Source organism: Rossellomorea oryzaecorticis (assembly GCF_038405515.1).
Classification (GTDB): Bacteria; Bacillota; Bacilli; order Bacillales; family Bacillaceae_B; genus Rossellomorea; species Rossellomorea oryzaecorticis_A.
Genome location: NZ_JBBYAF010000010.1, coordinates 1 through 57,671 on the forward strand (window position 1 = coordinate 1; position 57,671 = coordinate 57,671).

At 43.9% G+C, this 57,671-nt stretch carries 53 protein-coding genes and 2 other annotated features (1 of these 55 running past the window's edge); of the genes, 29 read left to right on the forward strand and 24 right to left on the reverse strand.

Annotated features, from left to right (window positions below; translation table 11 throughout):
• Nucleotides 1-212 precede the first annotated feature (212 nt).
• From AAEO50_RS06855 to AAEO50_RS06890, 8 genes are all read left to right on the forward strand, one after another.
• Entirely contained in the window at nt 213-386 is a 174-nt protein-coding gene (locus tag AAEO50_RS06855) for a hypothetical protein (protein WP_341981844.1), read from the forward strand.
• A 428-nt stretch (nt 387-814) separates the two neighbouring features.
• The gene (locus tag AAEO50_RS06860; protein ID WP_341981846.1) at nt 815-1,360 is read left to right on the forward strand and encodes a sigma-70 family RNA polymerase sigma factor; all 546 of its coding nucleotides are present in this window, start codon (nt 815-817) and stop codon (nt 1,358-1,360) included.
• Complete coding sequence (locus tag AAEO50_RS06865; protein WP_341981847.1) at nt 1,353-1,979, forward strand: hypothetical protein; 627 nt, start codon at nt 1,353-1,355, stop codon at nt 1,977-1,979. The genes AAEO50_RS06860 and AAEO50_RS06865 overlap by 8 nt, the downstream gene beginning before the upstream one ends.
• Nucleotides 1,980-2,027: 48 nt before the next feature.
• Nucleotides 2,028-2,276, forward strand: a binding site (T-box leader).
• Nucleotides 2,277-2,393: 117 nt separating this feature from the next.
• Complete coding sequence (locus tag AAEO50_RS06870; protein ID WP_341981849.1) at nt 2,394-3,611, forward strand: MFS transporter; 1,218 nt, start codon at nt 2,394-2,396, stop codon at nt 3,609-3,611.
• 50 nt (nt 3,612-3,661) lie between these two features.
• Nucleotides 3,662-3,855 (forward strand) — a binding site (T-box leader).
• A 47-nt stretch (nt 3,856-3,902) separates the two neighbouring features.
• Nucleotides 3,903-5,333, forward strand: a complete 1,431-nt coding sequence (proS, locus tag AAEO50_RS06875; protein WP_341981851.1) for a proline--tRNA ligase — start codon at nt 3,903-3,905, stop codon at nt 5,331-5,333.
• Between the two features lie 362 nt (nt 5,334-5,695).
• The gene (locus AAEO50_RS06880) at nt 5,696-5,875 is read left to right on the forward strand and encodes a hypothetical protein (protein ID WP_341981853.1); all 180 of its coding nucleotides are present in this window, start codon (nt 5,696-5,698) and stop codon (nt 5,873-5,875) included.
• A gap of 135 nt (nt 5,876-6,010) precedes the next feature.
• Nucleotides 6,011-6,502 carry a hypothetical protein gene (locus tag AAEO50_RS06885; protein WP_341981855.1) on the forward strand — a complete coding sequence of 164 codons (492 nt, stop codon included), beginning with the start codon at nt 6,011-6,013 and terminating at the stop codon, nt 6,500-6,502.
• An 80-nt stretch (nt 6,503-6,582) separates the two neighbouring features.
• Complete coding sequence (locus AAEO50_RS06890; protein WP_341981857.1) at nt 6,583-7,146, forward strand: GNAT family protein; 564 nt, start codon at nt 6,583-6,585, stop codon at nt 7,144-7,146.
• A gap of 11 nt (nt 7,147-7,157) precedes the next feature.
• Here AAEO50_RS06890 and AAEO50_RS06895 read toward each other — a convergent pair whose 3' ends face one another.
• From AAEO50_RS06895 to AAEO50_RS06950, 12 genes are all read right to left on the reverse strand, one after another.
• Nucleotides 7,158-7,637, reverse strand: coding sequence for a DinB family protein (locus tag AAEO50_RS06895; RefSeq protein ID WP_341981859.1), 480 nt, complete (start codon nt 7,635-7,637; stop codon nt 7,158-7,160).
• A 137-nt stretch (nt 7,638-7,774) separates the two neighbouring features.
• Nucleotides 7,775-9,454, reverse strand: a complete 1,680-nt coding sequence (locus AAEO50_RS06900; RefSeq protein ID WP_341981861.1) for a hypothetical protein — start codon at nt 9,452-9,454, stop codon at nt 7,775-7,777.
• Nucleotides 9,455-9,871: 417 nt separating this feature from the next.
• Nucleotides 9,872-10,672: an endonuclease/exonuclease/phosphatase family protein gene (locus tag AAEO50_RS06905; RefSeq protein WP_341981862.1), complete on the reverse strand. Its 801-nt coding sequence runs from the start codon at nt 10,670-10,672 to the stop codon at nt 9,872-9,874.
• A gap of 3 nt (nt 10,673-10,675) precedes the next feature.
• Nucleotides 10,676-12,313, reverse strand: a complete 1,638-nt coding sequence (locus tag AAEO50_RS06910; RefSeq protein WP_341981865.1) for a PTS transporter subunit IIBC — start codon at nt 12,311-12,313, stop codon at nt 10,676-10,678.
• Nucleotides 12,314-13,193: 880 nt separating this feature from the next.
• Entirely contained in the window at nt 13,194-13,535 is a 342-nt protein-coding gene (locus tag AAEO50_RS06915) for a general stress protein (RefSeq protein ID WP_341981867.1), read from the reverse strand.
• Between the two features lie 163 nt (nt 13,536-13,698).
• A complete protein-coding gene (locus AAEO50_RS06920) occupies nt 13,699-14,619 on the reverse strand; it encodes an NAD-dependent epimerase/dehydratase family protein (RefSeq protein ID WP_341981869.1) in 921 nt (306 codons plus the stop codon).
• Between the two features lie 45 nt (nt 14,620-14,664).
• A complete protein-coding gene (locus AAEO50_RS06925) occupies nt 14,665-15,936 on the reverse strand; it encodes a glycosyltransferase family 4 protein (protein WP_341982003.1) in 1,272 nt (423 codons plus the stop codon).
• 31 nt (nt 15,937-15,967) lie between these two features.
• On the reverse strand, nt 15,968-17,029 hold the full coding sequence (locus AAEO50_RS06930; protein ID WP_341981871.1) for a phosphotransferase: 1,062 nt from the start codon (nt 17,027-17,029) through the stop codon (nt 15,968-15,970).
• A gap of 6 nt (nt 17,030-17,035) precedes the next feature.
• Nucleotides 17,036-18,208 carry a carbamoyl-phosphate synthase gene (locus tag AAEO50_RS06935; protein WP_341981873.1) on the reverse strand — a complete coding sequence of 391 codons (1,173 nt, stop codon included), beginning with the start codon at nt 18,206-18,208 and terminating at the stop codon, nt 17,036-17,038.
• 1 nt (nt 18,209) lies between these two features.
• A complete protein-coding gene (locus AAEO50_RS06940; RefSeq protein WP_341981874.1) occupies nt 18,210-19,562 on the reverse strand; it encodes a glycosyltransferase family 4 protein in 1,353 nt (450 codons plus the stop codon).
• Nucleotides 19,559-20,215 carry a PIG-L deacetylase family protein gene (locus AAEO50_RS06945; RefSeq protein ID WP_341981876.1) on the reverse strand — a complete coding sequence of 219 codons (657 nt, stop codon included), beginning with the start codon at nt 20,213-20,215 and terminating at the stop codon, nt 19,559-19,561. The genes AAEO50_RS06940 and AAEO50_RS06945 overlap by 4 nt, the downstream gene beginning before the upstream one ends.
• Before the next feature lie 99 nt (nt 20,216-20,314).
• Nucleotides 20,315-23,089: a hypothetical protein gene (locus tag AAEO50_RS06950; protein ID WP_341981879.1), complete on the reverse strand. Its 2,775-nt coding sequence runs from the start codon at nt 23,087-23,089 to the stop codon at nt 20,315-20,317.
• A gap of 219 nt (nt 23,090-23,308) precedes the next feature.
• On the opposite strand from AAEO50_RS06950, the gene AAEO50_RS06955 reads away from it, so the two are divergent.
• The 3 genes from AAEO50_RS06955 (at nt 23,309) to AAEO50_RS06965 (ending at nt 25,057) form a co-directional block, all read left to right on the forward strand.
• Nucleotides 23,309-24,397, forward strand: a complete 1,089-nt coding sequence (locus tag AAEO50_RS06955) for a hypothetical protein (RefSeq protein ID WP_341981883.1) — start codon at nt 23,309-23,311, stop codon at nt 24,395-24,397.
• Between the two features lie 112 nt (nt 24,398-24,509).
• Entirely contained in the window at nt 24,510-24,719 is a 210-nt protein-coding gene (locus AAEO50_RS06960; protein ID WP_175987005.1) for a hypothetical protein, read from the forward strand.
• A gap of 149 nt (nt 24,720-24,868) precedes the next feature.
• Nucleotides 24,869-25,057, forward strand: a complete 189-nt coding sequence (locus tag AAEO50_RS06965) for a hypothetical protein (RefSeq protein WP_341981886.1) — start codon at nt 24,869-24,871, stop codon at nt 25,055-25,057.
• Nucleotides 25,058-25,285: 228 nt separating this feature from the next.
• Here the strand turns inward: AAEO50_RS06965 and AAEO50_RS06970 are convergent, their stop codons facing one another.
• The 5 genes from AAEO50_RS06970 to AAEO50_RS06990 form a co-directional block, all read right to left on the reverse strand.
• A complete protein-coding gene (locus AAEO50_RS06970; protein WP_341981889.1) occupies nt 25,286-25,840 on the reverse strand; it encodes a kinase in 555 nt (184 codons plus the stop codon).
• Nucleotides 25,841-26,393: 553 nt separating this feature from the next.
• Nucleotides 26,394-26,690, reverse strand: coding sequence for a putative quinol monooxygenase (locus AAEO50_RS06975; protein ID WP_341981891.1), 297 nt, complete (start codon nt 26,688-26,690; stop codon nt 26,394-26,396).
• A 115-nt stretch (nt 26,691-26,805) separates the two neighbouring features.
• On the reverse strand, nt 26,806-27,441 hold the full coding sequence (locus AAEO50_RS06980; RefSeq protein ID WP_341981893.1) for a nitroreductase family protein: 636 nt from the start codon (nt 27,439-27,441) through the stop codon (nt 26,806-26,808).
• Between the two features lie 20 nt (nt 27,442-27,461).
• Entirely contained in the window at nt 27,462-27,833 is a 372-nt protein-coding gene (locus AAEO50_RS06985) for a MarR family transcriptional regulator (RefSeq protein ID WP_341982005.1), read from the reverse strand.
• Nucleotides 27,834-28,054: 221 nt separating this feature from the next.
• Nucleotides 28,055-28,414: a winged helix-turn-helix transcriptional regulator gene (locus AAEO50_RS06990; RefSeq protein WP_341981895.1), complete on the reverse strand. Its 360-nt coding sequence runs from the start codon at nt 28,412-28,414 to the stop codon at nt 28,055-28,057.
• A gap of 710 nt (nt 28,415-29,124) precedes the next feature.
• Between AAEO50_RS06990 and AAEO50_RS06995 the strand changes: the two genes are divergently transcribed.
• Nucleotides 29,125-30,330 carry an MFS transporter gene (locus AAEO50_RS06995; RefSeq protein WP_341981897.1) on the forward strand — a complete coding sequence of 402 codons (1,206 nt, stop codon included), beginning with the start codon at nt 29,125-29,127 and terminating at the stop codon, nt 30,328-30,330.
• A gap of 260 nt (nt 30,331-30,590) precedes the next feature.
• On the forward strand, nt 30,591-31,166 hold the full coding sequence (locus tag AAEO50_RS07000; RefSeq protein ID WP_341981899.1) for an ATP-binding protein: 576 nt from the start codon (nt 30,591-30,593) through the stop codon (nt 31,164-31,166).
• 106 nt (nt 31,167-31,272) lie between these two features.
• Here AAEO50_RS07000 and AAEO50_RS07005 read toward each other — a convergent pair whose 3' ends face one another.
• Together AAEO50_RS07005 and AAEO50_RS07010 are read right to left on the reverse strand one after the other, a co-directional pair.
• Nucleotides 31,273-33,195, reverse strand: coding sequence for a heavy metal translocating P-type ATPase (locus AAEO50_RS07005; protein ID WP_341981901.1), 1,923 nt, complete (start codon nt 33,193-33,195; stop codon nt 31,273-31,275).
• Nucleotides 33,196-33,412: 217 nt separating this feature from the next.
• Entirely contained in the window at nt 33,413-34,594 is a 1,182-nt protein-coding gene (locus AAEO50_RS07010; RefSeq protein ID WP_341981903.1) for an MFS transporter, read from the reverse strand.
• A gap of 127 nt (nt 34,595-34,721) precedes the next feature.
• Here AAEO50_RS07010 and AAEO50_RS07015 point away from each other — a divergent pair, with 127 nt between their 5' ends.
• Nucleotides 34,722-35,108, forward strand: a complete 387-nt coding sequence (locus AAEO50_RS07015; RefSeq protein WP_341981905.1) for an OsmC family protein — start codon at nt 34,722-34,724, stop codon at nt 35,106-35,108.
• Nucleotides 35,109-35,307: 199 nt separating this feature from the next.
• On the opposite strand, the gene AAEO50_RS07020 is transcribed toward AAEO50_RS07015, so the two are convergent.
• Nucleotides 35,308-35,727, reverse strand: coding sequence for a pyridoxamine 5'-phosphate oxidase family protein (locus tag AAEO50_RS07020; protein WP_341981907.1), 420 nt, complete (start codon nt 35,725-35,727; stop codon nt 35,308-35,310).
• Nucleotides 35,728-35,868: 141 nt separating this feature from the next.
• On the opposite strand from AAEO50_RS07020, the gene cax reads away from it, so the two are divergent.
• From cax to AAEO50_RS07035, 3 genes are all read left to right on the forward strand, one after another.
• Nucleotides 35,869-36,927: a calcium/proton exchanger gene (gene cax, locus AAEO50_RS07025; RefSeq protein ID WP_341981909.1), complete on the forward strand. Its 1,059-nt coding sequence runs from the start codon at nt 35,869-35,871 to the stop codon at nt 36,925-36,927.
• 318 nt (nt 36,928-37,245) lie between these two features.
• Nucleotides 37,246-38,061 (forward strand): YfkD family protein, encoded by an 816-nt coding sequence (locus AAEO50_RS07030; RefSeq protein ID WP_341981911.1) that lies wholly within the window; start codon nt 37,246-37,248, stop codon nt 38,059-38,061.
• A gap of 180 nt (nt 38,062-38,241) precedes the next feature.
• Nucleotides 38,242-38,421, forward strand: coding sequence for a hypothetical protein (locus tag AAEO50_RS07035; RefSeq protein WP_341981913.1), 180 nt, complete (start codon nt 38,242-38,244; stop codon nt 38,419-38,421).
• Between the two features lie 110 nt (nt 38,422-38,531).
• Here AAEO50_RS07035 and yfkAB read toward each other — a convergent pair whose 3' ends face one another.
• Complete coding sequence (yfkAB, locus tag AAEO50_RS07040) at nt 38,532-39,659, reverse strand: radical SAM/CxCxxxxC motif protein YfkAB (RefSeq protein ID WP_341981915.1); 1,128 nt, start codon at nt 39,657-39,659, stop codon at nt 38,532-38,534.
• Between the two features lie 116 nt (nt 39,660-39,775).
• On the opposite strand from yfkAB, the gene AAEO50_RS07045 reads away from it, so the two are divergent.
• The 7 genes from AAEO50_RS07045 to pdaA all read left to right on the forward strand — a co-directional run bounded on the left by AAEO50_RS07045 (nt 39,776) and on the right by pdaA (nt 47,618).
• On the forward strand, nt 39,776-39,961 hold the full coding sequence (locus tag AAEO50_RS07045) for an SE1561 family protein (protein ID WP_341981917.1): 186 nt from the start codon (nt 39,776-39,778) through the stop codon (nt 39,959-39,961).
• A 563-nt stretch (nt 39,962-40,524) separates the two neighbouring features.
• Nucleotides 40,525-42,933: a YheC/YheD family protein gene (locus AAEO50_RS07050; RefSeq protein ID WP_341981919.1), complete on the forward strand. Its 2,409-nt coding sequence runs from the start codon at nt 40,525-40,527 to the stop codon at nt 42,931-42,933.
• A 620-nt stretch (nt 42,934-43,553) separates the two neighbouring features.
• Nucleotides 43,554-45,107 (forward strand): fumarate hydratase, encoded by a 1,554-nt coding sequence (locus AAEO50_RS07055; protein WP_341982007.1) that lies wholly within the window; start codon nt 43,554-43,556, stop codon nt 45,105-45,107.
• Nucleotides 45,108-45,265: 158 nt separating this feature from the next.
• Nucleotides 45,266-45,700, forward strand: a complete 435-nt coding sequence (locus AAEO50_RS07060) for an NUDIX hydrolase (RefSeq protein ID WP_341981921.1) — start codon at nt 45,266-45,268, stop codon at nt 45,698-45,700.
• Nucleotides 45,701-45,740: 40 nt separating this feature from the next.
• Nucleotides 45,741-45,923, forward strand: coding sequence for a hypothetical protein (locus AAEO50_RS07065; protein ID WP_341981923.1), 183 nt, complete (start codon nt 45,741-45,743; stop codon nt 45,921-45,923).
• A gap of 154 nt (nt 45,924-46,077) precedes the next feature.
• Complete coding sequence (locus tag AAEO50_RS07070) at nt 46,078-46,638, forward strand: DUF4825 domain-containing protein (RefSeq protein ID WP_341981925.1); 561 nt, start codon at nt 46,078-46,080, stop codon at nt 46,636-46,638.
• 206 nt (nt 46,639-46,844) lie between these two features.
• Nucleotides 46,845-47,618, forward strand: a complete 774-nt coding sequence (gene pdaA / locus AAEO50_RS07075; RefSeq protein ID WP_341981927.1) for a delta-lactam-biosynthetic de-N-acetylase — start codon at nt 46,845-46,847, stop codon at nt 47,616-47,618.
• Between the two features lie 52 nt (nt 47,619-47,670).
• On the opposite strand, the gene AAEO50_RS07080 is transcribed toward pdaA, so the two are convergent.
• A complete protein-coding gene (locus tag AAEO50_RS07080) occupies nt 47,671-48,111 on the reverse strand; it encodes a DUF4362 domain-containing protein (RefSeq protein ID WP_341981929.1) in 441 nt (146 codons plus the stop codon).
• Nucleotides 48,112-48,227: 116 nt separating this feature from the next.
• Here AAEO50_RS07080 and AAEO50_RS07085 point away from each other — a divergent pair, with 116 nt between their 5' ends.
• Together AAEO50_RS07085 and rlmD are read left to right on the forward strand one after the other, a co-directional pair.
• The gene (locus tag AAEO50_RS07085; protein ID WP_341981931.1) at nt 48,228-49,097 is read left to right on the forward strand and encodes a DNA-3-methyladenine glycosylase; all 870 of its coding nucleotides are present in this window, start codon (nt 48,228-48,230) and stop codon (nt 49,095-49,097) included.
• 15 nt (nt 49,098-49,112) lie between these two features.
• Entirely contained in the window at nt 49,113-50,525 is a 1,413-nt protein-coding gene (gene rlmD / locus AAEO50_RS07090) for a 23S rRNA (uracil(1939)-C(5))-methyltransferase RlmD (RefSeq protein ID WP_341981933.1), read from the forward strand.
• Here the strand turns inward: rlmD and AAEO50_RS07095 are convergent.
• Nucleotides 50,522-52,000, reverse strand: coding sequence for a recombinase family protein (locus AAEO50_RS07095; RefSeq protein ID WP_341982009.1), 1,479 nt, complete (start codon nt 51,998-52,000; stop codon nt 50,522-50,524). The two genes, rlmD and AAEO50_RS07095, sit on opposite strands and share 4 nt — an antisense overlap.
• Nucleotides 52,001-52,415: 415 nt before the next feature.
• On the opposite strand from AAEO50_RS07095, the gene AAEO50_RS07100 reads away from it, so the two are divergent.
• Nucleotides 52,416-55,055, forward strand: a complete 2,640-nt coding sequence (locus AAEO50_RS07100) for a TrlF family AAA-like ATPase (protein ID WP_341981935.1) — start codon at nt 52,416-52,418, stop codon at nt 55,053-55,055.
• Nucleotides 55,056-55,109: 54 nt separating this feature from the next.
• On the opposite strand, the gene AAEO50_RS07105 is transcribed toward AAEO50_RS07100, so the two are convergent.
• The gene (locus AAEO50_RS07105; RefSeq protein ID WP_341981937.1) at nt 55,110-56,387 is read right to left on the reverse strand and encodes a competence protein CoiA family protein; all 1,278 of its coding nucleotides are present in this window, start codon (nt 56,385-56,387) and stop codon (nt 55,110-55,112) included.
• 846 nt (nt 56,388-57,233) lie between these two features.
• Between AAEO50_RS07105 and AAEO50_RS07110 the strand changes: the two genes are divergently transcribed.
• Together AAEO50_RS07110 and AAEO50_RS07115 are read left to right on the forward strand one after the other, a co-directional pair.
• Complete coding sequence (locus AAEO50_RS07110; protein WP_341981939.1) at nt 57,234-57,392, forward strand: hypothetical protein; 159 nt, start codon at nt 57,234-57,236, stop codon at nt 57,390-57,392.
• Nucleotides 57,393-57,397: 5 nt separating this feature from the next.
• On the forward strand, nt 57,398-57,671 hold the beginning of the coding sequence (locus AAEO50_RS07115) for a recombinase family protein (RefSeq protein WP_341982011.1). It continues 1,157 nt past the right edge of the window; the window shows 274 of its 1,431 coding nt (coding positions 1-274); it begins with the start codon at nt 57,398-57,400; the stop codon falls past the right edge of the window.

Below are 57,671 nucleotides of genomic sequence, written 5' to 3' on the forward strand. Positions count from 1 at the left end.
TCCATTTCGTTTACTCATTTTGGCTCCTCCTTTGATACTTCTATCTTAATATCTTTAGAAGTAGGTGTCCAAAAGAGTAAAGGGGCTAAATAGATGAGATGCAAAATGAGCTATTTTTTTCTAATGCTGCATCCAAAAACAAGCTGTTTTCTCCTAAATGATGTATTATAATGAATAAATAACAAAGTTTTGCCTCAAAAGGAGGTTTTGTCATGACGGAAAAGAAGAAAATCAGCCTGCAGGAAGCGATGAAGCAGCAGCTGGCAAAGAAAAAAGAAGCACAGGCAGGCGGCAAGCAAGCGACTAACGGCTTAGCGTCAAATCAGCGCATGCAGAGTCAGCAAACCAAGAAGCCGAGTAATACTCGCCGTAAAATGGGAAGCTAATAGGATGGAGAAGAGCACTTAGATTTTGTAAGAGCTCTTTTTTTGTTGGCTTTTTGCAGAATGATCGCCCGCATAGGGTGAAAACTCGGCGGAAATCTATGGTTATGAGGGCAGATGGTGTTTTATTTCATTGGAATGGGATCGAGTTTAGCCATCGCAATGGATTTATGCTGACTTATTTCGTTTTATGAGCAAATATATTAGTGTATGCTGACAAATTTAAATTTATGCTGACTTTTTTCATTTTATGCTGAAAAATTTTGATATATGCTGACTTTAACAAAAAAATGGAATGATTCCTTTCAAAACCCTTTTAGAAACACCCCCCATTTTAACGAAATTCCAGTACAATTATATAAATATAAAATTTACCAAACCATCTTACAAATTGTGTCGTCAAAGGTGTAGAGAGCTGAGGTGGGAACGTTTTGAGTGCGGAACGGCTGCAGGATAATGAATTAGATAAGGATGAACTGCTTGAAAGAGCCATGGATGAGTATGGGCAGGCGGTTTTGTATATGGCATATTCGTATGTGAAGGATCATGGATTGGCGGAGGATATTGCGCAGGAAGTGTTTGTGAAGTTTTACGGGAAGATGGATTCGTTCAGGGGCGAGTCGAGTCTGAAGACGTGGCTTATGCGGATCACGATCAACCAGTGCAAGGATTATTTGAAGCGCTGGGATACGCGGAAGATTCTTTTTACGAATAAGGTGAGTGAGATCCTTCATGAGCGTGGAAATCCGGAATCGAAGGCGATTGATGGAGAGAAGCGGAGTGAGCTGCATTCGAAACTGCTCAAGCTGCCGGTTAAGTATCGCGAGGTCTTATTTTTACATTATTACCAGGAGTTAAAGGTGAATGAGATGGCGGAGGTACTGAAGCTGAATCCAAGTACGATCAAGACGAGGTTGAAGACAGGAAGAGAGAGGCTGTACCGGATGTACGGGGAAGGGAGGGGTTACGATGGATAGGGAGCTGGAGCGGAAGATTAAGAGGATGACGGATGAGGGACTGGAAGGTCTTGATTTCAATGCTGAGTTAAAGGGAAAGGTTCGCGAAAAAGTGAAGCGGAATAAACCTTACCGAAGACGCTGGTATGCTCCGGTGATCAGTTTTCTGCTTGTGCTGCTGTTTGTGTTTATTTACGCGGTGGTGAATGGGGAGAAGCTTGGGTTCATCGGGAGTGAGTGGATGAGTGGTTTTTTTGCTAACAGTTCGAATTTTGATATTGAAATCAGCACTACTCATGGGCCTTCGCTCAGTACGTTTGATGGGGCCATCAGTCGGGGGGATAAAGTAATGCCAATCTCCTTTTCAAAAGAAGAACGGGATGAGATTTATGCGAAGATTGAAGAGATTAATTTTAAGGAAGAGAAGAACCTTAATTCTGGAGAAAATTGTAGCAATTCCACTGCTAGAATACATATGATAAAGGTTAGGCTGAACAAGGAGTACTATCAGTATCAATATTCGGATTGTCCAACGACTAAGGACAGCAGGGAGCTGGATAGTCTTAGGGAAATGATATTAAAGATGATTAAGGAAAAACCGGGGTATGAAGAAATAGTTAAGCCTTATGTAATCATTTGAAAATTGGGTTTACTTCCCGTCAGTCAGATGATAATATAGTAAAAATTAACAAATGCAATGACGAGAAGAGTAGCCGGCAGAATCCTTCGAAAGAGAGCCCCGGGAGCTGAAAAGGGGAAGGGAGGCTGCCGGTGAACCAAGACTCTGAGCTGCACACCGGAACTTACCATGAGGGATGGTGTGACAGGAGCTCCTGTTATAGAGCTAGGGTATACGCAAAAAACCGTACCCGAAAAGGTTGATATGGCGACATATTGGCGAACTGGGGTGGCACCGCGATCGAATCTCGCCCCCAAGACTGGGACGTCTTGGGGGTGGGATTTTTTTATTGGTTAAAATTGAAGGCCCGTCCCGCGTTGCTTTAACGCGACGGGGGACGGGTGTTGGATAAGATTGCGGGGAGGAATGTTGACGATGAGATGGAAGGATCCATTTTTACTTTTGATGGGGATTGGGTTGTCAAATGTCGGGGCATGGATTTTCTTGATTGCGCTTAATTTGATTGTGCTGGATGAGGCGGGTTCGGCGCTGGCGGTGGGGATTCTTTATGTTCTGAAGCCGCTGGCTGTACTGTTTACGAATGCATGGGCCGGGAGTTTGATCGACCGGTTGAATAAGCGGAGGTTGATGGTGTTTCTGGATGTATTCCGGGCTATCTTGGTCGCTGTGCTGCCGTTCATTTCATCACTCCCGCTGATGTATGCTGTTGTCTTTGTCATCAATATGGGGAGTGCGGTTTTTTATCCGGCGTCGATGACATATATGACGAAATTGATTCCAAGGGAGAAAAGGCAGCGGTTCAATGCGCTTCGGAGCTTGGTTGGCTCTGGTGCTTTCATCGTGGGACCTGCCATTGCCGGGCTGCTTTTCATCATGGGCACACCGGCAACGGCCATATACTTGAACGGGGCTGCATTGTTTCTGTCGGGTTTAGTGACGCTATTGCTGCCGGATGTTGAGGGTGATACATTAGCTGGGACAAGGAAGTTCGATATAGGAATAATCAAAGCAGATTGGAAGGTAGTCAGAAGTTTCAGCCGTCACTACACTTATGTGATGGTGATTTACCTGTTGTTCAGTTCCATAATCGTGATGACGGCTGCCGTCGATTCAGTTGAGGCTGCTTTTTCAAAAGAGGTGCTTGGGTTGTCGAACAGCACGTATGGATATTTGGTGAGCATTGCGGGGGCAGGGTACCTTCTCGGGGCTCTCGTGAATACAGTGATCGCAGATAAAGCGCGTGATGTGCATCTGATTGCATTCGGATCAGTGATGGTTTCGGCAGGGTACATCGTTTATTCGGTATCAGGGGGATTCCTGGCTTCTGCCATTGGATTTTCTTTGCTGTCCTTTTCGCTGGCTTTTGCTCAAACTGGATTTGAAACATTCATTCAGAAGAGTATACCGGTCGAAGTGATGGGGCGTGTGAGCAGTGTGTACGGATGGTTGGAAGGAGTCCTAGTCATTGCTGCCACTATATTGATTGGTGCGGGGGCTCAGCTGGTATCCATCCGGGGAGTTGTGATCGTGGGCTCCATTGTCATGATGTCGGTCACAGTTTTACTATTCGTCTACTCCATCGGCAGGACAGAGGTCAAGACGGTTGAAAAGAATCCGATCGAAATCCGGTGAAAATTAAATTGACACTACATGGAAATCTCTATATAATCATTTCAAATATATGAAAAACATTGATGAGGATCAGTAAAGTGAACCTGTCTTTTCAGAGAGGGGGCCAGAGTGGTGTGAGGCTCCTATTGACAATCATTTGAACCTGCCTCTGAGTCTGAATATTCAGCGGTTGAATACCGTTATCATGTGTGAGAGTGAAGCTTTGCTTTGAATCAGGGTGGTACCGCCAGAGATGGTCCCTGATGATGAGCGGGGCTTTTTTTATTTATCAAAAAAAAGAGGGTGCTATAAATGGCAAAGGAATTTGTAAAAGACGTCACAGGGATGGATGAGGATTTCGCCCAGTGGTATACGGATGTGGTGAAGAAGGCGGAGCTGGTCGATTATTCGAGTGTGCGCGGGTCAATGATCATCCGTCCTTATGGTTATGCAATTTGGGAGAATATCAAGAATGCACTGGATGCGAAAATCAAGGAAACGGGTCATGAAAATGTGTATATGCCGCTGTTCATTCCGGAGAGCCTCCTTCAGCGTGAAAAGGATCATATAGAAGGCTTCGCGCCAGAGGTGGCGTGGGTGACACACGGCGGTGAAGAGGAGCTGGCGGAGAGGCTATGTGTACGTCCGACTTCCGAGGTGCTGTTCGGCGAGCATTATAAAAATATCATCCATTCTTACCGCGATCTGCCGAAGCTGTATAATCAGTGGGCGAATGTGGTGCGTTGGGAGAAGACGACCCGGCCATTCCTGCGGACGCTGGAGTTCCTGTGGCAGGAGGGGCATACGTGTCATGAGACGGATGAAGATGCCCATGAGGAAACGGTGCGGATGCTCGAGGTGTATGCGGAGCTTTGCGAAGAGCTGCTGGCAATCCCGGTGGTGAAAGGGCAGAAGACGGAAAAAGAAAAGTTTGCCGGTGCGAAGTATACGTATACGATCGAGAGCCTGATGCATGACGGGAAGGCACTGCAGTCCGGGACGTCGCATCATTTGGGTGACGGGTTTGCGAAGGCGTTCGGTATTCAGTTCACCGACCGTGAAGGAAAACTTCAGCATGTACAGCAGACTTCATGGGGGCTGACGACTCGTATTATCGGGGCGATGATCATGGTACATGGTGATGACCGCGGCTTGGTTGTGCCTCCGCGAGTGGCGCCGACCCAATTGATGATCGTGCCGATCGCGCAGCATAAAGAAGGCGTGCTTGATTTTGCCTACGACTTGAAAGAGAAGCTATCGTCTGTGGCGCGTGTCGGAATTGATGCAAGCGACAAGAAGCCGGGCTGGAAGTTCAATGAGTATGAGATGAAGGGAATTCCGATGCGCCTTGAAGTTGGGCCTCGTGATATCGAGAACGGACAGGTGATCTTGGCACGCCGTGATACGGGTGAGAAGGTGACAGTGCCTGTAGGGGAGCTCGTGAAAAGGGTGCCGGAGCTGCTTGAGGAGATTCAGAATACCCTTTTTGAAAAAGCGAGGGAGCATCGCGAGGAGATGACGATTATTGCTTTAGGATTTGATGAGTTTAAACAGGTGATGGCGGAGAAAGGCGGATTCGTGAAGGCGATGTGGTGCGGCGAGCTTGCCTGTGAAGAGAAAATCAAGGAAGAAACGAGTGCCACTTCGCGGTGCATGCCATTTGAGCAAGAGAAAGTGGCGGACACTTGTGTATGCTGCGGGAAAGATGCTGAGAAGCTGGTTTATTGGGCTAAGGCTTATTAGGAGTCGAGCGGAAGTTTTTTGAAGAGGGCAGAGTTAGCGGTTTGTACCAGGTACAGGAGGATGGAATTGTACCTGGTACATTTATGGAGCGGCGGTGCCAGGCACGATTAAGTAGATTTGGGCCGGGCACAATGGAGTGGATTTGAGCCAGGGTCAATATCCCAATTTTGAGCCTGGCTCAATTACCCCGATTTGAGCCAGGCACCAGGCAGTTACTGTCCCGTCAATAATCGGGACAGCGTACCTGACCCCATGTCCCGCCGCCGGCCGATGCCCCGAATTGATTCTTCAGTCCCTACTTTCGGAACCCTCGTCTATTTAGGGGTCCTTCCTAATATAAATAGGTAAGGAGGGGATTCGAAGTGTTTATGGACTTTTTCGTTATTCTTATTATTTCGTTCGTGGTGATCAGTCTTTGGATGATTAATGTGAAACTGAACCGCCTCGCCAATCATTTAGATATTAGTGACGATCACGCCCTTTCGGATGAGGAAATTGAGAAGGAGCTTGAAGAAGAATGGGAAAAGTGGTCTCAAAAATAATTAGATTCGAAGCGTTTCTCTGAAAAGGGAACGCTTCTTTTCGTTTGTGGGAAATTTTGTGGAAATGAAGATAGGCACGTTTTCCGGGGGTATGTCGTAGGCTGATAGGAGAGGATACCTGTGAGGTGAAACTCAGTGAATAAGTTGGTGAGATGGGTCATCGGGGCTTCCGCTTTTATCCTGGCATGCCTGGTGCTCTATTTGAAATTGAATCCGCCGCTTACGAGTGAAGGGTATGGGTCTAGTGTGGAGAAGCCCGGAATCGTTACGGTGGACCTGCAAAATGAAGGATTTCATGGTGTTAAATTGACTGAGATCCTGATCAATGGAGGCGAAGTGCCCCATAAAGTCGAATTGGGCGTCAGCCGCTCAAATGCGGTGATCGGCCTATTTGCAGTGAAGGATGAGATCGAGGGAATCAGTTTTCACAATATACATGAATATGATATAGAACCAAAGTTGAGCCGTGAAGAGGTCATCCAGCTGGATGAGCTTGATGTCAGGAGTACGATCCGCCATTATGGATTGGCGCTTGAGCATTGTAAGAAGATTGACTCGGTAAGTGTGAAGTACACCTATTTCGGCTTTCCTTTTACAAAAGAAATCGAGATTGAAAGAAACGAGTAGATCCGCCTGTTAAACTGGTATAATAAGAGGGAACTAGATATAAGGGATCACAGGCTTTGCCCTGAAAGAGAGGTGCCTCCGTGGATAAAAGGAGTTTAAGCATTGAAACAACACGGTTGATCGTAAGACCGTTCCTGAAGAGTGATTATCATAACTGGCTTCATCAAAATATGAATAAGCTGCCTTCTCAGCATAAATATGATATTGGCGTGCAGGATATGAGTGAGTGCACGGAATTCTGGTTCCGCGACATGATTGAACAGCAGAATGAGATGATGAACAACGACGAAGTCTATATTTTCGGTATCTTCCTGAAGCATACAGGCGCTTATATAGGCAGTATCGATTTCTCCACGCTGATGAGGCTGAATTTTCATTGGGGCCGGGTCGGCTATACGCTGAATAATACGCATTGGGGACAGGGTTATGGGAAAGAAGCCGTGCGGGGTGCGCTGAAGATCGCCTTTGGAAAAATCAATTATCACCGGGTGGAGGCTCATATCAATCTTGACAATATCCCCTCGATCAGGCTTGCCGAAGGGGTCGGGATGCAGTATGAATGCACACGGAAAGGCTTCATCAATGAAAACGGGAAGTGGACGGATAATCTAATCTATTATATGAACGCGGAGGATTATTTTTAAAAACGCTCAGATCAATTCTGAGCGTTTTGTTTTGCAAGGACACGTTCGATTTCGTGCTTATGGTGAAGGTCGTGATCGGACAATCCTTCTAAATAATCGGTTAAGGTAAGTTCTTTTTCACCCAGCTGCAGCAGTTGTTGCCAAGCTCCTTCAGGGATTTCCTGAATGATTGTCGCTAATCGGTTTCTTGTTTCGATGAACGATTGGATGACGGCTGATTGTTCGCTGGCACGGCCTTTTGAAGCTGACTGTTCGTTTAAAATCTGAGGGTCAGGTGCTGGTGGGAGAGGATCGCTGCTTCCAAGATAGGGGAGACGCTTGTTCATGATAAACTCATCCCACGGTACGAAATGACTGATGACCTCAGCGATACTCCACTTACTTTCTTCAATTGGACGAAACCACTCTTCCTTTGAAATCGAGTTCAGCGACTCGACCCACAGGACCATTTCCTGATGATGAAGGACTATACTTTCTCTTCTCTCATTCACATCAATCACTTCTTTCGTTATTAACTGGCTTTAATTTTACCATGTTTTGTTATGTAGGGGTTTAGGAGGTCTTTAATAAAATTTCACGCGTTAAGTATAAAAAGGACGAAACCATTATCGGTTTCGTCCTTAGTTTATTACAATCCTTCAATCTTCAATTCTTTCACCGGAAGGAAGCTCTCGCCTGTATCCATGAAAGTGATGCTCACTTTATCATTTTCTTTCAAGTAGATCGCAAGCGGGCTGATTTCGGAAGAGACCAAGTAGTTCTTGCCGTTGTCGAGTAAGAAGGAGACAACGGTGTAGTCACCGGTTTTTTCTTTGTAGACGCGGACGACGGTACCGGTTGTTTGTTTTTCTTCAGCTTTCGAGCTGCCGTCCACTGTACCGCCGCCTTTTTGCAGGGCGGTCTTGTATTTCTTGAGTGCCTGGTTCGGCGTGTCGGCATAGGCCGAGATTTCAGGGTTCGCTGCTGATACGATAAAGTAATTTTGCAGGAAGCCGTTGGCATCAAGCACCGGCGTCAGCCAGCTTGCTTCACCGAAGAAGTTGTAGAGCACCGGCATTTCGCCGTCCCATTTCTTCTCGATGAATTTCTTCTGGATGATCTGGAGTGCGCCTTGGGAATCCATGTACGATTCTTCCAGGTTTCCTGTGTAAAAGGTCGCTTCACCTGTCCTGGAGTTGGTCAGGGAATACCCGAGCATCGAGTCCACTCCTTCTTTAGGAGATGTGAAGTCGGTGAAGTAGTACATCTCGCCGTCTTCGTTGAAAATAGGACTGACATTCGCTTCAGTTCCTTCATCGGAAGGCAATTTCACGTCCGATTTACCGAATACACTGTTCCAGAAACCCTGGACATAGTTGCCGAAGTAGCTGTTCTGCAGGCTGACAGTTTCAGGAGAGACAGCACCGTCGATGAAAGCAGGTACATCTTTTAGTGTGTACGACTTCGTGTCGCCGGTTTGCGGGTCTACAACGACGATTCCTTCCACTTCAAAACCATTACGGGCGGAGATGAAGTCGCCGTACGTACGGATATAGAACGGTTTACCTTCATCATTCACCTCAAGTTGAACGTCTCCATTGAAAATATGCTTCGGATAGTTCATCCGGATATGACGTTCGATGTTTTTATTAAAGAAAGAGGAAGGCGTGTAGACCATAGATTCCTTCATGAATTTCGGGTTCGCTGATGAATCGGTTGCGCTCAGTGTAAAGTAACCAGGCGTTTCGTTACCTTTGAGCCATTTGAATAATCCGGAGAATTCGACGGGGGCGATGTACACGTACTTCCCGTTCACCTTCTGAATCTGCAATTCGCCAAGCTCATAATAACTTGTGTTCGGCACCTGGCCGAATGCTTTTTTCATTTTGTTCCTAGCAAACTGCGGAGGCACGCTCGCAGGTGTTTTCTCCTCGTCAAACGCTTCGATTTCCGTTTTGACTTCCATTTTTGCCGACTCGTATTTTTCATCTGCGTTGAAGACGAAAGCTGTAAGGAAGTAGGCTCCGACTCCAAGGCCGAACAGGAACAGCCCGCTTTTGACCAATCGCTCTTTGCCAGTCGCGAAAGCAGCACCGGCACCAGCCGCGGCGATGAAGAGAATCCACATCGATGTAAAGTTGCGGTCAAGATTCGTGATGTAATAGAAGGCAAACGCCCCGAGGACCGCAATGATCATCGCAGCTGCGATCATCCCGACAACGGAAGGATTCGCGTTCCCTTCCTTTTTCTTTTTTGTAAAAGTGACCGGGACCAGAAGCAGCGCCATGATCAATCCGACAATCACTGAAAATAAGAATATGTTACCCAATTTGTGTTCCCCTTTCAAACCTCTATTTCTGTGTATGGTTACTATACGGATGAGGGTGAGGGAAGGTTTCAAAATGTTTGTGGTGTGGACTTGGGCAGATTTGGGACCAGGTTGAGGTTGAGTGGATGAACCTGCTCTATGTATGTGTGCTGCTCAAGAAAATTCGACAAAAGGCTCAATTATTGTAAATGTGGCGCAATTAATCGGAAAGAGGCGCAATTATTTATAAAGTAGCGCAATTACTAAAAAAGAGGAGCAATAATCCTGAAACTGGCGCAATTATTGGATCTAGCTCGGGATATTTCCTTTCAACAGAGTCCCGTACAAACCTTTTCATCCTAGAGTAACCCAAACTCATGCATTTTTTAAAAAAAGGGCTTATCAAATCAGGTTTTCAAACAAAAAAAGCCCCGCCTATTAATAAGACGGGTCTTCAATGACTACTTCCACCCCGTAATGATCCGAGACCACGGGTTTATTTTTTCCATTAAAGATGACGTTTGAAGAAGTAACTTCGAAACTCTTAGTAGCCAGTACCAAGTCAATCCGGAGATCGACTTTGTTCTCATCCCAGCCGGCGATCTTTCCTTCGACGGTCACACCGTCATCTCGCTTACCAGCCAGGTCATACGTATCAAAAAGACCTTTACCCAATAGATAGTCATAGCCTTCGCGGCGGATATAAGCGTTGTTGTTGAAGTCACCCATCAAAAATGTCGGCGACTCAGCAGTGACCTGTTCCATCAAGGAATCGACCTGATACATGAACGGTTCTTCTTCATCCTGCCACCAGCCGAGGTGACAGGAGTAGAAGGTGAGGGGACGGCCGTGATAAGAGATGGTAGCCCCGACGATTTTACGTGTTTTCCAGTAGGCTTGGTCATGGCTTTTTGAGATGAAGAAGCTGTGTTCTTCCACGATGTCATGTTTGGTCAGGAGCGCCACGCCTTCTTCGTAGACATCATAGCCGATGTGGGCGAAATCCCATACGAGACCGTAACCGGTGACACCCAGCCGTTCAAGCTCGCCAAGCAATACCAGGGCAAAATTGTCTTTTTTTATAAGTCCCGAAACGGTTTCGCTTTCGATGAGCTGGCTGACTTCCTGGAGCGCGATGACGTCGTAGGATTTCTCAGCGATATCTTGCGCCAGGATCGCTATTTTCTCAAGCTGGTTATTTTCCTGCCATGAGTGGCAATTCAGAGTCAGCAGTTTCATGGATTAGGCTCCCAATAAGTCTTGGATATCAGACTTGATGACGTCGGCTTTCGGACCGTAAATGGCTTGAACCCCTTTGTCTTTCATGACCAGACCGAGAGCGCCATTTCTTTTCCATTCGGCTTCTGTGCCGACCAGGCTTGTATCTTTCACTGTTACACGAAGACGCGTCATGCAAGCATCCACGTCCACGATGTTTTCTTTACCTCCAAGTAGTGCTATCACTTTTGGTGCAAGTGAATCTTTTTTAACCGAAGAACTGCCGGAAGCTGCTGCGTCGTCTTCGATGTAGTTACCGTTGCGTCCCGGTGTCGGGAAGTTGAACTTCTTGATCAGGAAGTTGGCAACCGCGAAGTTCAAGAAGAAGAATACGAGACACGCAATCACAAAGTTTACAAGGTCCATCCACAGCCCTGCTTTGACGATCATTGGAACACGGGTCAATAGCTCGATCGATCCGAATGAGTGAACGCGGATGTTGATGATATCGACGATCGCGAAGGCAAATCCAGTCATGATTGCGTACACCACATAAAGCAGGGGAGCAGCGAACATGAACATGAATTCGATCGGCTCGGTTACTCCTGTCAAGAATACGGCAAGGCCAGCTGAGAAGAACATGGACTTATATTTTTTCTTCTTATCACTATCAACGTTTCTGTACATTGCAAATGCGATACCGATCAGGGCCGCTGATGAAAGGATCATCTGACCCACTTTGAATCGTGCAGGTGTTACATCATTCAATAATTGCTTGTAGCTTTCAGTGTCCCCCGCCTGAAGGAAGTTGTTCAGGTCGGCGATCCAGGCAAGCCATAGCGGATCTTGTCCTGCAACGGTTGAACCGGCGCCTGACCCAGTCAAGATCTTGTACGTTCCGCCAAGCTCCGTGTAGTTGATCGGAACCGTCAGCATGTGATGCAGGCCGAATGGCAGAAGCAAACGCTCCATGGCACCAAAGATGAACGGCGCGATGATCGGTGCGGTGTTACGGGATGTTGCGATCCATTGACCGAAGTCGTTCAGTGCACCCTGGATGAAAGGCCAAACGATAGACAACGCGATAGCGGATACAACCGATCCGACGATCACGACAAAAGGTACGAAACGCTTACCGTTAAAGAACGAAAGAGCGTCCGGTAATTTATCATAGTTGTAATACTTGTTGAAAAGATTTGCCCCTAAGAAACCGGAGATGATTCCGACGAATACTCCCATGTTCAGTGCAGGTGCACCAAGAACCGATGTGAAGTAGTCAGATACAATCAATGTTTGTCCAAAAAGAGAAGAGACGGTTGCTTCAGGATCTGCAAGCATATCTCCATTCACTCCGAAAATCGCTCCTGTCGTGCGGTTGATCAGGATGAAGGCGATCAGTGCAGCGAATGCACCGCCAGCACGTTCCTTGGCCCACGAGCCCCCGATGGCGACAGCGAAGAGGATATGTAAATTGGTGATGATTCCCCAACCAATGTCTTCCATCACTCTTGCAATCGTTTGCACTAAAGTGATGTCTCCACCCGTCATTCCGATCAATTTACCGATCGAAATCATGATTCCTGCAGCTGGCATAACTGCGACTACGACCAAAAGTGCCTTACCGAATTTCTGCCAGAAATCAAATGACAATAAATTCTTCATAATCCTGTTTCCTCCTTTAATACCAATATCTATTGTGTATTCGTTTTCAAAATTAATTGTGTGCGTTTTCATTTTCAACGTTAAAAATGAGAGAGCGGAATGCATCTGTGTTTTGTAAATGATTTGATTATGAAATGAGATGCAACCGTTTGCACTAAACTGCTGTAAAATCATTTTAAAGCAACCCAATCTATAAATCAACAGAAAAATATTATGTTAGGAAAATATTATTAGATGAATTTAAGGCGGTGAGGGACGGTACCAAAAAATCTTATGATTAAACAGAGGGCAAGGAGGAAGCCCAATTAAATATCTAACCTTGGTACTCTTAAGGGCTGTTCACTGAAATTGTAACAGGCTGGAGGCTAATGTATGATTTTCTGGAATTGGTTTGGATATTTATGTAATGTTAGAGCCGTAATCCAACTCGCACTAGTCCTAACAAGAAAAGAGGCAGGGACAGAAGTGATTTACTCTAAGAAAAACCCGAACTAATGTGTTGTATTGTAAAATTCAACATAATAGTTCGGATTGGTTTTTTGCTCGTTACAGCGGTTGATTGGAGTGCAAGACGAAGACTCCTGCGGGAAAGTAGCTTATAAGAAAAGCGGAAGGGCTTTGCTCAGAGGCGTGGGGCATAAGACGAATCGGCCTAGAAGGCGCTCTTTGCCTTCTTGGCTTGTTTGGCTTATGACCTGTGCCTCTAAGCCCTGCAGCTAGACATGTGAGACCCCGCCGGCAAAGCCGATGAGGCTCACGGGCTACCCGCGGAAAGCGAAGTCTTGCACGGAAATCATTAGCGGTGTTCGAAGCTACTCTAAACGTTCGTCTTTAGACAGTGGTTTTATAATTTTGTCCGAGCCTCTATATCTTCTGATCTTTAAAATTCTACTTCATCTTGATTTTTGACAACTAGAAGTGTTTTTCCTTTGTCCAATTCTTCTTCAAGTTTCTGCGCTTTTGACTGCTCAAAACCAATTTCCTTCATTTTTGAAATGAGTTTGTCAGACTTTCCTCTAAATATATTCTTGGTGGCGGTGCCTAATCCTGTGACATTTACCCCGATTTTATTAGAATCGTTGCTCTTTCTTGCACGCCTATCATGGTCGTTATCATGTGCCAGCATGTAAATGTCATCTTCGTTTACCCCATTTTTGCGAAGTTTATCAATTGATTCACTCAAATGTTCGTCATTATGGAATATTTTAAATATAGGATTCAATGGAATCGCCTCCTTAGAAGCACAGATACCCTCTGACGATTTTTTTAAACAGGGCTGTTTTTTTACATGGAAAAAAACACCCGGAAAATAAGACGGGTGCCGATTGCTAAACGGTCATGAATATAAATTGTCTCTGTGTTACTTACAAGAATCTGACCTGAACTCAACGTTTTGGGTCATCCCTGAAATAATCCACCGTCTTCTCCAAACCTGTAATCAAATCATACTTTGGCTCCCATTTTAGAATGTCTAGCGCTTTCATGTTTGCCAGATGGCTGTGCTTGATATCTCCGTCACGCGTCCCCAAGTAGATGGGTGTGCGGATTGTATCGAGCTGGCTGGAAACCAGGGAGTGAAGCAGGTTGATGGAGGTTTGGCTGTTTGTTCCGATATTGATGATTTCGTTGTCTGCGTGTTCGATGGCAAGGAGGTTGGCGCGGGCGACGTCTTCTACATAGACAAAGTCGCGTGTTTGGGTGCCGTCTCCATATATGACAGGTGTTTCACCGTTTATGAGCTGTTCGATAAAGATGCTGATGACGCCGCCTTCACCGTCGGGTCGCTGCCTCGGTCCATACACATTGGCGTAGCGCAGTATGGTATAGGGCAGGCCGTAGCTTGTTCCGAAAAGTTTGATGTAGGATTCCGATACTAATTTGGAAGTCCCGTAAAAGGAAATGGGACTTGCGATGGTTTCTTCGGTCAGGACTTCATCGGTTGTTCCGTAGACGGCACTTGACGAAGAAAAGATGAATTTTTTGACACCGTATTTGGTGCAGTATCCCAGCAGTTTGACGGTGCCGAGCACATTGACGGCAGCATCTTCTGCAGGGTTTTCCAATGACTTCGCGACACTGACCTGTGCGGCAAGGTGCATGACGACGTCCGGTTCTTCTTTTTTAAAGATTTTTTCTACTTTATCGGATAGTAGATCCCGGCGATAGCATGTAACGCCTTCAGGCAGGTTTTCCACACGCCCATTCGAAAAGTTGTCGAGAATGATCGGCGTGTGCCCTGCGGCAATAAGGGTTTCAACGAGCTGGGAGCCGATAAACCCGCCGCCGCCTGTGACTAGAATTTTCATAATCGATCATGAATCTGATTGTTCTCCCTCATGATGAGTCTCCTTTCAATCTGCGTACGTTTGATAAATCTTTTCGATTTTGCCCGTCATGACCTTGCTTGTTAAGTGCCGGCGGGCATAAGCTTCCGCCGCTTTACCGAAAGCGCCGCGTTCTTCTTTATTGACGATGAACCGCTTGATCGCTTGGGCCAGTTCTTTCACATTCCCGGGTTCACAGAGGATGCCGGTATCTTCATGCTGGACCATTTCCGGTATGCCTCCGCATGTGGTCGAGATGACGGCCTGTCGTGAAAACATCGCCTCCATGACGGAAAGGGGGAAGTTATCATTCACGGTCGCCAGAACATAAATGTCAGACATCGAAAGAATCTCGGGGATATCATGACGCTTCCCGAAGAAAATCACATTATCCAGCTCAAGTTCTTCTGCCTGCTTCATGAGTGTTTCTTTCATAACCCCGTCCCCGACGATCCAAACTTCTACATTGGCAAGATGTTCACGGATCGTGGCCAATGCTTCTAATAGAAATCCGTGTCCTTTCCTGGGGGAAAGCCGGGATACGCTCGTGAGGATGATATTTTCATGGGTTCTGGGAGGAATCGGTGTAAAGTCGATCCCTGTATGAACGGTAGCCAGCTGATCATCCCTTGCGCCAAAATCCAGCAGGTTCGGACGGAACGAATCGGCGATCATCACGATTTCTGTACTTGCACGTATCCCTTCCTTCTCAAGTTCAGTAAAATAGGCCTCTTCTATAGACCCTTTTTGCATTTTGTTGAATTTCAGCCTGCTTTTTGTAAAGAAGCCGTGCGGTGTAAAGAGCAGCGGTTTTTGGAGTGTTTGATTTAGGTGTCCGAGTATGAAGATGGCAAACAGGTCTTGAGCATGGATGATATCGTACGTGTCGAGATCTTTTTCTTTTAAGAACAGCTCGAATACATGGAGATAGCTAAGGTTCTTGACGATTTTCTCATTTACGGTGCCGTAGCGGCTGCGCATAAAGCTCCTTGCTTCATAGGCTGCCTGCGGAACCCATTTCTCGAGCTGAAGGGAAGACATCTGGTTTGGTGCGAAGACGTCGACTTCATGGCCGAGCTGTTCAAATCCTTTTTTGATGGAGGTGATGTAATGAGACAATCCGCCTGTATGAGGATATTGAAAGAACGTAATATATAAGATTTTCATCTTTTTCTTTCCATCGCCTCTTGATTTCTTACCGAATGGCCGAAGTGTGACCGGGTCCTCCGTTTTCCGGTCCACTCCGTAAAAGTCATCCATGACGGCCAGAAGTGACGGATGTATATGGAGAGGGGGCATTCTGCTCACATCGTGTCATCCTTTCAGGTGGCTACTTATAAATTCCAAGTTCACTTCCCCAGGTGGCTATTTTTTCTAAATGATATGGAAGCAGTTCGCCTCCGCGGTTTTCAAAGTATCGTCTGAACTGAGTGTGTAATCCTTTTTCCAGTGTTCGTTGAAGATAGGCCATTTTGTATAGGTCCATCGGGTTTGTATTGAATACAATTCCATGTTTCTTCATTTCATTTGTATACACTTCGACGGCATGTGTGCGGATTTCTTCTGCATTACCTTGCCAATCCTTTCGAAACGCGAGTAAGATTTCCACCAGGACAATCATGTCAAACCAGACCGGAGAGTACTTGGCGGACTCCCAATCGATGAATTGGATCTTCCATGGCTCATTCCTGCTCACATCTTTTGAGCAGATGTTCTGCATATGAAGGTCTCCATGGGTGATGGCAGAACCGCTTTTCATCAATTCCGGGAAGAAATCAGGACCTTTGCTGTAAATGGTTTTCAGTGCTTTGTAGTGCGGTTTGATGAGGTCTTTCAGTTGTTTATCCTTCTTGGCCTGATCCAGAAAGCTCATGGTGTTGGTGGTGAATTTTTCCCTGTCTTCCTTCATCTTGGCCGAATTGTATAGCGGGAACCAGGACTTGAATGTGTCCTTCTCATTTTTAAATCGGTCTTCAAAGGTATGGGCATGGAGCTTTGCAAGGGTGGGGATGATGTTATCAAAATGTTTAGGTGTAAAGGTCAGCTGTCCGCGGATCTGACGGACGAACTCCATGAATACCCATGTGTCACTCCCGTGTTTCGCTATCAGGTAGATTTCGGGAAGGAACTCTTTTAAAAAAGGGTAGGCCCTGCCATAGACGTTGATTTCGACTTCATTTTTATATTTGGTTGAATGATAGATTTTAAAAATGATGGGGAAGGACTCTTCCAGATTCTGGACCTGCAGTTGATAGATACTGCTCCGTTTCGTTGATTTCAGGTTTTGTATCGATGCTTCCAGGATGGTTATTTTTTTGCCAAGTGAACGAGAGAGCTTCCCTTCAATATCATTTTTCTGAAAAAGAGAATACAATTCCTTTGGTGTGTGCAACTGCGATCATTCCTTTCGATTTCTTTTCCACGCATTCCATAAATGCGATGTGGTGCTCCTGATGAATGGCATAGGGTCGTCTAAAGCAAGGAGGGCGTATACCTTCTTTCCTTTAAATCCCCGAAGGAAGTCCTTCCACGTCATTTCTCCATTCCTGCGCTTTTCCAAAAAGGTAAGGAAATAGCGCACGAGGTAGATCCACTGAACCCCATCGATTTGCTCCAGCTGCGGGGCAGGATCCCCTCCTGTGAGGTAGAGATAATAGGAGTAGGCAAAATCAACCCCGGAATGACCTGTCAAACTATGCGTCAGCCAGAAACGGGGATTGATTTCGATGAGCTTAAACTGACCGTCGCGGGGATCTTGCTTGTATTCGATCATGCTGACGCCCTTCAGTCCGAGTTCTTTCAGCAGGGGAACCCCAATGTCGACAAGCTCCGGGACCCGCTTGCTCACGATATGCGCTCCCGTTCCGAATTCAGCAGGAAACTGGTGATTCTTCTGAAGTGTGAAGAGGGAAAGCAGATTCATATCGTCGTCGAAAAATGCAGCGACTTTATAGAAGGTTTGGTTGTCACCCGGTATGAGCTCCTGAATGATCAGTTCACCGTATTTGCTGTAAACGGGAAAAACTCTCTTTAATTGATAGGCGTCGTGGATTTTAATGGCTTTCTTATTGATGTGCTTTCTGAATTCATGGCCGAAGACCGGCTTTAGGATGCAGGGGAATTCCAGCTGAAAAATGGCTTCGTCAAGCTGTTCATCGGTTTCAACAAAGAAGGTCTTCGCCGTTGGAATCGAATATTTCATGGCAAGGTCGTAGGTTTTCTTCTTATCCAGTAAATCTTCGATCAGCGAATGCTCCGGATAAAGAAACAGATAATACTCTGATAGTTCAGCCCGGTACTTCGATATGAACACGACGTAATCATCTGCCCCTGCATAAAGCACCGGCTTCTGGTCAAACTTGATCGCCACTCCCTTTAAAAAAGTGAGCAGCGCTTTTTCTTCCGTCAATGGACTTGGACATACCGCGCAAGAAGCGAGTCTTGATTTTCCTTTTGAATAAGGACCTTTTGTGTCATATGCGTATACATCAATCCCTCTTCGGGCAAGAGCGTGGATGATGCCCACTCCATTAGCACTTAAATCGAGTACAACGGCTGGGTGTGATGGCATGTTAGGATCCTCCCGAAGTTAATAGATGTTGGTAAATGTGTTCGATTCTTTGCACCATCGCTTCACGCGTGAGACGGTTCTTGGCATATCGGGAAGCATTCTCTGCAAGTTTGCTTCTTAAGGCACCGTTTATGATCAATTGTTTGAGCTGTGTTGCCAACTGAACGACATTCCCCGGCTGGACGATGAGGCCGGTTTCATTATGATGAACAATTTCGGTGATGCCGCCGCAATTGGTCGTCAGCACCGCTGTGCCGCTGTGCATGGCTTCGATGATTGAAATCGGCAGGTTATCATTGATGGTCGGCAGGACAAAGATATCTGTCTTGCTCAAAATCGCTGGGACATCATCTCTTTTTCCAAGGAACTTAACGTTTTTGAGACCTAATTCCTTCACTTGTGCTTCGAGTGCTTCGCGCATTTCTCCATCGCCGACGATCTGCACTTCCACATCCTCATTCAATTTTTTTAATTTAGAAAGAGCCAGCAGCAAATCGGAATGACCTTTTCTCGGGCCTAATCTGGCCACACAAGAGATGACGACTTTTCCACTCGTGCCCTTGCGTGGAAGGGGAGTGAAATCGATTCCCGTATTGACCGTTGTCAGTTTAGAGGAGCGCGCGCCAAGCCGGCTGAGCGGTTCGCGGAATGAGTCGCTCAGGATCACCATGTGAGTGGCGTATTCGATGGCTTTTTTCTCAATTTCTTTGTAGTAGACTTCTTCCTCTGATCCTCTCACGATCCGGTTGAATCTGACCCGGCTGAAGGTGAACATGCCGTGCGGTGTGAATAAGAGCGGCTTCCCGAGAGATTCATTGAGCCTTCCCAATATATTGGCGGTGAACAAATCCTGTGCATGAAGAATATCGTATTTTTCGAGCTTGACCGATTCCAACATCTGTTCGTAGATATAGAGGAGACGGCAGCTTTGAATGATTTTGCTGGTGTAGGTCCCGTAACGATTCTGGAACAATGTCTTTAACTGTGGTACGACAGCCTCCCGCAGTGTTTCAACCTTGGCTGGTGAAAACTGATTTGGAGAGATGACGTCTACTTTATGCCCGGAAGCCTTTAATCCTGCTTTCAAGGTAGTAATATAGTTTGAGAGGCCGCCGGTGTGGGGGTAATCCCAGAACGTGGCGATGAGAATCGATAGTTTCTTTCCTGGTTTACTTTTCTTCTTTATTGATTTATCTTTTTTGTCTTTCTTTTTCCGCTTGGAATCCTTGTCCTTAACCTTGCCTTTATCCTTGCCAGTACCCGTCTTTTTCAGAGTGACAGGTTTGGCCTTGACTCCATAATGTTTGTCTAAGGCAGTAATGACGTAAGGATACGGAAAGTGCATTTCATTCATATCCAGACCCTCCTGATGACTTCGAATGCTTCGGCATACGGCACCCCGACCGTCATGCCCCTGACGCTTGCCAAATGTTTGACTCCCTCATAGGAACGAGGATGTGGAAAATCTCTCATTTCGACATCATAATGTTTTAAGGAAGCAATTTTTTGATCAATCGTAGATGAGACATCCACATAATAGTTCGGTTTAAATTGTTTATCATTTGTTTGGGTATTCCATTCACTCGAGGATACCGTTTCAAATGTGATCAGTTCGATCGGCTGTGTGTTCGGTGCCGGTCGGACAGCGGTCAATACAGCTTGAAACGTAATCTGATGATCCCGGTTCACATCACCATAATGATGGGTAAAAATTGTAGCAGGCTGATAGATATTGATTAGTTTCTCGATTTCTTTGGTAAAAAGATGAAGCGGCATCATCTCAAGCTCCAGGTTCGGATGCTCCAGGAAAATCACTTCTTTAATGCCGATTTCTTTGTTTGCTTTTCGGGCAAGCTTCTGAATATGATGGGCTTCTTCTTTCCTTCCGTTCGCTGTAATGATCGAGATGACTCTATTACCTTGATCTACTAGTCTTTTAAGTGTGCCTGCAGTGCCCAGTAGTTCGTCATCTGGATGTGCGGCTATGACCAATACAGTTTCTTTCATTCCTTTCACCCCATTCTTATCTCTATTACCTTAGTATATGTAGCTTGTAATATAGTCGAAACAGACATTAGCACAGGGCAAATGTCTGTTTCTCCAAACTTATTTTTTCCTTTTCTTCTGCCCGATGCTGATGCCGCCGCTGATGACTTGCAGCCTTACATATCCATCCGCGTCGATCCAAATGAAGAAGTCGCGTCCGGCTGTTAAAAACGTTCCCTGCTTATCAAGCAGTTTGCTGCCCGCATACACATTGATCTTGTCACCGAGTGTGAAATATTTATTCAAGATCGTTGTATATGATTCCTCAACATTTTGGTCTTGGGTCGTATGAGGGGCAGGGTCTCCTGCAGTCTCTGTTTCTTCTGCCGGGATGCTTCGGCTTGAACCGCTGTTTACTTTGGCAGGTGTCTCTTCCTGTGTTTCTGCTGATTCAGATGGTGTGCTGGGTTGGGGGGCGGCCTCTGCTGCAGAGGGTATATCCGCTTCTGTCTGAGTAATTTCCTCATCTATTTCTTCTTGAACTAGTGCTGGTGTGTCGTCGTTTAAGTCTTCGATTTCGTCGTTATCAACAATTGTTTTTTCTACTAACATTTCTTCAGAAGCTGTTTCAAACTCTTCAGCGGTGATGTTGTCTGATAGAAGGTCTTGCCCGTTTCCGCCGTTATCGTCAGTTTCGATTTCAATAGGGTGGTGATCCTGTACATCCTCGATTTCAGCCTGTGTCCCGGAAGGAGTGGTGGCTAAGTCTGATTGTCGGCTGCTGTCTATTTCTGTTGGTGAGTGTTGATCGATAGATTCTTCAACTGGTTCTTCGTTCAGTTCGGATGGAGTTTCTTCTATTAGGCTGTCGATTCCGTGTTCGATGGTGGTGTTTTCTTCTGGAACTTGGTCTTGTGTGCTATCAGATTCTTCAGGTGTAGAGTTGTCTGATAGAAGGTCTTGTTCCCTATTAACTACATGTGTTTCAAGTACTGGATGGTGATCATCCACCGGTGCTGCATGAAATTCCTCTGTTACGGAAGTGGTGATGCCGGAATCAACTTCTTGACTGACGGCTGATTCTTCCTCAATAACTTCACCATCATGCGTAGTTTCTTCAGATTCAACGAATGTTGTGTCACTGTCTAGACTGCCGGATTCTTCTGTATGGGTACTGACTGATTCCTCGAATGAGCTTTCCTCGATGGACTCGTCATCTGATTCCATTCGTCCGATTGACGGAATTTCTTCGCTTAGGGTTTCGTGTTCGCTTTCAGGTTCTGATTCTTCAAAAATGACTTCCTCAATTTCCATAGAAGGAATGTCTTCTGTCAGTGTTGCGGATTCGTTGTCAGGTTCTGACTCTTCAAAAGTGATTTCCTCGATATGCTGGTCAGCTGCTTCCTCAGTTTCAGTTGACGGAATGTCCCCGGCAATTGTTTCGTGTTCGTTCGCAGGTTCTGGTTCTTCAAGAGTGACCTCCTTGATTTCCATAGAAGGAATGTCTTCTGTCAGTGTTTCGGATTCATTGTCAGGTTCTGATTCTTCAAAAGTGATGTCCTCGATATGCTGGTCAGCTGCTTTCTCAGTTTCAGTTGACGGAATGTCACCGGCAATTGTTTCGTGTTCGTTCGCAGGTTCTGGTTCTTCAAGAGTGACTTCCTTGATAAGGTGGTCATCTGTATCCTCAGGATCAGTTGAGGGAGTTTCCTCGAAACGGTTTTCATATTCGTTCGTAGTTTTTGACTCTTCAAAAGTGATCTCCTCTATATGCTGGTACTCTGCTTCCTTAGTTTCAGCCGTTGAATGGTCTTCATAAAACCATTCGTGTTCTATCATCATGTCATATTGGGGGATTTTTTCAGAATTCACATTTGGGTCTTCAATTTCATCAGTTAACATGTCTTCGGGAATGTGAGTGTACTCATATTCATTGGATTCATCTGGTTCGGCAGCTAAAGCATGGTCATCGGCTTTATCGACATGTTCAGCTGTTGTGCAAGACTGTACGGAGCCGTCTGCTGGTTCTTCATTGAGTTTTGATCCATCTGCCTCGAGAACTTGATCTGGGTAATCGGTGCCGGTATGGTGCGGAACTTCATTCAGAATGTCTATTTGGTTTGCTTCGGTTTCCTGGTTTAAAGAAGAGTGTTCTGAAATTGCAGTTTCATCGTTTTCTGGGATGTCTTTCTCCAGTGAGGCGACGAATTCTTTGTTCTCTATATCATTAAGCGGAAGGTCAGATTCACCATTACCGTCTTTATCATGTGAAAAAGCCTCTGTTGCATATGGGGCTGGAAGGTCAGTCACTTCCTCATGCCCATGATTCAACACATTTGATTCAGGAGTTTGAACAGAATTGTCTGCTTGGTGCTGATTCGATAGTTGTTTGGTTTTGCTCAGATGATCGATTGGCTCCATATTGTCGATTGTTTCCTTCGGTTTCTCGATTTGCACTTTTTCCTTGGACGCGGACGATTTTTTTGGCATGTGTTTTGGTTTGACTGAAGAATATTTTAATTGGTGCAGGCTCTTGCTGCGGTCGATATAGTTGACCCGCTTGAACGGTCCATCATCACGCGGTGCTAGCCGAGGACATTTTCCGCGTCTTTTAGGACGTTTATGTTTGGAGATCTTGGAAAGAATCACGCTTGGCTCTGCATCATTTTCCAGTGTGATGTCGAAGGCTGGCCGTTCTGACATTGGATGATGAGCGGCTTTTTTGTTAAGGCTGTTCACCATGCTGTAAATCAATTCGGAAACGTGGGCCTGGTCCATGAGCGCGTTTGTATGCGGCGGCGGAGGAAAGATGAAGGGTTCTTTATCTTCCTTCAGATAGCGGATGAAAATGGATTGATTGTGGCTCGGAACCAGTAAGTCTTTGTAATAATACAAGGAAAAAATCCTTGGTAGCAGGTGTTCGTTTATAAAAAGAAAACAATTGGGCATGGTTTTCTCACCTCCATGTCTCTCTATCTTCTTATAAATTATTCAAGAGCCCGATTTGAGTGAGTGGAAATTATGAATCTACTACAAAATAGGCTATACATTCTGTTTTTTCATACATATATTGATTATGAATTGCAGACTAAACGCAAAGGAGTGTAAACGAATATGTTGAATGAATTCAATGAGTCCTCTGAAAACAGAGACCACCTCGACGATCAAAGTCATTCAGAGCAATCACCTGTTGAACAGGATGGAGTGACAGGCGGGGAGGATGAGCAGCCTGTGGAGACGAATAAGGAAAAGTCTTCATCAGGCGGGGATTTCAATCAAATACCAACCAAATCTCTTGCAGAAGTGCTAAATTCCATTTTCAGCTTAGGTGATCATCTGGAAGTGTTATATGAAGATGACAAAATTGACGACAATGGAACATTTGTAGCTGCCTTCAACAAAACCCTCTTGTGGGCCGATCATGACGGCAATTTCAATGTGACCGACCTAAACGGTCCTCTCTCTGTAAAGAAGGTCCCTTCTAAGAAGAGACGAAAGAAGAAACAGAAAGAGAACAAGAGAGGACATCGTGAAGAAGAAACGAAGGATCCAAAGTCCATCATGAAAGAAGTAATGAACACGATGGAACATGAAGAGAGCGAGAACGAAACAGAAGAAAATGTAATCCTTCGAGTCATGCATGAAGACAGTGAAAATGAAGAAACGTCTGAAGTCACCTTCGAAATCATCGACAATTCCTTAGAAGAATCGGGGGGCCACGAGGAAACCTCTACGGAGGAAGAAAGCCATGATGAAGCCGGTTCTGATGAGGAAGAAATCACTATTGTAATGGATGCAGAGGAAGATCACGCTGAGACAGACGACATTCTTGAAATATCTGTAGATGATACGGATTTTGAAGACGAAGACTCAGATGAGGAAACTGAGGAAGAATCATCGGAAGAAATCGAAGAAGAACTGGATCTTGAAGAAGAAGCTGCTCCAGAAACAGAAGAAGCCATCCATGTTGAAGAATATGGAGATCTTGAAGAAGATGATGACCAATCTGAAACCGAAGAAGAACAGGCCATTTCACTAGTAGAGGAAGAACCGGAAAAAGACCAGGCTGTTTCCCTAGTAGAAGAATCGCTAGAGACATCTGACAGGGTGGAAGAAGAAGCGGCTGACACCTTCGGGGAAGGTTCAGATGCTATTGAAATCACGGTTCTTGAAGACTCAGCTCAGGAGGAAAAGAGAGATTAGTCTAGTAAATTCTTTTAAAAAAGCAGAAATTTTTTTGAAATCTAGTTATCTGCCTTTACGCATTAATGAATTCGGCATAAATATAGAGTAAACACCGAAAGGAGGAAACATAATGGCAAACTTGTTTGGTAAGTGTGGAAATATGGCTGATTTCCTTAACAAAATTTTATCTATGGGTGACAAAATCGAAGTGTTGTCCGGTGACGACGAAATCGAAGAGGGTTCATTTATCGGTGCAAGCGACAACTTTGTAGTTTGGGTTGACGACGACGGGGACATGAACACTTCTGATTTGAACAGTGTGACTGTTCGTAAGGTATAGTCATCATGCAAATCGAAAATGACTGGAAACTCTTCCAGTCATTTTTTTCTGAAAAAAAATGAAACGATAGGTAAGAGCCCTATCAATTTTCAATTTATTTAATATAAATATATAGACTGATTGATTAAAGGAAGAAGGGAGGAGTCACAGTGGGACTTTCTGAAAAGTTGAATAACGTACTGAAGCTTGGTGACAAAATTGAGGTATTATCAGGAGCTGACAAAATCGACTGCGATGGAACATTCATTAATGCAGAAGATCACTACCTGGTATGGTCCAATGGAGATGGAGACATTTTATTTACTCAGCTTGATAATGTAACGGTTAAAAAGGTGTAATGATATAGAAGGATCTTGGAGGATGCAGTGCTTTTGTAGCGAAAGTACTGCATTTTTTTTATGGAGGAGCTGTCATGGTTCAAGATTGAATCCTATAGACAAAAACGTACTTGAACAAGGCTCTGGAAGACAAGAATTTCAGGTGGCTTGTCCACTTTTGTACCTCTTTGAAAACGGTCTTTCCTCAATTTGGTCACAGGAAAGACAGTCTTCGCAGGCGGCAGCCGTCTATTTATGTTTTTTCCAGGCATTAAATAGCTTCGGATTTATATTCTTCACATGTACAAGGAACTCCTTGGTTAATCCGAATTTGTCCATCCCTTTTAACAGCTTCGTAGGAACCGGGGAATCAGAGGTGAACGCGCGTTTGTGATCAATGACTTTGAAATCGCCATTTTCATCCATCAGCATATGGCGAACCTCCGTATCCCATCTTGTAAAGCCTAATTTCTTGAATTCATCCAGAACGAATAAAATCTTCTTCGTCATATCTTCATTTATTGTCCCATGCCGCTTCATATGGCGGGCAAGGGAGATGCCTTTAATGAATTCCATTACAATATAATTGTCTCCGTATTCATATAGCCGCGGCATTATGGTCGAGGATTGCCCGATTTTCATAGCCTCGAGTTCCCTTCCATGCGTTTCTTCCTTAAAGAAGTACTTTACGACTTTATCGTCGGCTACTTTGTAAATTTCCCCGTCTTTCCCGTCACCGATCATATTAAAGGCTGCCAGATCTTTTTGGCTGATTTTCTTGCTTCCGTTAAAAAGATTCTCCACCGGTCTTCACTCCTTTGCTTGGTATTCTTATACTTTTTCTATATTGTATGGAAGTAGAAACGTTTTCGTAACCGAGCCAAACGTTGAAATTTAATAGAAAGCCTCCCAAGCTTTCCTTCATATCACTTTACTCCACAACCTATCGATGAACATTTCAGTGTAGGGTCTAATTACCGCTATTGATTTCCGTGCAAGAGTTCGCTTTCCGCGGGTAGCCCGTGAGCCTCCTCGGTCGTACCTCCCTGTGGGAAGAAAAGCGGAGAGGCTTTGTTCAGAGGCGGGTGGCATAAGGCGAAGGGGCCACGAAGGCGTTCTTTGCCTTCTTGGACGGTTTGACTTATGACATGTGCCTCTAAGCCCCAGAGCTGGACAAGTCTCACATCAGCTACTCTTCCCGCAGGAGTCTTCGTCTTGCACTCCAATCAACCGCTGGAACAAGTTAAAAACTAACCGTACACATGAACAAATCCATTAAAAAACCCGAACTAGAATTCAATCAGTTCGGGTTTTACTTAGATTAATTAGTTTTAAGGTTTTTTGGCGTGCAGAAAAGTTATCGTTCTACCTTATTCCCTTCGAAAATCTGCACATCGATCGGGGCTGCCATATATTCAGGGGCTCTTCCTGCGAAAGAAGTGAAGTGTCCGCTTGTGTTATGGGCTTCAACGGCATTGGCGTCTTTCCAAATTTCCACCATCGTATAAGACTGTTCATTTTCTGTATCTTTCATCAGATTATAAGAAATGTTTCCTTTTTCAGCTCGAGATGCCTCGACGAGTGAGTACATTTCTTCAAGAAATGCCTGTTCTTTTTCAGGATTGATTTGGAAATGTGCGTGAATGATGATCATGTTGTTACCTCTTTTCTTAAGAATTTGGATTAAAGACTGGCAGGTTCCGTTAGTTAATGGGGGACTATGACAAACAACTATTTGTTGCAGATCAGGAACGGTTCGATACCCCGTTTTATTTCCACTCAGTGATTTTTTCGACTGGCAGCCGAACGGATTTGTATCCTTCGTCAGCTGCTTTTCCAATGGAAATCAGCATGACAGGATAATAGCGCTCTTTATCCATGCCGTAGGCTTCTGCGATTTGATCCTTTTCATAGCCGCCGATTGGATTCGTGTCGTATCCGTGAGCGCGGGCTGCAAGCATCAGCTGCATGGAGACAAGTCCAGCATCAATCAGGTTCATTTCTTTGTATTGTTCTTTCGGCATTACATCAAGAAGTCCTTTGATGGACGGAAGCTGTCTGTCCCTGACTTCTGCCGGCATGTAGCCTTTTTCTACTGCTTCATCGTAGATTTCATCGGCTAAATCGAGGCTGTTCATATCAACAAATACAGCAATGACGGCTGCAGATGTTTTAACCTGTGTTTGATTGAACTTAGCCAGCGGGGCAAGGGTTTCTTTACCTTCAGGGCTGTCGATGACAAGAAAGCGCCATGGCTGAAGGTTGACTGAAGAAGGAGCGAGCGTCGCTTCTTGTAAAATCTCAGTCATTTCTTCCTTGCTGATTTTGACGGCTGGATCGTAATTACGGATGGAACGGCGGCCCGTGATGATTTCCTGAAAGTCATTGATTCTAGTTGTATTCATGTTGAATTTCTCCTTTGTTATTAATAGTGGATGTTTTTTAGGTTGTGCTGGATTCGGATGAGCATATCCGACAGTAAATCTTGTTCATCGAAGCTGAAGTCCTTCAGCACCTGAGCGATGAACTCTTTTTTCTCCTGACATAATGCATCGATTCGTTCCCGGCCTTCAGTTGTTAAACGAACAAAAGTAATCCGGTTGTCGTCCGGATTCTTGCGTCGGGATACCATTCCTTTGGCTTCAAGCTGCTTCAAATGCCTGGTAACAGCTGCATTGTCTATATTCACTTCCCGCTGCAGGGCACGCTGACTGATTTCCCCGACTTCAATCAGCTTATGAAGAAGGTCGAGCCTCGATTGGCTGATGCCGGTGCAGCGTTCGAACTTCGGACTCATCTGCTTATAGATATCATTAATATCCCTTAAAATCTTTTCCTCTGTGGACAAAGCATCTTCCTCCTTGAACTCTATTAATTGAGGGGTCAATCATTGATGCATCAATTAATATAATATACATGTGTTTGAAAGTCAAAAATTTGATTTCATCTCTATGCACAAGGGGGTGCTTTTTGAATGAAGAAACACCCTGAATCATGGGGGATCAGGGTGTTCTTAGGTTATTCATCATCTCCGGAAATGACTAATGCGTCCTCACCTTCTGAGACGGTTTTTTCGATGTGCTGCTCTCCCCATGAGCAGAGCATCTGCAGGGCGGGGGTGAGTGAGGTGCCGTAATCGGTCAGGTCGTATTCCACTTTCGGCGGCACCTGGTTGTAGATGATCCGGTTGACGACGCCGTCTGCTTCCAACTCGCGTAATTGCTGCGTGAGCATTTTTTGTGTGATGTTCGGCATCAAGCGTTTCAGCTGGCTTGTGCGAAGCGTCCCGTTGTCGATGAGGTGGCAGAGGATGACGACTTTCCATTTGCCGCCGATGACTTCCAGGGCAGCTTCGACGGGGATATTGTATTTTTTCATTGGGAACCCTCCTTGCTTGTATTTTTTCGTTCTGTATATCCTGATTTGTCAGTTAGCGTTAATTGAATGATTTACAGATGAATATAACATAAGCTTTCATCTGTTTCCTAATAACGGATTGTCCGCCATATAGTTACCCGGTGGTGCCTATGCCACTCGAAAGTGCGTACTTCACAGATTTTTCGGAGGGGTTCATAATCGAACCTGTACTATGATGGTACGACAAATTTCCGGATCATCCTATAGGGTACTTGCAGGTACCTATAGAACTTCATGGTACCTACAGCACTTTAAAGTGCGTAATTCCATTATGGAATTATACGGTTCATAATGTTGGTACACGGGAAAGCGGAAGGCGCCTTCGTAAGTACCGGATGTAAGATAGAAAGATGTGCTTCGTGCCTGGTGGTTTGGATAGTTAGGTCGATTAGCTCTTCGAAAAGTGGGTGTATTTTGTCTTTGATAATATAATGGGATTTTTGATAATAAACTGTCCGTTTTTGATAATATATCCTGATTTTTGATAATAAAATTCCATTTTTTGATAATAAGTTGTTCCGGCGGGCAGTAAGGGAGCGGTATTAACACTAAAACAAGCTCTTTCAAGCAATCTTTTAAACTCAATCCGACTTGCATTCAACTGAAAACTGATTAAAAGCTTTAATAAACTGCCATGCCATTCTATTTATACTAAAAAGGAGGAATTCTTTATGAGTTCTCATGCACATACAATGAATCACTCAAAAACAAAAGGCGGCACGCCGGCTTTATTGGCGCTGGCGATCTCAGCCTTTGGAATCGGGACGACAGAATTTGTCCCTGTCGGATTACTGTCATCCATTGCAGATGACTTTTCGATTTCTATTACACTTGCAGGGTTGTTGATATCCGGGTATGCGGTCGGAGTGGCGATCGGGGCACCGATCCTTACCGCTTTGACTAGTAAAATGAACCGGAAAACGCTGCTCATGTCGCTGATGATTTTATTTATCATCGGAAACACGGTCTCTGCATTGTCAACGAGCTACGGGCTGCTGCTTGCCGCCCGGTTCATCACGGCTTTTTCTCACGGGATCTTCTTCTCGATTGGTTCCACGATTGCCGCGGATTTAGTACCGTCCCACAAACGGGCGAGTGCGATCGCGTTCATGTTTACCGGACTGACGGTCGCGACCGTTACGGGAGTGCCGCTTGGAACGTTCATAGGACAAGCCTTTGGCTGGAGAGCGACGTTCTGGGGAGTTGCACTGCTCGGAGTCATCGGGATCATTGCGAGCTCCATTCTCGTACCCAAGGACTTAAAAGAAGCCCCACCTGCAAAATTCAAGGAACAACTGAAAATAGTAAGCAATGGGAAGTTATTATTGGCATTTGCAATCACCGCACTTGGGTACGGAGGAACATTCGTTGCGTTTACGTATCTGACACCGCTATTGGAAAATGTAACAGGATTCAGTTCGAAATGGGTAAGCATCATCCTGCTTGTGTACGGAATTGCAGTCGCAATCGGTAACGTGATCGGCGGGAAAGCATCTGACAAAAATCCACTCAAGGCACTGTTCTGGATGTTCGTCCTCCAGGCGGTCATCCTTGTTGCGTTAACGTTTGCTGCACCATTCAAGGTCGTCGGCCTGGCAGCGATCTTCCTGATGGGCATGTTTGCGTTCATGAACGTACCGGGTCTGCAGGTACTGGTCGTGAATCTGGCGGAAAAATATGTGCCGTCTGCCGTGAACGTAGCATCAGCCCTGAATATCGCGGCGTTCAATGTCGGGATTGCCATCGGTTCGTTCGTAGGCGGACTCATCGTTGATGGCCTCGGTTTGATCCATACTCCATGGATCGGTGCACTGATGGTCGGTGGAGCCGTGCTGTTGACGGCTTGGCTGCGCAGGCTGGAGCAGGCTTCTGCGTAGAGAAAACCAATAAGATGTAAAGGCGCCTCGTGAAATGGCATGGGGTGCTTTTCTATGTCGTTTGAAATGTTCTGCTGGCGGGAACTTTTATGGTAAAATAAGGATGGTTACATGTGTGGTTTTTTATGCTTATGTCAAAGGTTATTGCTCGTTAAGGAGTGGTTCTAGCAGTTGATTGGAGTGGAAGACGAAGACTCGTGCGGGAAAAGTGAAATCAACTGCGGTGTATAAAAGAGACAACTGGGGAATGGGGGAGCGGAATGAAGCGTTTCGTCATCATGACAGCCGGCAAGACACACAGCGGAAAGACGACATTTGCAAACAAATTGGAAGAGCAACTGGAGAACGCCGTTGTTGTCGATCAGGATCGTCATGCTGAATTTATCAACACTTATTATAAAAAGTTACTGGCAAAACAAGGGCCGAACACTATCAAATATGCCGTTACGAAAACAATCGTCGGCCATGCAGTCGAGGAAACGGACTGTCATCTCATCATCAGCAACTCAAACCGAAGCAAGAGCGGGCGGAAGGATCTGCTGGATTATTTTCACAGAAATGGCTTCAACAGTATCCTGGTCAATTTTGATTTGCCTGACAGTGTACTAGAGGAGCGCATTTCAGTTGGTTCGCGCAGTAAAATCATATTTAGGAGTGCGACTACTTTTGAAGAAGTGCTGGCGCGGCAAAATACAGATTCAGATCAAGATGACGTGATGCCTCCGGTCGAAGGAGAAGCGGACTATTTATTCGTCATCAGGGATGAAGTGGATGTTGAAGGTGTGATTCAAGAGATAGCGGGGATAGCTCATAGTTTAGGAGTGGGGGACGTTTAATCATTTGGCAGGAGAAATGCTGGATAAATAACAGGGTAGCTGAATCCTGACGTGTCATAGAATAAATGAAAAACTCGCCCGGGCAAATCCAGGCGAGTTTTTACATTTAAGATTTCAACAACCGCAATCCATTCAAAATAACCAAGATCGTACTTCCTTCATGCCCGATGACTCCATATGGAAGGTCGAGCAGCTGCAGGAAGTTTGAAGCAATCAGCACCATGATAACGGCGATGGAGAAGACAACGTTCTGCTGGACGATGCGCTTCATTTTTTTCGATAGCTTGATAGCTTCAGCGATTCGGGTGAGGTCGTTTTTCATCAGGACAACGTCAGCGGTTTCAAGTGCGACGTCGGTTCCTTCACCCATCGCAATGCCGACGTTGGCCGTTGCGAGGGCAGGGGCGTCGTTGATTCCATCGCCGACCATGGCCACTGTTCCGAAATGGTTCTTCAGTTTCTTCAGTTCTTCCACTTTCGTTTCAGGAAGGCATTCGGCAATGAAAGATGTGACCCCGGCTTCCTTTGCAATGGCGCTTGCGGTCTTTTCGTTATCACCGGTAAGCATGATCGTTTCGACGCCTTCTTTCTTCAGTAATTCGAGGGCCTCGATCGTTTCCTTGCGCACGACGTCTTTTAATGCGATCAATGCGGTGATTTCACCATCTTTAGCGGCAAACACCGTGGTTTTTCCTTGAGATGCCAGTCCGCTGTATGCTCCGTTCATGAAGCTTCCGGCGAGTTCTTTTCCGACAAATTCAGCTTTGCCGATCTTCCACTCAGAACCGCCGACCAGTGCTTTGACACCCCAGCCTGACACATCTTCGAGTGAATCCGGCTGAAAGAGTCCAGCCTTCAATACGTGGCGTACATGACCAACGATAGCCTGAGCGAGCGGATGGTTCGATTGATTTTCAATGGAAGCGATGACGGTCATGACTTCCTGTTCGTCAAATCCTTCGGCAATCAGTGTATCGGTCACTGCAGGTTTCCCTTTCGTAAGCGTACCTGTTTTATCAAACGCGACCGCTTTAAGGTTGCTCAGGTTCTCAAGGTGCGCACCGCCTTTAAAAAGAATCCCGTGCCGGGCTCCGTTTGAGATGGCGGACAAGCTTGCGGGCATGATCGATGCTACAAGTGCGCAAGGGGAAGCGACAACGAGCAGCACCATCGCGCGGTAAAAGGTCTCCGTCCAGCTCCATCCAAGCAGGAAGTGAGGTGCGAACATCATCAGGAAGACCACGGCCAGGACGACTTTTACATAGGTTCCTTCGAAGCGTTCGATGAACAGCTGGGAAGGGGACTTCTCGCTTTGTGCGGATTGCACAAGATCTATGATTTTCTGGAATAACGTTTCGCTGCTCGGTTTTGTCATTTCGACGGTGATGGCACCGTTGATATTGACCGTCCCGGCGAATACTTCATCGCTGGCTGCTTTTGTGACCGGCACTGCTTCACCGGAAATCGCGGCTTCATCAATGGACGTCGTTCCTTTTACGACCATGCCGTCAGTCGGAACTCGTTCGCCCGGCTTGATGAGGATGTGATCGCCGATTTCAAGGCTTGAAACATGAACTTTCTTTTCACCTGAGGATGTCACGAGCCACGCTTCCTCGGGCTGCATTTCCATGAGGGCGGAGATTTCTTTCTGACTCTTGTTCATCGTATAAGTTTCAAGTGCTCCGCTGACGGCGAAGATGAAGATGAGAATCGCGCCTTCCGTCCAGTAACCGATGATGGCAGAGCCGACCGCTGCGAAGATCATCAGCATTTCAACATTGAGTTCCTTGTTCTCGATTGTCTCTTCGATTCCTTCCTTTGCCTTTGCGAATCCGCCGACGACGAAGGCGAGTAAATAGAAGATAATGCTGAGGGTGTCCGTATCTCCTTTTGAGAAAAGCCATCCGAGTAATATGAACACACCGCTGATAAGCGCTGCAATTAATTCTACATGGGGTTTTATTTTTTCAAGGAAGTTGATTTGTTCTTTGGGATTTCCGAGTGATAGGGCTTTGGATTGTGAGCTCATATGGTACTCCTCCTTTTGTAAATGAAAATAAAGTTTTCTAAATGAGAATAATAATCAACGTCATTCTCCTTATAAAACGACGAAAGCTGCCACCTGTTAAGGATGACAGCAAATCTATAAGTGTTAGGAATGGACTTTTTAAAGAAACTTTTTATTTATAATTATTATAATCTGATAGTACCATATCTATATGAGAAAGAAAAGGGTTTTGTGCGGATTAATTTTGCGTAAGTTCCCGGCGTCTGTTTTGCAGGGAAAATACGAGCAGGCTTGCAAAAATCACAAGCATCATCAAGCTGATCAGATAGAAGAAGCTTGGCCCGCTGAACCATTCGATGACGATTCCGCCGATGAACGGGCCCATCATGCTTCCAAAGCTGAAGAAGATGCCGCACATGATATTTCCCGCAGGAAGCAATTCCTTCGGAAGGAGATCGGTCATATAACTTATGCCGAGCGAGAAAGTCGACCCGACCGCCATGCCGGCAAGCGTGAAGCAGATGAATAACCCAAGCGTCGATTCCGATACGACTCCTGCAGCGGTAAAGCACGCGAATCCGATCAGCATGACGATGAGAAGCACATTCTGTCTCCCGTATTTATCACTCATCATACCCAATGGGACTTGTGAGATGATGCTTCCGACGGCAAAAGCGGGAAGCAGGATCGAGACGGCTTCGATGGATATTCCGTTTCGAAGTGCGAATACCGGGAAATTTCCGTTCAGTGATGCTTCGAGAAAACCGTAGCCGAGTGGGGGAAGGAGTGCCACCCATGCATATTTCAGGACTTTTCCAAAACGCTGGAACGATCCCAGAAACGAAGCACTGCCCAAATTTTGCTGCTCGGGGAATTCGTTCTTCAATTTGAAGACGAAGCTCCAGACGAGTAAGCTCAGCAATGAAGAGATCATGAACGGCAGCGCTTGGCTGATTTCAATAAGCTGTGCCATCAGCGGGCCGACGGCAAATCCGATTCCGAATGAAACACCGTAGATCGATATGTTTCTTCCCCGATGCTCTTTCGGTGAAAACGATGTAATCCATGTTTGAGTGGCGAAATGGAGCATATGGTCGCCGACGCCGATAAATAATCGCAGCACAAACCAGAACCAGAACGATTTCCACAATGGAAAAAGGAAGAGTGACAATGCGACGATAATTCCGCCGATGATGATCATCGGTTTGTAGCCGATTTTCTGAAGCGGCTTTTCCATAAGAGGTGAAGCGAGCAAGATTCCTATATAAAGGGCGGTGGCGTTCAGGCCGTTCAAGGAGGAGGATAGGCCGTCCTGCTCAAAGATGATCGCGATCAGCGGCAGGAGCATGCCCTGTGAGAAGCCTGAAATCGCAACGATTGCCACGAGTACCCAGAAGCGGAAGGATAACGATTGATTCATTTACAAAAACTCCTAAACTAGTAAATTTCCTTATTAGATGGTACCCCGGAATTGATTGTTTGGCAATGGGGAGCGGATAGAGTAAAATCTAGAGAAACAACTAAAGGAAGAGAAAGGTTGAGGTTTAATGGAATTCAAGATGCAAGAAGGCGGTTTTTATTCTGATTTGGGGTTTGGGAAGCTTGAGGTGTCCGGTAACGAAGAGTACGGGTTCCGTCCGTTCCAGCTGTTGGTTTCGTCTGTAGCTGTCTGCAGCGGCGGTGTCCTTCGCAAGGTGCTTGAGAAAATGCGAATCGAATTTGAGGATATCCAAATCAAAGCGGATGTCGTGCGAAACGAAGACGAAGCGAACCGCGTGGAAGAAATTTCACTGCATTTCACGATCAAGGGAGAGAACCTGGACGAAAAGAAAATCGAAAAAGCCATGAAGCTCACACGCAAAAACTGCTCCATGGTCCAATCCGTACAGGACTCCATCAAAATCGAAGAAACCTTCGAACTCGTCACGCAGTAACGCGCTGATGCAACGAGGGACGGGCCTTCCGGGGGATTACCATTCCCCGGAAGGCCCGTCTCTTTTTAGGTTTCAACTCTAATGAGAAGAGGGAATAAAGTGGTAGCACTGTCAGATGCCAGAGCGCAGGCCGGATTAAATGCCATCGAAGGCACGTCCTAGACTGCGTTAATGCGCTAAAGGACCGTCCCTCACTATGCTAAAGTGTCAGTTCCTGCGGTTCTTTGCCTGGTTTTTCATAGTAGAGGATGGTGACTGGTGTGAGTTTGAGCAGCATGTATTCAGGGTCTTCCGGGCTTGCTATCCAGTGCTTGAGCTTTTCTGACCAGAATTTCTTCTTTAGTTCAGCCGATTCCTCTACAGATGCTTTCGCTTCTATCTCTACATAGTGCTCATGATCGGAGTCGCGGTCGTATCCGAGTAAGATGTGAACATTCGGGTTCTGTGCGATATCCTCGGCTTTATGGGCGTGCTCATTTGTGGCTGTATAGAGAGTAAGCTCTTCATTATTGAACATCATGAAACGTGAATACGGTTTGCTGTCACGGATGGTTGCCAGTGTCCCGACTTTGTGGTGGGAAAACAGTTCTGCTACTTTATCTTTTAACGTGTTTGTCATGAAAGGTACCTCCTGAAATAGTTCTATCTATTAATGTGGCTTTTCTTGTTGGTTTCATGAGTTTCTTGGCAAAAAAATTTTCACTCTCCATAAACTAGTAAGGGACCTTACAAATATTTATCATGAAAAGAGGACTGCGCTGTGAATAAAATCTTTTTGATTCTTGTATTGGCCGGCGTTCCATTGTCCGTCACCGGAAGTCTGCTTCACTGGCCGACTGTCATGATGTTTGGCGTATATTGCGTGACGATTATTGCACTCGCAGGCTATATGGGGAGGGCGACGGAAAGTCTGGCCGTGATTTCAGGTCCGCGGATTGGCGGGCTGTTAAATGCCACATTCGGAAATGCAGTTGAACTTATCATCTCTATCTTTGCATTAAAAGCAGGGCTGATCGGTGTCGTACTCGCGTCACTGACAGGTTCCGTACTTGGAAATCTCCTGCTGGTGGCGGGACTTTCCTTCTTCGTCGGGGGAATCAAATTCAAAAGACAAAAATTCAATGTATTTGATGCCCGCCACAATTCAGGACTTCTGATGTTTGCGATCATCGTCGCCTTCGTCATTCCGGAAGTGTTCGCACAGGAAATGGATGAAGCGGCCACGATGACGATGAGTCTCGGTGTTTCTGGGATTCTGATCGCACTTTATTTGTTCGCGCTTTTCTTCAAACTTGTGACCCACCGCGGGGTGTATCAACATGAAGAAGGGAATGGGGAGCATGCTCATGAAGAAGAGCCGGAATGGAGTAAAGGGAAGGCACTTCTCATTCTTGCGGCTTCCACAGCAGCCGTTGCGTATGTATCCGAAAGCCTTGTCCACACATTTGAAGAGGTCGGCAGTACATTCGGCTGGAGCGATTTGTTCATCGGGGTCATCATCGTAGCGATCGTCGGGAATGCAGCCGAGCACGCATCCGCTATTATTATGGCATATAAAAACAAGATGGATATCGCCGTCGAAATCGCGGTGGGCTCCACCCTGCAAATTGCCATGTTCGTCGCGCCGGTGCTTGTGTTCATTTCATTGTTCTTCGAAACGAGTATGCCGCTCGTCTTTACTCTGCCGGAGCTGGTTGCGATGGTATCAGCCGTGCTCGTCACAATCATCATTTCGAACGACGGGGAAACGAACTGGTTTGAAGGGCTGACGCTGCTGGCTGCTTACTTTATCATGGGAATCGGATTTTACCTGTTGTAGGGATTGGAGATTTACTTGGAAGGAATGAGAAGGACGGTAATAAGAAAGACGATAATTGTCGAATATCTCGACAAAAAAACAGCGGTGTCCCCGAATGGGACCCGCTGTTTTTTTGGGAAATAGGAAATAGATTATGAAAAACTGTCAGCGTTCCATAATGTCTGACAGCCCTCCAGGTTCTCTTCATTATAAAATATTTATTGAATTTTGTAAATATTCTTTCAGTTACGGGATTTTATTATTTCTTGGATAAGCTTTTGCAACTAGGAAAAAACTAAGGGCAAACCCTTAAAGTAAAAGTTGAAAGGAGTCTATCCCATGAAATTAATGCGTACCGTTCTTATGTTCATTCTCGCATTCTCTGTTGCTGCTTCAGGCACACACGCCGAAAAGAGTCCTGCTCCGAAAAAAGAAACGGATTCTTCAAAAGTGACGATTCCCAATTCCGTTCTGAATATCGCTAAGGAAAACACATACCCGAATTCGACGCAGGATCAGCCTTATCTGCAGCCGAGTGATTTTACTCAAGAGCTGCTGGATACGGCCAATGTTGATATTGAAAACCCGAACCTGATTCGCATCCTGAATGAGTCTTCGATAAATAAGGCGCCGACAATCGGATTGCGTGCAACCATCTATTTGGGCGAGTGGCCGTTGAACTATGCTTCAACCGAAACATCCCCTAACTGGGAATACCAGAAGATCAATACGAATTACTATGATAACCGAGGTGGAAAAGGCAACTATCAAATCCACTATGTTCAAGAAGCACAAAAAGTCGTTAAAGGCGGCCTGACGGCAAAGGTCCCCCACGCTGAAGATGTAGAAAAGATGATGATGATCAAGGCAATGAAGAATTCACAGCTTCCGCTCGCTTTCCAAACGATTGTGGGCGCCGGGACGAAAAAAAGCCAGGTTTATAATATTTCTCCGAAACGACTTGGCTATCTTTACGCGTATGCACCTGCCATCAATGAAAAAGGCAAGGTGACATACGGTGAGGTGTACCTGCAGATGAAAGGTACCAAACGCTCAGTTGTCGTTAAGAACGTTACTTCCCAAGGAGTCGGAGCATGGATACCGATCCAGGATCACATTCACTTTGGCTTCATGGCCAGTGAAACGCCAAGATAAAAAAGAAGGCCCGTCCCTCGCCGATTTAATGCGGTAAAGGGAGGGCCTTTAATAATTTTTGGCGAAAAGGTTTAGAACGTGTCGAAAGGTGGTATATAAATATCTCCACTATTTACTTTTTATTTTTTGTGATATATGTTATAATATTCAGAATACTCTAAATAAAGGAGGGATACTTTCATGGAATATTTATTAGTATTTGGAGCTGTTTTGGTTTTGGCGACAGCGATGAGAATCTGGTTCGGTTCGAGAAGAGCAAAGTATTATGCTGAGCGAATTACACGATACGGACTAGGTGAGCAGCCATTTGAGAAACCTGCCCGTGAAACAGCACCCATCAACAACAAACCATCGAAATAGAAACACTTCGGATCTCCTGTTCCGGGGTGTTTTTTTTGTTCTATTTATACGGGGCGTGATGTATTTCTGTTAAAAATAGCCCAGCTTCAATCAGAAGCTGAGCCATATGGTCATCGATGGATGAGAGCTTTTCTTTTAGAAAAATCAACATCTTTATAATACATGGACTTCACCAATACATTCGGCCCCAGGCAACGGGCTGCAGGGCAGTGGCAGTTCAATTCCTGCGCAAGCGGCTGTTCCTGCCATTTATCGAAAATGTCAGGGAGGGAATCATTTGTAATATTGCCGAGCGGCGGCGTGTCTCCGAAGTCGGTCACGATGACGTCGCCAGTGAAGATGTTTACGTTCAACCGGGAGCGGCCGTCGGGATCGTTGCGGACACTTACGTTTTTCGCAGTATACAGCTGTTTCAGTAATGTTCGGTCTTCTTCGGATGAACTGCATGGATAGAACGGCAGCGTCCCGAATAACATCCATACATTCTCATCCCGGAAATCCAGGATGTCTTTTATGGCTGTACGTGTTTCTTCCAACGATAATGTCTCGAGACTGGAAGCGAAGTCTGATGGATACATCGGATGAATTTCATGCCGGCCGCATTTCATTTCATCGACTACTTGGCGATGAATTTTTTCCAGATAGGGAAGGGTATTCTTGTTCAGCATTGTTTCGGCTGAGACGAGTACGCCTGCTTCAGACAATGCGCGGCTGTTTTCAATCATGCGTTCGAACAGCTTCTTGCGCTGCTCGCGTGTTGGTTTCCGCTCCATATTCGCAAATCCGACATCGATGAATTCATCCGTCGTCCCCCAGTTATGTGAAATGTGTAAAACATCCAAATACGGGGCAATTAATAAGTAGCGGTCCAAATCAAGCGTCAAATTGGAATTGATTTGCGTATGTACGCCTCTTGAATGTGCGTATTTGAGCAGCGGCAGTACGACATGTTCAACCGATTTCTTTGAAAGCATCGGCTCGCCGCCGGTTATACTAAGTGAACGGAGCGTCGTAATTTCATCAAGCCGTGCAAAAACGGTATCCATCGGAAGGGTATCAGGATCCTTTGGCGTCAGTGTGTAGCCGACTGCGCAATGATCACAGCGCATATTGCAAAGCGTCGTCGTTGTAAATTCAATGTTTGAGAGCGTGATGCCGCCATGATCCTCAACATCGAGGTAAGCTTCCCAAGGATCGTGATCAATCGACATTTGCTTGGAGAGAATGGTTGGTTTCATATTATATAAAAACTCCTTTGCACATAAGTCACTAACTCATTATTGAAAACTGAGTACCCCTTGTCAATACGAAAGTTATTGGTTACCATAAGATAGGTATGAAAGGAGAGATACCGTTGGGCAAAGCAGTAGACGATAAGAACTCACAGGTTGATTACCTGAAACAGCGATTGAACCTGTTTGTCGATGTGTTGGATTCCATCGACCCTGAACAGGCTGATGTTGAAGATATCGATCGTTTGATTTCAATGATCGATGACATAGAGACGAAATGCGAACAGTTTAAGAAGAGTGAAGAATAAGAGTCCTGGATTGGGCTCTTTTTTTATTTGGAATTACTTTGGGAGTTGAGTCAGGCTGGGGATACGGGTTTTGAGCCAGGGTCAAAAGTGATAGTCTGAGCCAGGCTCAAATTGCGAATGTTGAGCCTGGCTCAGATGAGGTAATTGGTGCCAGGCACGTTCCGATGAAATTGTGCCAGGAACAATTCAGGCAGTTTGTGCCTGGCACAATCCTGGCAATTTGTTCCTGGCACAACAAAAAAACCTATCGATATTTCCCGGAAAATGATGAACCATGTCACAATTTATCCTGCTCCTTTAAAAGAATACGCCGGTTTTAGCTAAATAGAATACATAACAGTGGTTCCATTAAAGGAGATATTCAGGCAAAAAGGATCAAATCAGGTGCGATTTGATCCTTTTTTATCTGATTTAGTTTTTGGATGAAACCATATTTCAAACAAGCTGTGTGTTATATATAAAATCCCCTCTGAACTTTTTACCATAAAATAGGATTTCCGACCACACACACTTATGATCAATAAACATAAATTACAATATATAGTTCTTTTGGAGGGGAAAATATGAAACCACTTGTTTTGGACATACCCACAATAGCCATTACGGGAAGTACGGGAAAAACAACTACAAGAGAATTTATTGTTTCGATTGTAGAATCCAAATGGAAAATCCTAAAGTCGATTGGGAATAAGAACCTGCCTTATAACACAAGAAATATTGCCAATAGATACGATTCTTCTTGTGAAGCAATGGTACTGGAAATGGGAATGGGAAAGCCTGACGCCGCAAAGAGACACTGCCGGTATTTACAGCCCAACATTTCTGTCATAACCAATATCGGTACTGCTCATTATGGAAGCTTAGGAAACAGCTATGAATCTACTGCAAAAAACAAATCAGGTTTAATAAAACGGATGAAGCAAGATGGACAATTATTTCTCAACGGAGATGATAGAAACTCTGAACTCCTTGATACTCACTCGTTTAAGGGGAGCATCATCAAAATTGGAATTCATACGAAAGCAGACTATCAAGCAACTGATATTCACTATACGGAGGACGGTATGGAGTTCACGGTTCTATTTAAAGGAAAAGAGAAGCCGTATTTCATTCCTACCTTTGGTATTCATAATGTCTACAACGCCTTATTTGCTATTGCCATTTGTCATGAACTTCACTTCACTGCAGCCGAAATTAGAAAGGGATTAAAAAACTTTACGATCCCTATCAAACGTTTAAATCGGTTTCCGTTAAGAAACAACTCCTTACTAATTGATGATACAGCAAATGCCAATCCGCATTCAGTCAAAGCAGGAATTGATGTTCTCAATAGTATAGGGAAAGGTAAGAAGAAAATTTTAGTTCTGGGAGATATGTTGGAACTAGGTAACTATTCAAAGGAGGGGCATATAGAAGTAGGAGAGTATGCAGTCAAAAGAAACATCAATTACATCTACACTTTTGGACAAGATTCAAAATGGGTAATAGATGCCGCCATTAAAAGTGGATTTCCACCTTTAAATGCACAGCATTTCATATCTCGTGATGAACTTCACAACCAATTAAAGCAGCTATTAACGAAAAATGATATGGTACTCGTTAAAGGATCGAGCGCCATGAAGATGGACGACACGGTAAAAATGATGAAACATCGTTATATGTTTACTATTAATCTCGATGACAGCATAAGAAAAAATCAATTGATGCTTAGTAGAGAAACCTATGATCTAATTGGGATCAAATCAAACCGGATTTCCTTCCACTTTGGAGCATATACGCGAGTTTACAAGATAAAGCTGAACGATCAACTTGCTCATGGTGAAATACGTCTGTCTCCTGAGTTAGAAAACGGCATAACGATTCCTTCCGTCCCATATGAAGTGATTATTGAGGATGCCCAGCTTTTCTTAGGTCCCATCATTGGAATCAATGTTTATCAAAGATATATGGATGATCCCCCTCAACAGCTGCTCCGTTTGTCTCAGTACGAAAAAATTGGGGGGCTGATCTTTCTGTTTAATCCCACTACTATTGACTACCAACACCAAACCATGTCGGGCTTCTACTTTGATCAAGAATCAAATTCCTTTAAATCAGGAGTCTTTCCGTATCCCTCTTCCTTTTTTAACCGAGTTCCATTAAGAGAAAGTAGATATCAATATTTTAAGCGAAAACTGGGAGATACCATATTTAATTATCCTTATGGGAATACAAACAAATTGGATTTTTGGAATATCATGTCGCGAAATTCAAATATTAAAGATGCATTGCCCCTGACAAGCAAATATAAAAACATTAACAGCGTCCTTCGTTTTCTTCAGACAAACGATTCTGCTTATATCAAGCCTTCCACTTTAGCTGGCGGGAACGGTATCCTTCACATTAAAAAGGTGGACAATCATTTTGTTGTTACCGACCGAGACGGGGGAAAAGAGAAGGCTGCCTCCCGAAAAGCTTTAAATAACTGCTTAAATGAGAAACTAGTTGAAAACAAGGAATATATCATTCAACAAGAAATCGTTTCGGTGAATCCTGCTGGAGAGAAAGTTGATTTCCGAATGTATATTCAAAAGGATGGTACTCAGAAATGGAAATATTCAGGGCTGGAAACAAAGGTTGCGAATAAAGGAAGCATCATTTCAAATTCTCAAAACCGAAATCGTGTCGTACCTGGATTAGTCGCCCTGCAAGAATTTTATGGCTTATCTCAGCTTGAGGCTGAGGAAAAAATTATGGATATTTCGAATCTATGCATCACCGTATTAAAGACTTTAGAGAAACAATCCATGCATCTTGGCGATACAGCGATTGATTTTGTGATTGATGAAAACCTGCACGTATATTTACTAGAGGTTCAAGTCAACTACGCTGCTGAAATTAAAGCCTTTAGAGAAGAAGATGAAAGATCCGTTCTTCCCAATATCCTGCCAACGCCACTGGAATATGCAAAATCATTGACTAAATTTAAATAAAATGAGGTTTGGACAAAACTATAAAACCTCGGTCTAAAGACGAACATTCTAAACAGTCTCTAACACCGCTAATGATTTCCGTGCAAGACTTCGCTTTCCGCGGGTAGCCCGTGAGCCTCCTTGGCAAGCCTGCGGGGTCTCACATGTCTAGCTGCAGGGCTTAGAGGCACAGGTCATAAGCCAAACCAGCCAAGAAGGCAAAGAGCGCCTTCTAGGCCGATTCGTCTTATGCCCCACGCCTCTGAGCAAAGCCCTTCCGCTTTTCTTATAAGCTACTTTTCCAGCAGGAGTCTTCGTCTTGCACTCCAATCAACCGCTGGAAAGAGCTAACATCTAAATCTAGATTTAAACAAAAACCCGAACTAAATTGCCAACTGGACGGCGAATTAATTCGGGTTTTACTAGGTCTAAAACACTTTTGACCCAGCCTTATTTTACTTTATCAAATGAGAAACCGGTTGGTAACCTTCCCTTTAAAGCAACAACCTTATCGTGTTATTTCCAAAAGGAATTTCCTTTTTGAAATCCCTTTCAATCCGATTCTTATAGGAGTATAATGATGGGTGAAAAAGTTGAATCGTTTGATCAATTTGATTGGTAGAGGGGAAAGGGGAAGAACGATGAATAAAGAGACATTGCAGCAAAGTATGTATGACTTGATCGTGGAAACGTCCACGAACCTGCCGAAGGATGTGCGCCGGGCGATCCGTTCTGCGAAAGAGCGTGAAAACGCGGGAACGCGGGCGGCGATGAGCCTTGATACGATTTCAAATAACGTAAAGATGGCGGATGATAATGTATCTCCGATTTGTCAGGATACAGGTCTTCCTACATTTAAAATAAAGACTCCGGTCGGTGTGAATCAGCTGGAAATCAAAGATGCGATTTATGCGGCAATGGTACAGGCGACTAAAGACGGTAAGCTTCGCCCGAATTCGGTTGACTCATTGACTGGCGCAAACTCAGGTGACAATTTGGGCCTTGGTACGCCTGTCATTAAGTTCGAGCAATGGGAGAAGGATTATGTCGATGCACGCCTGATTCTGAAGGGCGGAGGCTGTGAAAATAAGAATATTCAGTACAGTCTCCCTTGTGAGCTTGAAGGACTTGGACGTGCTGGGCGCGACCTTGACGGGATCAGAAAGTGCGTGATGCATTCTGTGTATCAGGCGCAGGGGCAGGGCTGCAGCGCAGGATTCATCGGTGTAGGCATCGGGGGAGACCGTTCTTCTGGATATGATCTTGCAAAGGCGCAGCTTTTCCGTTCGGTTGATGATGTGAATCCGAATGAAGACTTACGTAAACTCGAAGAATATGTCATGAACAATGCGAACGAACTTGGCATCGGGACGATGGGCTTCGGCGGGGAAACGACGCTTCTCGGCTGTAAGGTCGGCGTGATGAATCGTATCCCGGCAAGCTTCTTCGTTTCCGTTGCATATAACTGCTGGGCATTCAGACGCCTTGGTGTGAAGCTGAGTGAGGATGGCGGCATTGATGAGTGGTTCTATCAGGAAGGCGATAAGATCGACCTTACGGAAGGGTCTCAGGCAGAACTTGAAACCGCTGCTGCGGATTCTGGTGAAAAGCCGAACGTCGTAGTATTGGAAGCTCCGATCACGGAAGAAAAGATCCGTGAACTGAAAGTGGGAGACGTCGTTCAAATCAACGGCCGCATGTACACTGGCCGCGATGCGATCCACAAACACTTGAGTGACAATGATGCGCCTGTCGACCTTGACGGACAGATCATTTACCACTGCGGGCCGGTCATGCTAAAGGACGACGAAGGCAACTGGCACGTGAAAGCAGCCGGACCGACAACATCGATTCGTGAGGAGCCTTACCAAGGGGACATCATGAAGCGTTTCGGCATTCGCGCGGTCATCGGAAAAGGCGGTATGGGTCCGAAGACACTCGCTGCTCTTAAGGAGCATGGCGGTGTCTATCTGAACGCAATCGGCGGAGCCGCTCAATACTACGCTGACTGTATCAAGGGTGTAGACGGTGTCGACCTGATGCAATTCGGTATCCCTGAAGCTATGTGGCACTTGAATGTAGAAGGGTTCACTGCGGTTGTGACGATGGATTCTCATGGGAATTCCCTTCACGAAGAAGTGGATAAATCATCATTGGAAAAATTGGCGCAGTTCAAGGAGCCGGTTTTTAAATAAGGAATTGAGGCTTTCTGGCTTCAGTATACGTCTCGTGTTATTAAACACGGGACGTTTTTTTATACGATTATATTGGGGATTTTTTGATATTTCGTGTTCTGCTTATGGTAAAATAAGGGTATTGTTTTGCAAGAAACAAAAAGGATGGGGGAAGCTGAATGAGTTCAAATCACGGTACACATACATATACACCGCCGAAACATATCGTCTCGGCTGCAACGATTGTCATCAATGAGCAGGGGGAGCTGCTGTTGATCAAAGGTCCGAGAAGGGGATGGGAAATGCCTGGCGGACAGGTGGAAGAAGGAGAATCGATGAAGGAGGCAGCCATCAGGGAGACCATCGAGGAATCCGGAATTGTGGTTGAGGTCACGAAGTTCTGCGGCATTTTTCAAAATGTGGGTAAGTCAATTTGCAACACGTTATTTTTGGCGAAGCCCGTCGGAGGGACGCCGACCACTTCTTCAGAGAGCCTGGAGGTCAGTTTTTTTCCAATCGATCAGGCGCTGGAAATGGTAAGTCATTCGAATTTCAAGGAGAGAATCAAGTACTGTCTGGATGAAGAGACTCATCCGTTTTATGTAGAGTTTTAAGTTATTCTCACATAGGTTTATAAAAAAGGGGGCGATGTTCATGTGGTGGTTCTGGATCATGATCGCTGGCATTCTGCTCTTTGCCTATCTGATTGATGTCAGGAGGAAAAGAAGAAAGGATGCCAACCATCTCCCGGGGATCAATCCTGGTGAGAAGCCGGGGGAGGACCAGAATTATTCGATGGGCAGTCATCGTGATTCTGGCGGGAGCACTGGTCAGTAAAGCGAACGAAAGAAAACGCAGCGGGTTTTTCATCCTTTGCGTCTTTTTCAGTGTGGTTCAGGAATAAATCATCCAGCAATCATCTAAATTAAGACCAAAGAGACTTTCCATAAAACGCCATATCCATTATACTACGGAGGAGTGGAGGGATTGTATGAATCAGTTAAAAACAATCATCATGATCATGGTCGCAGCCGTACTTCTGCTAGCTGCATGCGCTGAACCTGACAACAAAGTGAAGATCAAGACGATCGACAATGTAGAGATAGAAAAAATAAAAGAAATGACAGGCACCTATGTCGGGGACAATAGTAAGGTAAATAGTATCGTACAAAGTCTTGCCGGCGGTGAAACGGTGAAAGGCATTGATTTGTCCGGTGAAGAGATCAAGGTTACATATGGATATGAAGAGGGTTCCGAGATTTCTGAAGAACAAATGAACGAGTACTGGTTCAATGGGAAGAATATCGATAAAAAGAACTTCTATTATAATGCCATTTACCTGACGCTTTTAGTGCCGAATGCAAAAGGATTTGAGTTTACGATTGACGAATCCACGGTTCAAGTCACGAGAGAGCAGATCGAGAAAGAACTGAAAGAAGAATTTAAGGATTATCCTGATGTGAACGATGAAGAAGCGGTAAAACAGTTCATTGAAAAAAATAAATCGAAATTGAAGGAATTGGCTTCTGAGGAGTATCAGGCTTTTCAATAGAAGATAGCAGCACTTTGAATCCTCATTAAGAAATAGAGAAAAATCGACAAATCGAGCATAAATCTCTGAATTCGAGCAATTATGTAAGTATTTCGAGCGAAAAATCTGCCGCGAGCATGAAGGACTAACAATTTGGATACTTTTAGTAAGCATGAAACCTCAAACTTCTCAAAAACTAAAGGAAAAGCAAGAGAAGGAAGGTTATTATGATCAAAGTATTGAAAATCCTAGTGATTGCAGCGCTTTTCTTATTGATCTTGCCCGCCCAGGCTGAAGCCGTTTCGAATAATCCGATTGGCTGGGGCTTCAAGAAAAGCCGGGATGAAGTACCTGCTGAAGCCGGGTCTTCGCATGACGCCCTGCTTGAGAAATACGGTGCTTTCTATAAGGGTTCCCCTGATAAAAAAGACATTTACCTCACATTTGATAACGGCTACGAAAATGGCTACACAGAAAAAGTGCTTGATGTGCTGAAAAAAGAAAAAGTTCCGGCCACATTCTTCGTCACAGGCCATTATCTGCTCAGTGCGGATGACCTTGTGAAACGAATGGTGAAAGAAGGGCATATCGTCGGGAATCACTCCTGGCATCATCCTGACTTCACCGCGACGACCGACCAGCGTGTCCGGGAAGAACTTGAAAAGGTCAAAGTGAAAACAGCCGAGCTGACAGGACAGAAAGAAATGAAATACCTTCGTCCGCCGCGTGGCGTCTTCAGCGAACGCACGCTGCAAATCGCCCAGCAGGAAGGCTACCGCCACGTCTTCTGGTCACTCGCATTCGTCGACTGGAAAACAAATGAACAGCGCGGATGGCAATACTCCTACGACAACATCATGGCCCAGATCCATCCGGGAGCCATCATCCTGCTGCACACGGTGTCCAAAGACAACGCTGATGCATTGGAAAAAGCAATACAAGATCTGAAAAAACGCGGCTACACATTCAAAAGCCTGGATGAACATCCTGCAATGAAATAGGAGGGACGGGCCTTTAGTTTGCTAAAGGCCCGTCCCTCTGTACGTTAGTAATTCAGTACCAAAGTATAATGGCTTCGGGATCATTACCGCAATCTATAAGTCTGTACACATTGTCAGCCATTTCACCATTAGTGTATTCGATATTTTTGCAGGTAAAGTTTTGCACTTTTCCGTCTCCAAACTTATCTCTTCGTGTATCCATTACCGATTTGAATACTTTACCGTCGAAACGGATGTCGTGCAGGATCGGATCCCCTTCTTCTGTATAGAAGACAATCCGGATATTGTCTTTCTTACCATTCTGCACATTTTCATAAAAGTCCCCGAATCGTTCAAGATTCTCAACATTCCCATGAGTATCCACGATATCCGTTTCATTTGGTTCATAGTCCTCGACCGGTTTCCCCACTTCCATCCCAGCCTGGTCCCCCGGCTCGTCACAACCCCCAGCCAGCAACACAAGCAGCAATATGGCAGCGATCAACTTTTTCACACCCATCAGCCCCTTTTACCTGATTCTACCATAATAGACGTACCGTAACGTTGAAGTGTTACACCCGCCATATGCTATAATACACATACGAGTTTTGACGCGGAGGGATGAGGATAATGGTTACGAGGAATGTTAGGATTGAAGGGCCGTATGATTTCGACCGGGTGCTGGACAGGCTGTCGCTGGATCCTTTGAATGCAGTAGACAAGGAAGACCGCAGCGTGAAGGTCCCATATTATCTCGCGCATGGCGAAGGAGAGGTCATCAAAGTACAGGCCACCGGCACGACGGACGATCCAGAGTTTGCGATTACGTTTGAAAACGAAGATAATCTTGAACAGAAGCACAACCGGATCGCAGAGATTTTTCAGTGGCATATCGGTCTTCACGACGTGCACGAGCACTTTCTGCAAACCGAGCTGAAGCCAATTTTCGAGGAGCATATCGGTACGCCGATCATCCTTGAATTCGATCCGTTTGCCACGATTGTGAAAAGCATTATCCATCAGCAGCTCAACCTGAAGTTCGCATTCACGCTGACGCATCGGTTCGTTACGACTTATGGCTGGCAAAAGGACGGCGTCTGGTTTTACCCGTCGCCTGAAAAAACATCCGGGCTCACAGTGGAAGAATTGCGAGAGCTTCAATTTTCACAACGAAAAGCGGAGTACGTCATCGGCCTCGGGCAGAAGGTTGCGAGCGGTGAGTTGAACCTGGACGCACTTCTTCACGAAACGGATGAAGTCATCATTAAAGAGCTGACAAAAATCCGCGGCATCGGACCATGGACGGCTCAAAGCTACTTGCTGTTCGGCCTCGGCCGCCCGAATCTGTTTCCAACAGCAGATATCGGCATTCAGAACGCCATCAAACTTTTATTTAAAATGGACCGGAAGCCCACCCAAGAAGAGCTTGAACAATTCAGCTCGCCGTGGAACCCTTATTTAAGCTATGCATCCCTGTATTTATGGAGAAGTATCGAATAGAACGGACGTGAATCAATGAAAAAGCAATATACGAAAAATAGGCAAGGCAACAATAATGAAGTGAAAATCGAGCTGAAACAGCAGTTTCCGCTTACGATAAAAAAGATCGGCATCAACGGTGAAGGCATCGGATTCTTTAAACGGAAAATCGTCTTCGTACCGGGTGCCCTGCCTGGTGAGGAAGTCGTCGTCGAAGTCACCAAGGTGCATCCGAAATTCACCGAAGCCCGTATCAAGAAAATCCGAAAGAAATCACCGCAGCGGACAAAGGCACCCTGCCTCGTCTACGAAGAATGCGGCGGCTGCCAGCTTCAGCATCTTACCTATGAAGGTCAGCTTGAAGCGAAGCGCGATATCGTCATTCAGTCCCTGGAACGTCATACAAAACTGAACCTGGACGAACTGGATGTTCGTGAGACGATCGGCATGGACAATCCATGGCACTACCGAAACAAGAGCCAGTTCCAAGTGGAGTCCCATAAAGGAAAAGCATTCGCCGGCCTCTACAGCATGAACTCCAACAAGCTGATCAACATTGACGAATGCATCGTCCAGCACTCGGCAACGAACAAAGTCACCACCGAAATCAAGCGAATCATCAACGACTTTAACATCCCTGTCTTTGATGATAAAAAGAAGAAGCCGATCCTTAGAACGATCGTGACGCGCGTCGGTTTCGAAACAGGACAGGTACAGGTCGTACTGGTTACTTCGGAGAAAAAGATCCCACGCAAGGAGCTGTTGATTTCAGAGATTGAAAAACGTCTGCCTGAAGTCGTTTCGATTGCACAGAACATCAACCCGAAGAAAACAGGCATCATTTTTGGAGATGAAACGGTTCATCTTTCCGGAAAAGAAAGCATTGAAGAGCGATTGGATGAGTTCACGTATGAACTATCCGCACGTGCCTTCTTCCAGCTAAACCCGACCCAGACCTCGAAGCTTTATAACGAAGCGAAAAAAGCAGCGGGGCTGTCGGGAGAAGAAAAGGTTGTCGATGCTTACTGTGGAGTGGGAACAATCGGATTGTGGCTTGCTGACGGAGCAAAAGAAATCCGCGGTATGGATGTGATTAAAGAAGGTATCGATGACGCCAAAAAGAACGCTGAACGATTCGGAGTCAATCACGCAGAATACTTCGTCGGCAGTGCCGAAGAGCTCATGCCGAAATGGAAAAAAGAAGGCTGGAGACCGGACGTGGTCGTCGTCGATCCCCCGCGTACGGGCTGCGATCAGAAGTTCCTTGATACAATCAAAGAAGTGAAGCCGAAGAAGTTTGTGTATGTGAGCTGCAACCCTTCGACACTGGCAAAGGATATTGAGTATTTGAAGAAGCAGTACACTGTTGAATATTTGCAGCCGGTGGATATGTTTCCGCAGACGGCGCATGTGGAGTGTGTGTCGCAGTTAATTTTGAGAGAAGATTAATTGTTCATTAAAGGTGAACGATAAGTTATGAGAGGCTTGCCATTCTTGTCAATATCAATTCGTTCGACAAGATAGTGAAGCATCTCTTCTGTTACTTCATTGTGAGAAGCGAACTTATTTAAGGTCTTCCTTAATAAGAGAGCATCTTCGGCAATATCCTTAAATTGGAGTGAAGCGCCTAGCTCACTCCTTTTTATGTTCAATTGATTAGCTTTTTCTACCAAATCATCTGCCGCTGACCTATATTCTCCATGAGTGATTAGATTATCAGCAAACATGTCAAGGAATCGTTTCTTTTTTGATTCGATTTCTTTAACCTCGACATCGATTTGCTTTATCTTATCTCTTATTTCATTGTTTTTTTGAACAGCCTCTTTTTTTTGGTTTTCTAGTAACTTATTTTTGTCCACTTTGCGATTGGCTATTTTTACATCTTGGAGGACCCGTTCCTTTAGGAGTTCTTCTTTTATCGCTCGATGAGTACAAGCTGACTTCCCATGTCGGGAATATCTCCCACAAATATACCCTTGTCTATTTTGCTTAAACCACATTCCAGTCCCACAATCAGCGCAAAAAAGCAAATTTGTAAACAAGTGTACCTTGCCTTTAGTTCTGTTCTTTTTCCGTGATTTCATAAAAGCTTGTACTGCTTCAAACTCCTCACGTGAGATGATGGGAAGGTGAGTGTTTTTCTTGATGTACTGCTTTTCTGTAGGAACACTGTCTCTTTTAGTAGATGTTACACTTCTGGTTGTTTCTCTTCCTTGAACCAAATCGCCGACATAATGGGGGTTGCTAAGAACAAACTTAATAGCTGAACCGTGCCAGAACCTCCCAGCGTTTTTTTTACCAGCCACAGCTGCTGGAGTAGGAAATCCCTTATTGGAAAGATGTCGCGCTATTGAGTCAACACCTTTTCCGGATAAATACATCTTGAAGATTAACCTAACAACATCTGGCGTTCCATCTTCAGCTATATAGAGTTTTTTATCCTTCAGCTTATATCCATATGGAGCATTGGAACCATTAAAGTCACCCTTTTTTGCTTTGGTACTTAATGCAGCCTTGATTCGCTCTGAGGTACGTTGGGACTCTTGTTCATACATCCAGGCATATAAACCAAACATATGGCTGTTTCCTTCTAAAGAGTTAATGGCATTGTCAAATGTAATGATGTGAATATGGTTATTTTCAGCGACATCTTTAATTTCATATGACAGTTTGCCGTTTCTGGCTAGACGGGATAACTCCTTTGAAAGGATAATATCGAACTTTCTACCCTTGGCGTCCTCAATTAATTGACGTAGGTTTTCACGCTTTTTGTCATTGGTTCCTGACTCAACATCAACATAAAAGCGGTATAAGTCCCATCCTCTATCTGCTATTATGTTGAAAAAGAAACGTTGTTGGTTTTCCAGAGAAGTCTTTTGCTCTTCCTTATCCGTGGAAACACGGATGTATACTGCACATTTTATAGCATCTCAACTCCTTGGTTATTTTGGTTGAGATGTAGTAGTGTTTACCTTGAATTAATTTTGACGTATTAAGAAGTATTTAACCGTATTAGAGCAATTACCTAGTCATGAAGTTAGGTAAAGTGAATAGGTTTTATAAACGATGTGAATTTCTAGGGGGGCTTACTGTGTATAATAAATGGTACACAAAAGAACAAATAAGCTTACAACAGTTACAATGTTCAATATGTAAAGGTTGGGACAAATATACTTATGAAGTTCAATCTTCCCTTGGAGAAAGAAATATAACAATATGCTTTCAGTGTTATCATAGTCAAAATAAAAAGTCATTATCTAAGAGTGATTAATTTAAATAATATGGAAAAACCTCAAAAGATTGGTAAAATGAAAGTATCATCTCTTGGGGGGGAATTTTGTGAGAAAATTATATGAACGACAATTAGGTTCCACGTGGAGAAAATGGGACTTGCATATTCATTCCACTTTTTCAAAAGAGTCTTCGGCTAAGCTGTCAGTCGAGGAAATTTTTCTTTCGGCTATCGAAAAAGGCATTTCTGTAATATCAATCACAGACCATTCTAACGTGGAATCTCTGGATTCTGCTTGGGAAATTTATGAGTCAACTTTCGAGAAAGATGGAGAAATTTATCATTATAAAGACTATATAAATTTTATTCCTGGAGTAGAATTAAAAACTGACAAGGGTAACAAGCCAATTCATCTTATCGCTTTATTTCCGCAACATTTAAATTTTAGAGGGTACACTGAGAAAGTTGATACTTCTTTTTTAAAAACCGAGTTTCTAAGTAAACTTAATTGCACTGATAGCAACATACGTGCTGCTGGTGAAGGTGATTATAATAGAGGGTTATTATCTATAAATGTAAATTTTGAGAATGCAAGTAAACTTGCGAGAGAATTGGGAGGTATCACTGTTGTTCATAATGGTTCTAAGTCAAATGGGTTTGATAACGGACTTGAACATTGTGGGATAGACCCTACAGAAGAACAGTTATTAGCTACATTTAACTATTTGAAAACTAACCTTATGACAGAATATATAGATATTTGTGAGCTGCCTTCTTTAAGTAAATCTAATCTAAAGGACAAAGAATTCTATCTTAATCAATTTAACAAGCCGTGTATTCATTGTTCAGATTCCCATTCAGAGTTTTCAGGAGAAAAATTCACATGGATAAAAGCTGACCCTACTTTTGAAGGACTTAAACAAATAATATTTGAACCACGGAATAGAATACATCTAGGAGAAGCACCACCTATAGAACCGTTATATAAAATTGATAGTGTTAAGTTTTCTTTTCCAAGAGGAACTAAACTTGGGAGGGAAGATTTTTGCTTAGCAGGGGAAAATGAAATGATTTTCAATCCTAATTTGACCTGCATTATCGGTGGAAGAGGTAGTGGAAAAAGTACAGTACTTAACTTAATACACGAAAAACTACAGCCTTCTGAAAATAGATTCTTTAATAATCATGCCCTTGAATTAGAGAAAGGCAAAGTTATTTCTGATTATATTACGATAGATAATGACGATGATAAGAAACATGTAGAATTCTTAAGTCAAAATGAAATAGAGGAATTCGCTCTGAATCAAAATAAATTTACTAAAGCAATTTTCTCTAGGCTGAAAAAGCTTGACGATTCAAGTGAATTGAAGAATAGAGACTTAGAGCTTTTTAAATATATTAGTGAAATTAATGAAGTGATTTCGAATACTGAAAACCTAAAAAAACTTAGGGAAAAGAAAGAAAACTTAATTAAAGAAATTACGACAAATGAGAGATTGGTTTCATCCCTTAAAGATGAAGAGTACATAAATATAACTACTCAAATTAAGATAATGGATAGTGAATCACAACAAATCGATACTTCCAAAAGAAGGCTAGATAATATTCTTTTAGATTTAGAAAAAATACTAAAGAAAAATAATTTAAAGTTAGAACCAAAGAATATTTATGATGAAAACTATCTTAAGTTGATTAATCTAATTTCTGATGAAATTGAACTAAACAGAAATTATGAAGTATTCAAAGATATCGTGATGCGAAATGAAGATTTAAGACAAGAGTTAAAATTGAAAAAATACAAACTTGAGGAATTTCTTGTTACGAGAGGATTAATTGGTGAAAATATTAAGGATGTTTCAGAGGCAAACCAGAAGATTAATATAGCAAATAATGAACTCCAAGAACTAGAAGTAGAGTTAACTCAATTAGAAGAGGAGGTTCAATCCTTTCAATATAGCTCCAGAACAAAAACCAGCTATGAAGACAAGATATCTACTATGCTTGAAATGCTAAATAAAGATTTAGAAGAATTAAATGAACATGTAAAAACAATCGAGTTAGAATACAATTTTAATAAGGAAGAAGCAAATGATGTATTACTAGAAAAAGTAAAAGAGAAATTTCCGAAAAACGATATATTTAAGCCTTTAAGAAACAATGACATAAAGAGGTATATTAATTGTATTGACCCGGTGCAAGTTGATGAAAAAGAGACTTTTTTAGATGCACTTGCTTCAATTGGTACACAAACCAAAACCTTTAAAGCTTTACATGAATTTTTTGCAATTGATATTAACTTTGAAATATACAAATTATTGATTAATGAAACATATTCTGATGTAGAACAATTTAAATCTATCAATGTTTTTTATGATGGCAAGCCCTTAGAAAATACTTCTTTTGGACAGAGGTGCACTGCTGCAATTGTTGTTCTGTTATTACTTGGTAACAACCCTATTATTATTGATGAGCCGGAAGCACATCTTGATAGTGGGTTAATTGCTGACTATCTTGTTGGATTAATAAAGTCTAGCAAGCTTAAAAGACAAATAATTTTTGCTACTCATAATGCAAACTTTGTTATTAATGGTGATGCTGAATTAATTCATTTTCTTGATATTAATAATGGAAAAACAAACTTTAGCTCTTTTACTATTGAAGATACTAGAAATAGAGAAAAGTTATTAAGGCTTGAGGGTGGAAAAGTAGCATTTGAACAAAGAGAAAGAAGATATCAATTTAAGTAATTGAATAATATATATTAAAGCAGCATACTTTTTTTGAAGTATGCTGCTTTTTAATTATTTGTTTTCCAATATAGGTCTTAATTCATTAAAACTCGTGCAATTGTTTTCTATCACTAGTTCCCAAACAACCCTAGAATTATTTATTCCTATTTTGGGCATGTGCCTAGTCCACAGCTCCATTTGCTCTTTCTGAGTCAGACCAATTCTTTCTTTTAGCAATCGCTTTAACTCATTATAATTTAGTTCAGTGTTTATTTTGTCTCCCTTGCGTTGTTCAAGAAGCTCTTTTAGTATTAAGTCCTGTTCCTCTGCTTTTCTTTTCCGCTCCTCTTCTTCTTGTTCCAACCTTAGTTTTCTCATTTCCTCTTGATATCGTAGCTGCTCAGCAAAAGATTCCTTTTTTTGTTTGATTTTTTCTTGAAAAGCTTTTCTTTGTTCTGATTCAATTTCAGGATTGCTAAGCTTAAATCCGTCTTCAACAGCTAGGGCTTCAGCGAAGGGCAATTCATACCCTTCATTTACTAAGAAAGCCCGCAATGGTTTTAATACACGGTCTTTTAGAAAGCGTTGGACCTTTATAACTACTTTTTCGTCGTTATTATATATATAGTAAAGGCTTCTAACATCAACTCTTTCAATAAAAGATGATGGGTAGTTAAAGTAATCAAAAAACTTCTCATCAGCAACTTCATTTGAAATAAGTTTGTCCCAGATATTGTCTTCCCTTGTTTTTAAGGCAATAGAGAGTTCCGCATCCCATAATATGATACTGCTTTTATCTTTTTCGATAGCTTGTTCTTTTTTCTCTATGAACCAAATAGGCTCTACACCTTTATCAAGAAAATATTCATGCCTCTTTTTTATTTGTTGAGCTAATTTACTGTCATCTGAGGGACTAACATTTGTAATAATTGATACTGCCAGTTCTTTCTTCGGTATTTTTACATAAATATCAGGGTACTCTTTCCAATCGGTTTTTGCCTTATATCCTACATTAACGAACATTTCTTTATTAACTTTTGATTTTATTTCTAATTCATCGAGGATGATATCAATCAAGACTTTATGAAGCTTTGATTCTCTTTCAATTTGCTTCGTGTATTTTTTTTCCGCTTTGTCGACCATCCTTGATTCTTCACAGGCTTCTGAGTGTTGATGGGAGAAGTAAAGACCTCTTTCCTCTCCGTGTTTTACAATTAACCTCGCTTGACAGTAAGGACACTGATATATTTCTTTTTTTGCTAGCTTTTTGAAATTATTTACTTCATCATCTGTCGCAGAATAAGGCAACTTAACAAGTTCGTTATCAATTACATGCAAAGCTTCACGCATTTTCTCACCCCAGGATAGTCTTTTATTCTATTATTATATATTGTTGTAAATATGTAAATATTTTCTAAAGTAGTAACGTAAAGAAATACGTTGATAGAATCCTAGTTATGGAATGAGAGCAGAAGCTCTTTTTTTTGTTCAAAAACTAGAATAACTGTAAAAATCCCTTTGGAACCTGTTTGTGAAGAGAGGTTTATTTTACAACGTTTATTCTGACTTCTAGTAGGTTTTTCAAAAAAGCCAACCATTATAGCAAATAAAAAAAACGAAATGTGCAATTTTCAAGAGAAGTTTATTTGAAGAGATAATAGTTCGATTTACCATCCATTTTGACATTGAATTGTGTATTATGACTTTACCAAGTTGGTTAACACAAATGACATGTCAATAAATCACATCCTAAGGAGCTAACACAAAATGAAAAACAATAACACGCAACCATTAAATAGAATTCGTAACAGCAACGGTAGAAAGATAGAGCGCTTGCAAAAGAAATATGGGGGTTCAACACTATGAAAAATAATTCTCCCTTTTATCACAAATGGTCCAAGCAAATAGAGAACGCATGTATGGAACAAGGCATTTCTCCAACAGTTGTAAAGAAGTTTTGGGAGATACAAACTAAGTGGGAAGGTAGATGGCAAGATGAAAATGTTTCATGAAAAAATAACTGACAAGATTCCAGGGAGAGTAACGTTTGTCCGAGTTGCCAAAAGACCGGATAGTAAAAAAGAAAAGATTTTTTACCAAGCTGAATTTAACCTGGATTTCAATGAGAAGAACTAGGTTAGTATAGAAACGCTACTTTCAGTCTAACATGAGTTAACAAAAGGCTGGAGGTGTGCCATGAAATACAGAGTAAGCAAAGTAGTGATTGTCGAAGAGCAAAATGAACTAGGTTGTATCTTTCTGGAAAGGCTGATTGAAAGAATGCTTATTGAAGAGTTAGGGATTTCTACTTCATTGCAACCTGTTATTATCAAAAATATGGAAGAGAAAGAGTGAGAGAAATGGGACAAGCGCATAAGTCTGGGAGCTTGAGGAAGAGCCATAGCAGCAAGCTACATATTTTTTTGAGAAGAGTAAGTACAGACAATCAAAATCTCGAAATGCAGTTGGCAGCGGATAAGCAGTATCGAGACATTTTGGATGACGATGATTATCTAGAATTTAATGAGTTGGGCGTATCTGCTAATAAGGTCAAATTAAGAGATAGACCTAGTATGGTAAACATCATTAATTTAATTCGGAACGGTGAGGTTAATACGCTTTATGTATACGATA

Bases quoted from the DNA above. Each gene is read 5' to 3' on its own strand.
- AAEO50_RS06855 (WP_341981844.1), top strand. From the start codon at position 213: ATGACGGAAAAGAAGAAAATCAGCCTGCAGGAAGCGATGAAGCAGCAG.
- AAEO50_RS06865 (WP_341981847.1), top strand. From the start codon at position 1,353: ATGGATAGGGAGCTGGAGCGGAAGATTAAGAGGATGACGGATGAGGGA.
- AAEO50_RS06870 (WP_341981849.1), top strand. From the start codon at position 2,394: ATGAGATGGAAGGATCCATTTTTACTTTTGATGGGGATTGGGTTGTCA.
- proS (WP_341981851.1), top strand. From the start codon at position 3,903: ATGGCAAAGGAATTTGTAAAAGACGTCACAGGGATGGATGAGGATTTC.
- AAEO50_RS06905 (WP_341981862.1), bottom strand. From the start codon at position 10,672: ATGAAACTGCTGACTCTGAATTGCCACTCATGGCAGGAAAATAACCAG.
- AAEO50_RS06910 (WP_341981865.1), bottom strand. From the start codon at position 12,313: ATGAAGAATTTATTGTCATTTGATTTCTGGCAGAAATTCGGTAAGGCA.
- AAEO50_RS06920 (WP_341981869.1), bottom strand. From the start codon at position 14,619: ATGAAAATTCTAGTCACAGGCGGCGGCGGGTTTATCGGCTCCCAGCTC.
- AAEO50_RS06925 (WP_341982003.1), bottom strand. From the start codon at position 15,936: ATGCCCCCTCTCCATATACATCCGTCACTTCTGGCCGTCATGGATGAC.
- AAEO50_RS06935 (WP_341981873.1), bottom strand. From the start codon at position 18,208: ATGCCATCACACCCAGCCGTTGTACTCGATTTAAGTGCTAATGGAGTG.
- AAEO50_RS06940 (WP_341981874.1), bottom strand. From the start codon at position 19,562: ATGAATGAAATGCACTTTCCGTATCCTTACGTCATTACTGCCTTAGAC.
- AAEO50_RS06945 (WP_341981876.1), bottom strand. From the start codon at position 20,215: ATGAAAGAAACTGTATTGGTCATAGCCGCACATCCAGATGACGAACTA.
- AAEO50_RS06955 (WP_341981883.1), top strand. From the start codon at position 23,309: ATGTTGAATGAATTCAATGAGTCCTCTGAAAACAGAGACCACCTCGAC.
- AAEO50_RS06960 (WP_175987005.1), top strand. From the start codon at position 24,510: ATGGCAAACTTGTTTGGTAAGTGTGGAAATATGGCTGATTTCCTTAAC.
- AAEO50_RS06975 (WP_341981891.1), bottom strand. From the start codon at position 26,690: ATGATCATCATTCACGCACATTTCCAAATCAATCCTGAAAAAGAACAG.
- AAEO50_RS06980 (WP_341981893.1), bottom strand. From the start codon at position 27,441: ATGAATACAACTAGAATCAATGACTTTCAGGAAATCATCACGGGCCGC.
- AAEO50_RS06985 (WP_341982005.1), bottom strand. From the start codon at position 27,833: ATGAGTCCGAAGTTCGAACGCTGCACCGGCATCAGCCAATCGAGGCTC.
- AAEO50_RS06990 (WP_341981895.1), bottom strand. From the start codon at position 28,414: ATGAAAAAATACAATATCCCCGTCGAAGCTGCCCTGGAAGTCATCGGC.
- AAEO50_RS06995 (WP_341981897.1), top strand. From the start codon at position 29,125: ATGAGTTCTCATGCACATACAATGAATCACTCAAAAACAAAAGGCGGC.
- AAEO50_RS07000 (WP_341981899.1), top strand. From the start codon at position 30,591: ATGAAGCGTTTCGTCATCATGACAGCCGGCAAGACACACAGCGGAAAG.
- AAEO50_RS07005 (WP_341981901.1), bottom strand. From the start codon at position 33,195: ATGAGCTCACAATCCAAAGCCCTATCACTCGGAAATCCCAAAGAACAA.
- AAEO50_RS07010 (WP_341981903.1), bottom strand. From the start codon at position 34,594: ATGAATCAATCGTTATCCTTCCGCTTCTGGGTACTCGTGGCAATCGTT.
- AAEO50_RS07015 (WP_341981905.1), top strand. From the start codon at position 34,722: ATGGAATTCAAGATGCAAGAAGGCGGTTTTTATTCTGATTTGGGGTTT.
- AAEO50_RS07020 (WP_341981907.1), bottom strand. From the start codon at position 35,727: ATGACAAACACGTTAAAAGATAAAGTAGCAGAACTGTTTTCCCACCAC.
- AAEO50_RS07030 (WP_341981911.1), top strand. From the start codon at position 37,246: ATGAAATTAATGCGTACCGTTCTTATGTTCATTCTCGCATTCTCTGTT.
- AAEO50_RS07035 (WP_341981913.1), top strand. From the start codon at position 38,242: ATGGAATATTTATTAGTATTTGGAGCTGTTTTGGTTTTGGCGACAGCG.
- yfkAB (WP_341981915.1), bottom strand. From the start codon at position 39,659: ATGAAACCAACCATTCTCTCCAAGCAAATGTCGATTGATCACGATCCT.
- AAEO50_RS07050 (WP_341981919.1), top strand. From the start codon at position 40,525: ATGAAACCACTTGTTTTGGACATACCCACAATAGCCATTACGGGAAGT.
- AAEO50_RS07055 (WP_341982007.1), top strand. From the start codon at position 43,554: ATGAATAAAGAGACATTGCAGCAAAGTATGTATGACTTGATCGTGGAA.
- AAEO50_RS07060 (WP_341981921.1), top strand. From the start codon at position 45,266: ATGAGTTCAAATCACGGTACACATACATATACACCGCCGAAACATATC.
- AAEO50_RS07065 (WP_341981923.1), top strand. From the start codon at position 45,741: ATGTGGTGGTTCTGGATCATGATCGCTGGCATTCTGCTCTTTGCCTAT.
- AAEO50_RS07070 (WP_341981925.1), top strand. From the start codon at position 46,078: ATGAATCAGTTAAAAACAATCATCATGATCATGGTCGCAGCCGTACTT.
- pdaA (WP_341981927.1), top strand. From the start codon at position 46,845: ATGATCAAAGTATTGAAAATCCTAGTGATTGCAGCGCTTTTCTTATTG.
- AAEO50_RS07085 (WP_341981931.1), top strand. From the start codon at position 48,228: ATGGTTACGAGGAATGTTAGGATTGAAGGGCCGTATGATTTCGACCGG.
- rlmD (WP_341981933.1), top strand. From the start codon at position 49,113: ATGAAAAAGCAATATACGAAAAATAGGCAAGGCAACAATAATGAAGTG.
- AAEO50_RS07105 (WP_341981937.1), bottom strand. From the start codon at position 56,387: ATGCGTGAAGCTTTGCATGTAATTGATAACGAACTTGTTAAGTTGCCT.
- AAEO50_RS07110 (WP_341981939.1), top strand. From the start codon at position 57,234: ATGAAATACAGAGTAAGCAAAGTAGTGATTGTCGAAGAGCAAAATGAA.